Source organism: Flavobacterium sp. H4147 (assembly GCF_029360735.1).
In the GTDB taxonomy this organism is placed as follows: domain Bacteria; phylum Bacteroidota; class Bacteroidia; order Flavobacteriales; family Flavobacteriaceae; genus Flavobacterium; species Flavobacterium endoglycinae.
In genome coordinates, this window is record NZ_JARKNB010000004.1 from 576,715 (window position 1) to 634,385 (window position 57,671).

43 protein-coding genes and 1 other RNA gene (2 of these 44 only partly in view) are annotated in these 57,671 nt (G+C 35.0%); 29 read left to right on the forward strand and 15 right to left on the reverse strand.

The window, feature by feature from the left end; all coding sequences use genetic code 11:
• From P2W75_RS19925 to chiA, 8 genes are all read left to right on the forward strand, one after another.
• Positions 1–1,322, forward strand: the 3' end of a protein-coding gene (locus P2W75_RS19925; RefSeq protein ID WP_276381808.1) for a SusC/RagA family TonB-linked outer membrane protein. The gene continues 1,876 nt to the left of window position 1, outside the view; 1,322 of the gene's 3,198 nt are visible here — the last part of the coding sequence; the start codon falls outside the window, past its left edge; it ends in the stop codon at positions 1,320–1,322.
• A gap of 11 nt (positions 1,323–1,333) precedes the next feature.
• Positions 1,334–2,857, forward strand: a complete 1,524-nt coding sequence (locus P2W75_RS19930) for a SusD/RagB family nutrient-binding outer membrane lipoprotein (RefSeq protein WP_207295457.1) — start codon at positions 1,334–1,336, stop codon at positions 2,855–2,857.
• Positions 2,858–2,928: 71 nt separating this feature from the next.
• A complete protein-coding gene (locus P2W75_RS19935; RefSeq protein ID WP_276381809.1) occupies positions 2,929–3,951 on the forward strand; it encodes a glycosyl hydrolase family 18 protein in 1,023 nt (340 codons plus the stop codon).
• A gap of 328 nt (positions 3,952–4,279) precedes the next feature.
• A complete protein-coding gene (locus P2W75_RS19940; protein ID WP_207295459.1) occupies positions 4,280–7,312 on the forward strand; it encodes a SusC/RagA family TonB-linked outer membrane protein in 3,033 nt (1,010 codons plus the stop codon).
• A 10-nt stretch (positions 7,313–7,322) separates the two neighbouring features.
• Positions 7,323–8,903 carry a RagB/SusD family nutrient uptake outer membrane protein gene (locus P2W75_RS19945; protein WP_276381810.1) on the forward strand — a complete coding sequence of 527 codons (1,581 nt, stop codon included), beginning with the start codon at positions 7,323–7,325 and terminating at the stop codon, positions 8,901–8,903.
• A 108-nt stretch (positions 8,904–9,011) separates the two neighbouring features.
• Complete coding sequence (nagB, locus tag P2W75_RS19950) at positions 9,012–10,952, forward strand: glucosamine-6-phosphate deaminase (RefSeq protein WP_207295461.1); 1,941 nt, start codon at positions 9,012–9,014, stop codon at positions 10,950–10,952.
• A gap of 157 nt (positions 10,953–11,109) precedes the next feature.
• Positions 11,110–13,176, forward strand: coding sequence for a beta-N-acetylhexosaminidase (locus P2W75_RS19955; RefSeq protein ID WP_276381811.1), 2,067 nt, complete (start codon positions 11,110–11,112; stop codon positions 13,174–13,176).
• A 467-nt stretch (positions 13,177–13,643) separates the two neighbouring features.
• The gene (chiA, locus tag P2W75_RS19960; RefSeq protein WP_276381812.1) at positions 13,644–18,377 is read left to right on the forward strand and encodes a T9SS-translocated chitinase ChiA; all 4,734 of its coding nucleotides are present in this window, start codon (positions 13,644–13,646) and stop codon (positions 18,375–18,377) included.
• A gap of 385 nt (positions 18,378–18,762) precedes the next feature.
• Here the strand turns inward: chiA and P2W75_RS19965 are convergent, their stop codons facing one another.
• The gene (locus tag P2W75_RS19965) at positions 18,763–18,993 is read right to left on the reverse strand and encodes a hypothetical protein (protein WP_207295464.1); all 231 of its coding nucleotides are present in this window, start codon (positions 18,991–18,993) and stop codon (positions 18,763–18,765) included.
• Between the two features lie 201 nt (positions 18,994–19,194).
• On the opposite strand from P2W75_RS19965, the gene P2W75_RS19970 reads away from it, so the two are divergent.
• On the forward strand, positions 19,195–19,968 hold the full coding sequence (locus P2W75_RS19970; RefSeq protein ID WP_276381813.1) for a TlpA disulfide reductase family protein: 774 nt from the start codon (positions 19,195–19,197) through the stop codon (positions 19,966–19,968).
• A 270-nt stretch (positions 19,969–20,238) separates the two neighbouring features.
• A complete protein-coding gene (locus P2W75_RS19975) occupies positions 20,239–21,858 on the forward strand; it encodes an ABC-F family ATP-binding cassette domain-containing protein (protein ID WP_276381814.1) in 1,620 nt (539 codons plus the stop codon).
• 162 nt (positions 21,859–22,020) lie between these two features.
• On the opposite strand, the gene P2W75_RS19980 is transcribed toward P2W75_RS19975, so the two are convergent.
• From P2W75_RS19980 to P2W75_RS22610, 4 genes are all read right to left on the reverse strand, one after another.
• Complete coding sequence (locus tag P2W75_RS19980; RefSeq protein WP_207295467.1) at positions 22,021–22,191, reverse strand: hypothetical protein; 171 nt, start codon at positions 22,189–22,191, stop codon at positions 22,021–22,023.
• 740 nt (positions 22,192–22,931) lie between these two features.
• On the reverse strand, positions 22,932–23,327 hold the full coding sequence (locus P2W75_RS19985) for a VOC family protein (RefSeq protein ID WP_276381815.1): 396 nt from the start codon (positions 23,325–23,327) through the stop codon (positions 22,932–22,934).
• Between the two features lie 52 nt (positions 23,328–23,379).
• A complete protein-coding gene (locus P2W75_RS19990) occupies positions 23,380–23,766 on the reverse strand; it encodes an AraC family transcriptional regulator (RefSeq protein ID WP_276381816.1) in 387 nt (128 codons plus the stop codon).
• Between the two features lie 161 nt (positions 23,767–23,927).
• Positions 23,928–24,431: an HNH endonuclease gene (locus tag P2W75_RS22610; RefSeq protein WP_373921652.1), complete on the reverse strand. Its 504-nt coding sequence runs from the start codon at positions 24,429–24,431 to the stop codon at positions 23,928–23,930.
• 348 nt (positions 24,432–24,779) lie between these two features.
• Here P2W75_RS22610 and pyrR point away from each other — a divergent pair, with 348 nt between their 5' ends.
• The 6 genes from pyrR to P2W75_RS20020 all read left to right on the forward strand — a co-directional run bounded on the left by pyrR (position 24,780) and on the right by P2W75_RS20020 (position 29,439).
• Positions 24,780–25,319: a bifunctional pyr operon transcriptional regulator/uracil phosphoribosyltransferase PyrR gene (gene pyrR, locus P2W75_RS19995; RefSeq protein WP_144219125.1), complete on the forward strand. Its 540-nt coding sequence runs from the start codon at positions 24,780–24,782 to the stop codon at positions 25,317–25,319.
• Positions 25,320–25,473: 154 nt separating this feature from the next.
• On the forward strand, positions 25,474–26,400 hold the full coding sequence (locus P2W75_RS20000) for an aspartate carbamoyltransferase catalytic subunit (protein ID WP_057120673.1): 927 nt from the start codon (positions 25,474–25,476) through the stop codon (positions 26,398–26,400).
• Positions 26,401–26,634: 234 nt separating this feature from the next.
• Entirely contained in the window at positions 26,635–26,967 is a 333-nt protein-coding gene (locus P2W75_RS20005; protein WP_276381818.1) for a ribonuclease Z, read from the forward strand.
• Between the two features lie 95 nt (positions 26,968–27,062).
• A complete protein-coding gene (locus tag P2W75_RS20010; RefSeq protein WP_276381819.1) occupies positions 27,063–27,968 on the forward strand; it encodes a ribonuclease Z in 906 nt (301 codons plus the stop codon).
• 143 nt (positions 27,969–28,111) lie between these two features.
• The gene (pdxH, locus tag P2W75_RS20015) at positions 28,112–28,756 is read left to right on the forward strand and encodes a pyridoxamine 5'-phosphate oxidase (RefSeq protein ID WP_276381820.1); all 645 of its coding nucleotides are present in this window, start codon (positions 28,112–28,114) and stop codon (positions 28,754–28,756) included.
• Between the two features lie 176 nt (positions 28,757–28,932).
• Positions 28,933–29,439 (forward strand): CAP domain-containing protein, encoded by a 507-nt coding sequence (locus P2W75_RS20020; RefSeq protein WP_207295474.1) that lies wholly within the window; start codon positions 28,933–28,935, stop codon positions 29,437–29,439.
• A gap of 118 nt (positions 29,440–29,557) precedes the next feature.
• On the opposite strand, the gene P2W75_RS20025 is transcribed toward P2W75_RS20020, so the two are convergent.
• The 3 genes from P2W75_RS20025 to P2W75_RS20035 all read right to left on the reverse strand — a co-directional run bounded on the left by P2W75_RS20025 (position 29,558) and on the right by P2W75_RS20035 (position 40,480).
• Positions 29,558–31,483, reverse strand: coding sequence for an OmpA family protein (locus tag P2W75_RS20025; protein WP_276381821.1), 1,926 nt, complete (start codon positions 31,481–31,483; stop codon positions 29,558–29,560).
• A gap of 11 nt (positions 31,484–31,494) precedes the next feature.
• Entirely contained in the window at positions 31,495–32,412 is a 918-nt protein-coding gene (locus tag P2W75_RS20030) for a type IX secretion system membrane protein PorP/SprF (RefSeq protein WP_276381822.1), read from the reverse strand.
• Between the two features lie 73 nt (positions 32,413–32,485).
• Positions 32,486–40,480 carry a gliding motility-associated C-terminal domain-containing protein gene (locus P2W75_RS20035; protein WP_276381823.1) on the reverse strand — a complete coding sequence of 2,665 codons (7,995 nt, stop codon included), beginning with the start codon at positions 40,478–40,480 and terminating at the stop codon, positions 32,486–32,488.
• Positions 40,481–41,318: 838 nt separating this feature from the next.
• Between P2W75_RS20035 and P2W75_RS20040 the strand changes: the two genes are divergently transcribed.
• The 5 genes from P2W75_RS20040 (at position 41,319) to P2W75_RS20060 (ending at position 46,180) form a co-directional block, all read left to right on the forward strand.
• On the forward strand, positions 41,319–41,804 hold the full coding sequence (locus P2W75_RS20040) for a histidine phosphatase family protein (protein WP_207295478.1): 486 nt from the start codon (positions 41,319–41,321) through the stop codon (positions 41,802–41,804).
• A gap of 5 nt (positions 41,805–41,809) precedes the next feature.
• Positions 41,810–43,888, forward strand: a complete 2,079-nt coding sequence (gene ppk1, locus P2W75_RS20045) for a polyphosphate kinase 1 (protein WP_276381824.1) — start codon at positions 41,810–41,812, stop codon at positions 43,886–43,888.
• A 34-nt stretch (positions 43,889–43,922) separates the two neighbouring features.
• Positions 43,923–44,813, forward strand: a complete 891-nt coding sequence (locus P2W75_RS20050) for a Ppx/GppA phosphatase family protein (protein WP_276381825.1) — start codon at positions 43,923–43,925, stop codon at positions 44,811–44,813.
• 70 nt (positions 44,814–44,883) lie between these two features.
• Positions 44,884–45,444: a Crp/Fnr family transcriptional regulator gene (locus tag P2W75_RS20055; RefSeq protein ID WP_207295481.1), complete on the forward strand. Its 561-nt coding sequence runs from the start codon at positions 44,884–44,886 to the stop codon at positions 45,442–45,444.
• Positions 45,445–45,601: 157 nt separating this feature from the next.
• Positions 45,602–46,180 carry an NAD(P)H-dependent oxidoreductase gene (locus P2W75_RS20060; protein WP_207295482.1) on the forward strand — a complete coding sequence of 193 codons (579 nt, stop codon included), beginning with the start codon at positions 45,602–45,604 and terminating at the stop codon, positions 46,178–46,180.
• A gap of 101 nt (positions 46,181–46,281) precedes the next feature.
• Here the strand turns inward: P2W75_RS20060 and P2W75_RS20065 are convergent, their stop codons facing one another.
• Positions 46,282–46,698, reverse strand: a complete 417-nt coding sequence (locus P2W75_RS20065; protein ID WP_207295483.1) for a DNA polymerase III subunit gamma/tau — start codon at positions 46,696–46,698, stop codon at positions 46,282–46,284.
• Between the two features lie 257 nt (positions 46,699–46,955).
• Positions 46,956–48,041, reverse strand: a complete 1,086-nt coding sequence (gene dnaX / locus P2W75_RS20070; RefSeq protein WP_276381826.1) for a DNA polymerase III subunit gamma/tau — start codon at positions 48,039–48,041, stop codon at positions 46,956–46,958.
• Positions 48,042–48,313: 272 nt separating this feature from the next.
• Here dnaX and P2W75_RS20075 point away from each other — a divergent pair, with 272 nt between their 5' ends.
• The 5 genes from P2W75_RS20075 to P2W75_RS20095 all read left to right on the forward strand — a co-directional run bounded on the left by P2W75_RS20075 (position 48,314) and on the right by P2W75_RS20095 (position 50,327).
• Positions 48,314–48,733, forward strand: a complete 420-nt coding sequence (locus tag P2W75_RS20075; RefSeq protein WP_276381827.1) for a hypothetical protein — start codon at positions 48,314–48,316, stop codon at positions 48,731–48,733.
• Between the two features lie 57 nt (positions 48,734–48,790).
• The gene (locus P2W75_RS20080; RefSeq protein ID WP_207295487.1) at positions 48,791–49,042 is read left to right on the forward strand and encodes a type II toxin-antitoxin system ParD family antitoxin; all 252 of its coding nucleotides are present in this window, start codon (positions 48,791–48,793) and stop codon (positions 49,040–49,042) included.
• Complete coding sequence (locus P2W75_RS20085) at positions 49,035–49,331, forward strand: type II toxin-antitoxin system RelE/ParE family toxin (RefSeq protein ID WP_276381828.1); 297 nt, start codon at positions 49,035–49,037, stop codon at positions 49,329–49,331. Before P2W75_RS20080 ends, P2W75_RS20085 begins: the two co-directional genes overlap by 8 nt.
• Before the next feature lie 137 nt (positions 49,332–49,468).
• Positions 49,469–49,948: a BON domain-containing protein gene (locus tag P2W75_RS20090; RefSeq protein ID WP_207295489.1), complete on the forward strand. Its 480-nt coding sequence runs from the start codon at positions 49,469–49,471 to the stop codon at positions 49,946–49,948.
• Between the two features lie 7 nt (positions 49,949–49,955).
• Positions 49,956–50,327 (forward strand): LysM peptidoglycan-binding domain-containing protein, encoded by a 372-nt coding sequence (locus P2W75_RS20095; RefSeq protein ID WP_207295490.1) that lies wholly within the window; start codon positions 49,956–49,958, stop codon positions 50,325–50,327.
• A 102-nt stretch (positions 50,328–50,429) separates the two neighbouring features.
• Here the strand turns inward: P2W75_RS20095 and P2W75_RS20100 are convergent, their stop codons facing one another.
• Entirely contained in the window at positions 50,430–50,723 is a 294-nt protein-coding gene (locus P2W75_RS20100; protein ID WP_207295491.1) for a hypothetical protein, read from the reverse strand.
• Positions 50,724–50,848: 125 nt separating this feature from the next.
• On the opposite strand from P2W75_RS20100, the gene rnpB reads away from it, so the two are divergent.
• Positions 50,849–51,190, forward strand: an RNA gene (gene rnpB / locus P2W75_RS20105) — RNase P RNA component class A.
• Positions 51,191–51,220: 30 nt separating this feature from the next.
• Positions 51,221–52,468, forward strand: a complete 1,248-nt coding sequence (locus P2W75_RS20110; RefSeq protein ID WP_276381829.1) for a cation:dicarboxylate symporter family transporter — start codon at positions 51,221–51,223, stop codon at positions 52,466–52,468.
• Positions 52,469–52,549: 81 nt separating this feature from the next.
• On the opposite strand, the gene P2W75_RS20115 is transcribed toward P2W75_RS20110, so the two are convergent.
• From P2W75_RS20115 to P2W75_RS20125, 3 genes are all read right to left on the reverse strand, one after another.
• On the reverse strand, positions 52,550–52,744 hold the full coding sequence (locus tag P2W75_RS20115) for a hypothetical protein (RefSeq protein ID WP_207295492.1): 195 nt from the start codon (positions 52,742–52,744) through the stop codon (positions 52,550–52,552).
• A gap of 95 nt (positions 52,745–52,839) precedes the next feature.
• Entirely contained in the window at positions 52,840–53,526 is a 687-nt protein-coding gene (locus tag P2W75_RS20120) for a response regulator transcription factor (protein WP_276381830.1), read from the reverse strand.
• A gap of 11 nt (positions 53,527–53,537) precedes the next feature.
• A complete protein-coding gene (locus P2W75_RS20125) occupies positions 53,538–54,896 on the reverse strand; it encodes a sensor histidine kinase KdpD (protein ID WP_276381831.1) in 1,359 nt (452 codons plus the stop codon).
• Between the two features lie 138 nt (positions 54,897–55,034).
• Here P2W75_RS20125 and P2W75_RS20130 point away from each other — a divergent pair, with 138 nt between their 5' ends.
• Positions 55,035–57,149, forward strand: coding sequence for an outer membrane beta-barrel family protein (locus P2W75_RS20130; protein ID WP_276381832.1), 2,115 nt, complete (start codon positions 55,035–55,037; stop codon positions 57,147–57,149).
• Positions 57,150–57,271: 122 nt separating this feature from the next.
• Here P2W75_RS20130 and P2W75_RS20135 read toward each other — a convergent pair whose 3' ends face one another.
• Positions 57,272–57,671, reverse strand: the end of a protein-coding gene (locus P2W75_RS20135; RefSeq protein WP_276381833.1) for an Imm52 family immunity protein. Its footprint extends 401 nt past the window's final position; 400 of the gene's 801 nt are visible here — the last part of the coding sequence; its start codon lies off the right edge, out of view; the stop codon is at positions 57,272–57,274.

A 57,671-nucleotide genomic window follows, 5' to 3' on the forward strand; every position in this document is an offset into this window, starting at 1 on the left:
TAATTTACAGCGGAGATGAAAGTGCATTTTATCCTGCGGGTTCGTTAGGATTTGTATTCTCTGATGCATTTAACATTCAAAACGATACTTTTTCTTATGGTAAATTTAGAGCATCTTGGGCTCAGGTTTCAAACTCACCAGGGGCTTATAAAAATGCATTAAACTATACTACGTTTTCTTCATATGACGGTCAGAGTGTTGTAAATATTAAAAATACTGCGGCACCAAACCCTAATTTAACTTATCAGTCAAAAACAGGAGTTGAGTTTGGATTTGAAACAGCTTTCTTCAAAAACAGATTAAGAGCAGATGTTACTTTATATCGTGAAGACACATCAGATCAAACACTTGACTTACCTTCATCAGCAACATCAGGATATGAATTTGTTTCTGTAAATGCTGGAAAATTACGTAACGAAGGTATTGAGGTATTCTTATCTGGAACTCCAATAAAAACAAACAGTTTTGAATGGGGAATTGATTTGAACTTCTCAAAAAACAAAAACTCTATCATTTCATTGCATCCAGACATTAATACCTATACAATATCCGAGGCTCGTTGGGCTGGAGCAGCTGTTGTTGCGCAGGTTGGCGGCCAATACGGAACTATTATGGGTAGAGATTTCTTAAGAAATGAAAATGGAGAAAAAGTAGTTGCGGCAAATGGTTTACCATTGTTTACAGATGAAAAAGTAGCCTTAGGAAAAGGACTTCCTGATTGGGCTGCTGGTTTAACGAATAGATTTACTTACAAAGGAATCACGCTTCAATTCTTAATTGATATGAAATTTGGTATGGATGTATATTCTATGACGAATTCATTGGCGGCAACAAAAGGACTTTTGGATGTAACTACTGATGGTAGAGATGCTTACAATCATGCAAGAGCAGAAGCAATTGCAAATGATCCTAACTTTAGCCAGTCTACATGGGTTCCAACAGCTGGATATGTGGCAGAAGGTGTTGTAAATACAGGAACAGCAGCAAATCCGGTTTATGTAAAAAATACAAAACCTATTAATCCACAAGATTACTGGAATACAGTATTTAACAACTCACCAGCGCCATTTGTTTACGATGCATCTTATGTGAAATTAAGAGAGGTAAGTTTAGGATATACTATTCCTTCAAGTGTTTTCGAAGGAGCAAAAATAAGTTCAATTTATGTTTCGGCATTTGCAAGAAACTTGTTGACTTTCAATAAAGATCTTCCAAATATTGACCCAGAATCAATGTATACTTCTGGAAACGGACAAGGTTTTGAATATGGTTCATTGCCATTTAGACAATCTTACGGTTTTAATATTAAAGTTGCATTCTAAAAAAAGAAATTATGAAATTTAATCAAATAATTATAGCCGTACTCACATTGTTTATTGCAGTAGGCTGTACCGATAATTTTGAAGAACTGGAGAAAGATCCGGTTGCGTTGTCAGCAAATCCAGCTGGGCAGCTTACCTTCACCCAATTATGTATGTCGGGTGATGGATTTTACCAATGGAGAGCCAATTTAATTTATTCAGGAGGCTTTGTGCAGCATTATGCAGGTGCTTGGAACGTAACTGAATTTGGAAGCAAATTCAAAAAAGACGATGGATATGCAACCGCTCTTTGGAGAAATGGGTATCAAAACGAATTAAAAAACGTGGTTGATATTCTTGAAAAAACAAATGGCGATCCAGCAGCTGTCAACATGAATGCCGTTGCTAAAATTATGAGAGTAATGGTGGCGCACCGTATTACGGATTTGTATGGAGATATTCCTTACTCTGAAGCTGGTTTAGGTTTTTCAAAAGGAATTGTAACTCCTAAATATGATAAACAAGAAGATATTTATGCTTCATTTTTTCATGATTTAGAAGAAGCTTATAATCAATTAAATCCGAATGGTGGCTCTGTAAAAGGTGATTTATTCTACAAAGGAGATATTTCTAAATGGAAAAAATTAGCCAATACATTACGCTTACGTTTAGGTATGAGACTTTCTGAGGTAAAACCAGCAGAAGCAGAAAAACAAGTGAAAGCAGCTTTACAAGCAGGTGTTTTTGCAAGTAACGATGACAACTGTATAATGCACCATTTAGATGCTACTTTTAATGATGATCCAGCATCAATCGATTTTAGAGGAAATGGATTAGCTTATGCACTTGTAGGAAATGAAAATGGAGATCATTTTAGTACTTTGGTTATTGACTTTTTAAGAGATAACGGAGATCCTAGATTACCAATGTATGCAACTCCAAAAACAACCAGCAGTCTTGCTTGGGGAGCGCCATTACAGCCGGGAGAAACACCTTATGAAGGCGTAAAACCAGGACTTTTTCAGTGGGAAGTTCCAATGGGAGCAAGTTCGACTTCTGGAATCCAATCGTATTTCAAACAAAAAACAACACCATTTTTACATGTAAGTTATTCAGAAACACAATTACTGCTTGCAGAAGCGGCATTTAGAGGATGGGTTTCAGGTTCAGCAGCAGATTATTACAGAAAAGGAGTTGAAGCAGGTATTAAGCAATTAGAGATTTACGGAGCAACACCAGCAACTCAAGCTGCTATTGACACGTATTTAAATGCTAAACCTTTGGTTGCAGGACAAGAGAAAAAACAAATTGCAACACAATTATGGATTACTTATATCTTTAACAGTATTGAAGCGTATTCAAACTGGAGAAGAACAGGATTCCCTGTGTTGATTCCAATTACAAATCCAGATTCTGAAACAGGAGGAATTACACCAAAACGTTTGTATTATCCTAATGATGAAATGCAGAAAAATGAAGCAAATTATTTAGAAGCTTTATCAAGAATGGGAGGTAAAAATGATTGGTTGAATAAAGTTTGGTGGGATGCCAATTAAAAAATCCTAAAAAAATATAGAGTTATGCCTAATAAGGTGCTATTTTCATTCTAATTAAAATTTAAAAAATTATGATAAAAAATAAAGCCTTATTAGGCATCCTTTTTTATATCAGTTCTCTTTTTTCAGTTTACAGTTGTACAACTCAAAAAGATGATAATCCAGAAGAATCAAAAACAAAAACAGCAAGAGTTGTTGGTTATTTATCATCGGATAGTTTTGACAAAATGACCTCTATTGAATATTGTAAATTGACACACTTAAATATTGCTTTTGCAAATCCGGATAAAGACGGAAATTTGATTTTCAACGGAAATATTGATGCTGTGATTCAATACGCAAAATCAGTGAATCCTAATATTAAAATTTGTATTTCTCTGGCAGGCGGAGTTATATCGCAAGAGCAAGTTGCAAATTGGTCGGCACTAATTGATAAATCAGAAAACAGACCCGCTTTTATTCAGCATATTATTCAGTTTACCGAAATTCACAAATTAGACGGTGTTGATGTTGATCTCGAATGGGATGCTGTTACAACAGGCTACAGCGGTTTTGTAACCGAATTGCGAAAAGCTCTTCCAATAAATAAGCTGTTAACGGCTGCATTACCCAATAATACCCGATTTGTAAACATAAGCAACTCGGCTCTTAATGCTTTTGACTTTTTAAACATTATGGCTTATGACAGCACTGGACCTTGGAGTCCAAACAAAGTGGAGCAGCATAGTTCGTTTGATTTTGCAAAAAATGGTATCGAATTTTGGCACAAACTTCAAAGTGTACCTTCAGAAAAACTAACACTTGGTGTTCCCTTTTATGGATACAATTTTACATTTACGCCTGTTACAAGTTCAACATACGGAGACATAGTTGTCGCAGGAACACAATTAGCAGATCAGGACGAATTAGGTAAGTTGTATTATAATGGTAGACCTACAATTGCTCGGAAAGTTGAATATGCTTCTGAAAATACGGGAGGAATAATGATATGGGAACTTACCCAAGATTCATTTACTGAATATTCTCTCTTAGATGTTGTTCACAAAAAATATACAGCATTAAAAACAAAAACATCAGGATTGTGCGGTAATTAAAATTTCTTAAAATTATTTAAAAACAGAAGCATTTTCATCTTTTAATATTAACAAATTAAAAGACGAAAATGCTTTTTAATTTTATAAAACCCAGATTTATAGCTTTTTATTTTTATTTAAAAATTATCAATAAAAAACCTTAAACATTGATATAATTTGTTACAAATAGATAAAATGATGCTTTTTATAGAATGGAAAACGTTTTCGCGTAACGGATTATTGAATGTTTTATGTCGTTCGTTTAAAATATGATGCAGTTTGTATAATATATTTTTTTTAACAATCCCTTAAGAATAATTTTACCTCATAACTAACAAAATAAATAAACATGAAAAAAATTTTCTTAATCTTTATGATTGCTTTTACGGCGCAAGTTACGCTTGCACAAGTAAAAAGTATCAAAGGTGTGATTACAGATGCTGATGGGATGCCATTACCAGGGGCGTCTGTTGCTGTGCAGGGAGGTCAAAAGGGAGCTACGACAGATTTTGACGGATTGTACTCTATTGAAGCACAAAAAGGCCAGACATTAGTTTTTAGTTATGTAGGTCTTGAAACACAATCAATAGTTGTAGGAGATGCTGCTACAATTAATGTAAAAATGCAACAAGCAGCTTCAAATGCTCTTAACGAAGTAGTAGTTACTTCTCTGGGTATTAAGAAAACAAGAAAATCTTTGACTTATGCGGCTCAGGAGCTTAAAGGAGAAGAGTTAACCAGAGTTAGAGATGTAAACGTTATTAATACAATAGCAGGTAAAATTGCCGGTGTTGCTGTAACTAAAAGTTCAAGCGGTACAGGAGGATCTACAAAAGTTGTAATTAGAGGTAACTCTTCAGTTTCTAATAATCAGCCTTTGTATGTAATCGACGGTATTCCATTGTATAACGGTACTTCTGGACAACCAAACGATTCTTTTGGTAGTACTTCTACTGGTAACCGTGATGGTGGTGATGTTGTTTCATTAATAAACCCAGATGATTACGAAGGAATGACAGTTTTAAAAGGTGCTGCAGCATCTGTTCTTTACGGAAGCCAAGGAGCAAACGGAGTTATCTTATTATCTTCTAAAAAAGCAAAAGCAGGTCAGCCAACAATTACAGCATCATCTGTAACTACTTTCGAAACAGCTGCTTATTTACCAAAATTCCAATCTGATTATGTTGCTGCGACTGGGGCTGATGAAAGCTGGGGAGCTAAGCAAAAAACAAAAGATCACGTAAAAGACTTTTTCGAAACAGGTAATACTCAAATTACTTCAGTAGGTTATTCAACTGCAGCTGAAAATTCTTCTACAGCATTTACATACGCAAACACATCTGGTTCAGGAGTAATGCCTGGAAACAGTATTAAGAAAAATAACTTTGGTATTCGTCAGACAGCAAAATTCTTTGATGATAAATTAAATTTTGCTGCAAACGCAAACTATACTACACAAACTATCATAAACAAACCAGTTAACGGTTTCTACTTTAACCCTTTAACAGGTGTTTATTTAATGCCAAGAGGAAACGATTTCAACTACTATAAAAACAATTTTGAAGTTTTTAATGCTAACAGAAATTTAATGGCTCAAAACTGGATGACTAATAGAGATATTATGCAGAATCCATATTGGGGAATCAACAGAAATAAATCTGAAGATGATAATAATTTCTTCAACGGAGCATTATCATTAACTTATAAAGCGAACAATTGGTTAAGTATCGCTGCCAGATATAGTTATAATAGAATTGAAAGTGCTTTTGACAAAAAAATCTATGCTACTACACAAGGAACAATTTCTCACGAAAATGGTAGATATTATGTAGAAAATGCTTTAAGTACACAACGTTATGGAGATTTAATTGCTACAATTAACACAAAATTTGGTGACAACTTTAGTTTTAATGCCAATGTTGGTACCAGTATTAATAACACTTTAGGAAATCAAAAAACAATTCTTGATTCTGGAATTGGAGGAGGTTTAAAATATGCTAACTGGTTTACATTACAAAACTTCAACAACAATTCTGGAAACTACCAGACAATTGATTCAAGAAAAGAAGTACAGTCAGTATTTGCAGCTACAACATTTGGATACAAAGACATGTTATTCTTAGATCTTGCGGCAAGAAATGACTGGTCATCAACTTTAGCAAATACAGGTTCTGCAAGTTATTTTTATCCATCTGTTGGGGTAACAGCTATCATTAGTGAAATGACTAAGTTACCTGATTTTATTAACTATGGTAAAGTTCGTGCTACATATGCTGAAGTAGGTAATGATATTTATCCTTTCGTAACAGTTCCAACTTACTACTATACTCCAGGAGTAACGGATCCAAAACCAAAAGTGGCTCCAAAAGAAGGAACTACATTAAAGCCTGAATTAAAATCAGAGTATGAACTTGGTACAGAGTGGAGAATGTTCAATAACAGATTCACTTTTGAGTTATCATACTACAATTCAGAAACTAAAAACCAATATTTACAAGTTGTTGCTCCAAAAGGAAATGCATTAGGAGTAGATTTCTACGGAATCAATGCAGGAAGTATCGAAAACAAAGGTTTTGAAGCAGTTGTTACTGCGGGAATTTTTAGAGGAGATAAATTCTCTTGGGATTCAAGCGTAAACTTCTCACAAAACAAAAATAAAGTAAAAGAAATTCCAACAGAATTAGGAGGAAGAGTAAACTTAACAGAAGCAGGTGTAAACAGTTACAGATATGCATTAATTGAAGGTAGACCGTTTGGGGTTATTGAAGGTATCAACATCAAAAAAGATGCTCAAGGCAGAATGTTGTTAAACGATGACGGAACTATCCAGAAAACAGATTTCCAAGAAGTTGGAAACTCTAATCCAGATTTCATGTTAGGTTTTTCTAACTCATTTAAAATTGGTTCATTCTTCGCTAACGTATTAATCGATGGTCGTTTTGGAGGAGAAGTAATGAGTTTAACTGAAGCACAAAATGACTCTTTCGGGGTGTCTAGAGCTACTGGAGATGCAAGAAATGCAGGTGGTGTAAAAGTAAATGCGGTGAGAGCTAGTGACGGAACTGCAGTTTCTACAATGGATGCTCAATTATATTATACTCAAGTGGGTGGTAGAGCAGGTATTACTGGTGAGTATGTATATGATGCAACAAATGTAAGTGTGAGAGAAGTTTCTATCGGATATAATTTCAATGCTAAAAAATTACCATTTATTAAAACGGCAAGCGTTTCTTTAATAGCTAGAAACCTATTCTTTATCTATAAAGATGCTCCGTTTGACCCAAACATTGCATTAAGTACAGGCGAAGGATTACAAGGTGTTGATATTTATGGATTACCATCTACAAGAAGTATCGGGCTTAATTTAAATGTAACATTCTAATTTTAAAAACATGAAATTAAATACTATTAAAAGAACAGCTATCTGTATATCATTACTCGCAGCAGTTGGGTGTACAGGTGATTTTGAAGATATTAATACCAATCCTAATGGTATTACACCTGAACTATTTGAACAAGACTTCAATCATATTAAAGGAGGTTTTGCTCCAATGTTTAACAACATTTATGTATACACTCCAGAATGGGTTTACCAGTTACAGCAAAACTTAAACAGTGATATCTGGTCTGGTTACATGGCAACTCCAACAGGTTTTGCTGGAGGAATTAACAATACCACTTATTCATTAGTTGATGGATGGAATGGATTTATCTGGGATTATGCATACAGTAACGTAATGTTTAATGCTTACGATATTGCACAAAAATCAAAAGGGAAGTACGATCAGTTTTACGCTCTTTCATTGATTTTAAAAGTTGAAGGAATGCACAGATTGACAGATACTTTTGGACCAATCATTTATTCTAAATTTGGATCAACTGAATCAACAATTGAATACGATTCTCAAGAAGAAGTATACAACCAAATGTTTAGTGAGTTAGATTTTGCTGTTGCAGAATTAACAAAAAGAGTCGATGCCGGAGAAGCTTCAAGCTTTACATCAACGGATTTATCTAACTACAAAGGAGATTATAAAGCTTGGGTAAAATTTGCAAACACATTACGTTTAAGATTAGCAATGCGTATTGTAAAAAAGAATCCGGCACTAGCAAAAACGCAAGCTGAAAAAGCCGTGGCGCATAAATTTGGAGTTTTCACAACAAATGCTGATTTATTTAAAATCGTATCTCCAGTTTATACAAACCCACTTGCAACCATTAGTGGCGCATGGTTAGACATTAGAATGTCGGCTGATATGGAATCAATTTTAGGAGGATATCAAGATCCAAGAATCGAATCTTATTTTGATGTTTCAACTCAATTCCCTGGACAGTATAAAGGAGTTCGTACTGGTATCGATATCGCTGCTAAGTCAGATCACCAAGATTTTTCTGGACTTGGAGCACTTATTAGATCAAAAGAAGTTATTTTAATGACTACTGCAGAAGCTTATTTCTTAAGAGCTGAAGGAGCATTAAGAGGATGGAATATGGGAGACAATGCTGAATCTTTATACAAAAAAGGAATTACAGCTTCTTTCGAACAGCACGGAGCTGCAGGAGCCGCAGCATATATCGCAGATAATGTAAAATTACCAAAAGCCTATGTAGATCCAAACTTCCCAGTAAACAATTCACTTGCAGTAAACAATATTACTGTTGCTTGGGACGATCTTGCTACAAATGAGGTTAAATTACAAAAAATTATCACTCAAAAATGGATTGCAGGTTTCCCTGAAGGACAAGAAGCATGGTCTGAATACAGAAGAACTGGATATCCTAAATTATTCCCAGTGCTTAAAAATTATAGTGGAGGATCAATTACAACTCAGTATGGTGTAAGAAGAATTAACTATGTTCAATCTGAAAAAGCAGGTAACTCTGGTGGTGTTGCTTCTGGAGTATCAAAACTTGGCGGACCTGATAATGGTGGAACAAGAGTTTGGTGGGATGTAAATGCTCCTAACTTCTAAAAATAAAATAGATTACAGATTTTAAGTTTGGTTAGAAAATGGTGCAAGTATGAAAATTGCTTGCGCCATTTCAAAAACCAAAATTGTACATACCAAAAAAAGAAAAAAATGAAAAGTGCCTTAGAAATAAAACCTGATATCAGCTATAAGAGCGCCGGTAAATTTGAAGAAACAAGATTTGAAAAAATTCACAACGAAATCTTCAAGAGTTCTGCTGAAGCTTCGGTAATTGTTGCGCAGGAAATCGCTCAATTAATTAGATCTAAGCAGGAAAAAAATAAATCTTGCGTGCTTGGTTTAGCAACAGGATCTTCTCCTATAAAAGTATACGAGGAGTTAGTTAGAATGCACAGAGAAGAAGGACTAAGTTTTAGCAATGTAATCACTTTTAATCTGGATGAATATTATCCAATGAATAAAGAGAATAATCAAAGCTATCATTATTTCATGCATCAGCATCTCTTTAATCATATTGACATTAACCCTGAAAATATTAATATTCCTGATGGTACAGTTTCAATTGAAGAATTGAATCAGTATTGCATCGACTATGAAATGAATATTAAACAAGCCGGTGGACTTGATTTTCAGTTATTAGGAATTGGTCGTACGGGTCACGTTGGATTTAACGAACCGGGATCTCACATCAATTCTGGAACAAGAATTATTACTCTGGATCATATTACGAGAGTCGACGCTTCTTCTGATTTTAATGGTATTGATAACGTTCCAAAACGTGCCATTACCATGGGAGTTTCTACCATTATGAGATCTAAGAGAATTGTATTAATGGCTTGGGGGCAAAACAAAGCCGATATCATCAAAAGAACTATTCAAGGTGATATTAGCTCTGAAGTACCTGCTACCTTTTTACAAAATCATCCAAACGCAACTTTCGTTTTGGACCAGTCAGCCGCATCAGAGCTAACACGTTTTAAAACACCATGGCTTGTTGGAGAATGTATATGGACACAAGAATTAAAAAGTAAAGCAATTGTTTGGCTTTGCCAGAAAACCAAACAATCTATTTTAAAATTGACAGACCGTGATTACAACAACAACGGAATGTCTGATTTACTGGCACAGGAAGGTTCTGCCTACGATATGAACATCAATATGTTTAATATCCTGCAGCACACTATTACTGGATGGCCGGGCGGAAAACCAAATACAGATGATTCGCATCGACCTGAAAGAGCTAATCCTGCTAAAAAACGAGTGATTCTTTTCAGTCCGCATCCAGATGATGACGTGATTTCGATGGGAGGAACTTTTTCAAAATTGATAAAACAAGGCCACGATGTACATGTTGTATATCAAACCTCTGGAAATATTGCCGTTACTGATGACGAAGCTTTAAAATTTGCTGAAGTATGTAATGATTTTGTAGGCGCAGATCTGCCAAAGGACATCAACTTCAAATCAGTAATTGAGTTTTTGAATAACAAATCAGAAAATCAAATCGATTCTCTTGAAGTTCGAAAATTAAAAGGATTAATCAGAAGAAGAGAATCGTATGCTGCAACAAGATATATCGGATTAAAAGATGAAAATACACACTTTTTAGACCTTCCGTTTTATGAAACCGGACAAGTTAAAAAGAATCCGCTTGGGCCAGAAGATATTGCAATTGTAAAAGAAATTATTGCCAGAATCAAACCGCATCAAGTTTTCGCAGCTGGTGATTTGGCTGATCCGCACGGAACTCATGAAGTTTGCTTAAATGCCATTTTTGCAGCAATGAAGGAATTAAAACCAGAAAAATATATGGATGACTGCTGGTTATGGCTTTATAGAGGAGCTTGGCATGAGTGGGATATACATGAAATCGATATGGCAGTGCCGCTTTCTCCATCAGAAGTATTATTGAAACGCCACGCTATTTTATACCATCAGTCTCAAAAAGACAGGGTTATGTTTCAAGGAAATGATTCTCGAGAATTCTGGGTTAGGGCAGAAGACCGAAATAAAAATACAGCCATTTTATACGATGAATTAGGATTGGCTGAATATGAAGCTATTGAAGCTTTTAAACGTTTTGATTATTAAAGTTGTTTTAAAACCGATTCGGGTGAGAGCGAATCAAACTGCAAAATTCAGATCGACCTCAGAACAAGTAGTGAGGTAAACTGAAGTCTTTCTGAGTTTTGTTTTTTATCTAATTTACAAGGATACTCTTTGAAGTGTCCAGCCAAAAAAAAGAAGAATGAAATATTTATTTGTACTACTATTAGCGGGTGTAACTGCCAGTGCTCAAGTTCAAAAAGAGCAGCTAAATTTAATGCCATGGCCTCAAAATGTTGTTGTAAACGAAGGGAATTTTACTGTAACTAAAAACTTTAGAGTAAACATTTCTGGAAATCCAAACCCAAGAATTTTTGGTGGGGTAACTCGTTTTCTGCGCCGGTTGGATGGTAGGACAGGTATTTTTTTCGAACAAGGTTTTATTACAAAATTAAACGAATTCCCTAATGCAGAATTACAAATAAACTGCGATAAAAACGGAAAGATAGGTCTATATGAAGACGAAAGTTATCATTTAGATATCCAGAAAAATAAAATAACAATTAATGCCACCAGCGATTTAGGTGCTCTGCATGCATTAGAAACTTTGTTGCAGTTGCTGCAAAATGACAGTAAATCATTTTACTTTCCAGTTTCTAAAATTTCAGATTTTCCAAGATTTACTTGGAGAGGTTTAATGATTGATGCTTCAAGACACTTTCAGCCAGTTGATGTCATCAAAAGAAATTTAGATGGATTAGCAGCCATGAAAATGAACGTTTTTCATTGGCATTTAGTGGATGATCAAGGATGGAGAATAGAAACCAAAAAACATCCAAAGTTAATAGAACTCGCTTCGGATGGATTGTATTACACACAGGAAGAAATTAGAAATATCGTAAAATATGCCGATGAGCGCGGTATTTTAATAGTTCCAGAAATAGATGTTCCAGGTCATGGATCGGCAATACTTACGGCTTACCCAGAAATAGGAAGCAAAGTGATTACACTGACTGGAGGAACAGCCGAAAAAAATATTGAAGGTACCGCAATCAGTACCTATGGAATTGAAAGAAATGCTGGGATTTTTTCACCAACATTAGATCCTTCAAATCCTAAAACGTATAAAATTTTAAGTGAACTTTTTGATGAGGTATGCCCATTATTTCCTGGAGCTTATTTTCACATTGGGGGTGATGAAAATGAAGGGAAAGACTGGGATGCCAACCCAAAAATTCAAGAATTCAAAAAGAAACATAATTTAAAAACCAACCACGAATTACAAACTTATTTTACCATGCAGCTGGCACCAATGCTTAAAAAACATGGAAAACAGTTAATGGGATGGGAAGAAATTTTAACCAAAGACCTTTCAAGAGAAGCGATTGTACATTCATGGAGAGGACCAAACGAAGGAGTTGCCGCTGGCCAATCGTTAGTTGATGCTGTAAAAAAAGGTTATAAAACAGTTCTTTCAAATGGTTATTATATTGATTTAATGTATCCCGTAGCAAGTCATTATTTAAATGATCCAATGCCGAAAGGTGCCGATTTATCTGCTGAGGAAAAAGCTAGAATTTTAGGCGGTGAAGCCACAATGTGGACAGAACTAACTACGCCAGAAACTATTGATTCTAGAATTTGGCCAAGAACAGCGGCAATTGCAGAAAGACTTTGGTCAGCAGAAAACATTACCGATTTAGCAAGTATGCGTAAACGTTTGGATAATGTTTCGTTTAGACTAGAAGAATTAGGTCTTACACACCTTAAAAATAAAGATGTAATTCTTAGAAATATTGCTAATAACCAAAACATAAGTTCACTAAATGAATTTACAAATGTATGTGAACCATTAAAAGGATATACAAGAAATAAAGGAGGTACAGAATACCAAATGTATTCACCATTTACCCTTTTTGCAGATGCTTGTACGCCAGATGCCAAAGATTCACTTGCTTTTAATGAAGCAGTAAATCAGTATTTAGCAAACAAAACACCAGAAAACAAAGCAAAAGTGGCAGCATTTTTTAATAAATGGATTGCTCTTCATAAAGAATTGATTGATTTAGGAGCCAATGCTCCATTAGTGCAGCCAATTCTGCCTTTGTCAAAAAAATTAAGTGATGCATCGCACGAATTATTACTGGTTTTAGAAAACAAATCAACTTTGAAAACAGCTGATTTAAAAAACCTGATTGAACAATGCAATACAAAAGATCATGCTGACGTAGAATTATCAGTTTATGAAAGTTTAAAGAAACTAATTTAGAATTTTGGTTGAGTTAGTGTTTAGTAGTTATCCATTGATTTAGTCTTTAATTATCTCTACTGTATTCTGCAGTAGAGATAGTTATGGCTAGATTTCAAAAAAACGAAAAACACTCAACAAAAAATCAAAACGAAAAATATAAGCCCTTGAAATAATTTATTAACCCTTAAAAACCAAATAAAAAGAATTCCACAAAACATGACAAACGAGAGTATAGATTGATGAGTAGTCCCAAATTTATCATTTGTATTTACGATTAATTTTTAGAATTATAAATAAATATCAATCACTGCTATTTGCTAATGATTACGAATGAATCAGAAATAGTAATATTTATCTATAGAATGTAATTTGAGTTTATTTCCAACCAACAGCAGCCTTCCAACCTGCAGTTGAGTGAAACCTGGCTGATAAATAAACAGCTATGGCCCAAGTATTTATTTTCTATTAACCAATATTTATTAATTATGAAACATTATTACAGATTACTCTTTTTGTTATTGTTTCCCTTACTCGCGTTAGCCCAGCCGGCTCACGGAAAAAAAGTAGTGGGATATTATGCGCAATGGTCTATTTATGCCCGGGATTTCAACGTTCCGAAAATTGATGGAAGCAAATTGACGCATTTAAATTATTCTTTTTACGGGACCACTTTTGATCCCGCTCATCCTGAGAACACAAAATTAAAATGCCTTGACACGTATGCTGATTTTGAGCATATGGAAGGCGGAATTCCTTGGGATGCTCCGGTTAAAGGAAACTTTTATGATTTGAAAAAATTAAAAGAAAAGTATCCTCATCTTAAAATTTTAATATCTGTGGGAGGATGGACAAAAGGTCAGGATCTTTCTCCAATTGCAGCCAGCCCGGTTGCAAGAGCCGCTTTGGCAGCAGATATGGCAAACTTCATTGTGACTTATCCGTTTATTGATGGTTTCGATATTGATTGGGAATATCCTCTTTCTGGCGGAACTGATGGAACGGAGATAGTAAATGGATCACCTGTGCCTCCACAAAAATACAGCCCAGATGATAATAAAAATTTAGTTCTTCTGCTGAAAGCCATGCGTCAGGCAATGCCGAATAAACTAGTTACTATTGCTGCAGGAAACAATGTTAGAAACGTTTCAAAACAGTATTTAGGGCCAAACAATAGAGCACAATATGGTATGACCGAAGATATTTCGACTTACTGTGATTATATTACCTATTTCGGATATGATTTTGGTGGAAACTGGTATGATAAAACATGCTACAATGCTCCTTTATACGCAAGTGGAAATCCAAACGATCCATTGTATGGTGCAACACAATCAGAATCATTAGACGAATTAACTAATCAATATTTAAACGTAATTGGTTTTCCTGCTAATAAATTAATCATGGGACTGCCTTTTTACGGAAAAAAATTCGATCACGTTGCTGCTAACTCAACAAACGGATTATTCGTTTCTGCTCCAAGAGATATTGTGGGAGGATGTACTAACCCGCAGAATCCAACAGGAACATGGGATGGTTCTGGTGCTTGTGAGAAATCTGGAAGTATCGAAATTTGCGATTTAGTTGGAAATCCAGTTACGAATTCACATCCTTATTTAGATCCAAATACGATGTTAGTAACGCCATCTGCAGCTTCAGCCGGATGGGTAAGATATTTTGACAATACCACAAAAGTTCCTTATTTATATAATGCTACAACAAAAGAGTTTATCTCTTATGAAGATAAACAATCCATGGATTTAAAAGTGCAATACATTAAATCTAGAAATTTAGCTGGGGGTATGATTTGGGAATTATCTCAAGATACGAGAGGTTCAATCCCTAATTCATTATTAACTCAGGTAGATACTTCATTTGGAAGCGCTGTTCCAGGAACAGTAAGCATTTCGGGTTCGGTTAAAAACGGATCGGCTTTAATAACCGATGTTACGGTAGAATTACGTAATGCTTCTAATGTTGTGATTCAAACAATAGTTTCTGCAACAGGAAACTTTACATTCAACAGCTTAACTTCGGGACAAAACTATTCACTTACAGCATCAAAAAGCAGTTATACTTTTACTCCAGTAACGTTAACAAATGTTACGGTAAACCAGACTGCTGTTGTAATTAACGGAACACAGCCAACATATACAGTAAGCGGAACGGTTCTTAACGGAACAACTCCAGTTTCTGGTGTAACCGTTTCTGCGGTTTCTGGCAGTACAACATTAACAGCAACTTCAAATGCAAGCGGTGTTTACAGTGTTGCAGGTTTAACAGCTGGACTAAATTACAACGTTACAGCTGCAAAAACTGGATTTTCATATACTCCAGCATCAACAGTTTACAATGCAATTGATGCAAACAAAACATTGAATTTTACACAAGGCGCAGCAATAGTTTACTACACAGTAAGCGGTACAGTTCTTAACGGAACAACTGCAGTTTCTGGTGTAACAGTTACAGCATCTTCAACAGGAGGAAACTTCACAGCTGTTACAAATTCAAGTGGTGCCTATTCTTTAAGTTTACCTTCAGGAGGAAATTATACGGTAACAGCTGCTTTAACAGGACAAACTTTTACTCCGGCTTCAACAGTATATTCGAATCTGAATGCAAATAAAACATTGAACTTCGCACAAGATGTTATAGTAAGTTCAAGTAAAATTAGCGGAACGGTTAAAAATGGTGCAAATCCAGTTGCAGGCGCTAAGGTAGAAATCGTTTTACCTTGGACAGATAATACGCATAACTGGAAAAGTGTTCTGGCAACAACAGATGCACAAGGAAAATACAGTTTTGATAATTCAGTTACTGATGGTTATACGCAAATTACAAGTTTAAAACTAAACACATGGCAGAATGGAGAAGTAGCGTATTATCCAAACAATCTGGCCAACTTCGCAGTTCCTGCAAATCCAACGGTTTACAACTTTAATACAAGCTCAACAGCAAAATCTGCACAGGTTTTGGCAAACTTAATCAGCGGAAGTGTTAAAAACGGAACAACTCCGGTTGCAGGTGCAAAAGTAGAAATTGTTTTGCCTTGGACAGATAACACACACAACTGGAAAAGCGTTTTAGCCACAACAGATGCATCAGGAAATTATACTTTTGATAATTCAGTTGTAGCAGGTTATACGCAAATTTTAAGTTTGAAATTAAATTCATGGGAAAATGGTGAAGTAACGTATTACCCAAATAATTTGGCCAACTTTGCAGTTCCAACAAGTCCAACAACTTATAATTTTAATAGACAAGCTACGGTTGCAACTAAACCAGTCGTAACCATTACAGCACCAACAGCTTCGGCGATTGCTATAAATTTAGGATCATCAATTAATTTTGTGGCAACTGTTGGATTAAGCGCTGCAGACGCCACTACAATATCATCTGTTGTATTTAGTTTAGATGGACAAACCATAAGTGCTACAAATTCTTCAGGTACTTATACATCGACTTGGACACCAGCAGCAAATCAGTTTTCGGCTTCTCATACTTTAACTGTTACGGCTACAGCATCAAACGGAACAACAGATGCAAAAACATATAGTTTTACACTAAATTGTTCAGGTTCAAACTGTCCTAATTCACTGCCTGTAATTACATGGAATTCACCATCGAATACTACTGTTACCCAAAGCTCTTTTCAATTTGTGCCAATTTCAGTTACAGCTGTAGATAGCGATGGTACTGTTTCTGGTGTTACAATTACCATAAATGGAGGTACGTTTAACATGACAGCAGGTACAAATAATACCTATACGTATAATTTTACACCATCTGCTTATCAAGATTATCCAGTTGTAATCAAAGCAACCGATAATAAAGCTGCTGTTACTACTTTAAACAATACTATTAAAATTGCTCCGGTAAGCACTAATAGATTCATTCCGCTTCCTTCTAAAATTATTTTAGGGTATGCACATTCTTGGGAAAATGCATCTGCTCCATTTTTATATTTCTCTCAAATGGTGGGAAGTAAATTTAACGTAGTGGATTATTCTTTCGTAGAAACCGTTAATCGTGATGGTTATACACCAGTATTGACTACGAATGACACTAGATATTTGACTAATGGTGTTTTCAATAAGCAATTGCTGAAAAATGATATTAAATCCTTAAGAGACAGCGGTGTTCCGGTTATTGTTTCTATTGGAGGTCAAAATGGTCATGTTGTTTTAGAAAATGTAACTCAGAAAAATATTTTCGTTAATGGTCTAAAAGCAATTATCGATGAATATCAGTTTGATGGAGTTGATATTGATTTTGAAGGCGGATCGATGAATTTTAGCGCTGGAGGTTTAAGAGATATTTCTTATGCAGGTATTTCTGCTTATCCAAGATTGAAAAACGTAGTAGATGCTTTCAAAGAATTAAAAGCGTATTACGGTCCTGGATTCTTGTTAACTGCAGCTCCAGAAACACAATATGTTCAAGGAGGATATACTACTTATACAGATACTTTTGGCTCGTTCCTTCCAATTATTCAAAACTTACGTAATGAATTGGATTTGTTAGCAGTACAATTGTACAATACAGGAGGAGAAAACGGATTAGACGGCCAATATTATGGCACAGCTAAGAAGTCAAACATGGTAACAGCTCTAACTGATATGATTATAAAAGGATATAACATTGCTTCAACAGGAATGCATTTTGATGGTCTTCCAGCCTCAAAAGTCCTTATTGCACTACCAGCTTGTCCAAGTGCGGCAGGAAGCGGTTATCTAACACCAACAGAAGGAATTAATGCAATGCATTATTTAAGAACCGGAACTACTTTCTCTGGCAGAACATACACTATGCAGCCAGGCGGACCATATCCTTCTTTAAGAGGTTTAATGACTTGGTCTGTAAACTGGGATGCATCTTCTTGCGGAAATTCATCTGAATTATCTAAAGCATATGCAAATTATTTCGCTTCGCAGTCAGCAGCAAAAACATTAGCGCTTGAGGATATTTCTTCAAAAAACAATGCAACGATAGCGTATTTCAAAAACAATGCATTATCAGTTTCAAATGAAAATGAAGAAATCGCTCAGGTTGAGGTATTTAATGTTTTAGGGCAAAATTTAGTAAGCCACAGAAATATTCAAAATAATAAAGAAGTACTGCTTCAAAGTCATAGTTTCTCATCTAAACAATTGTTTTTAGTAGTAGTAACAGACAAAGCAGGAAACAAAAAATCATTCAAAGTAATGAACTTTTTAAACTAAAAGAATTGATTGAAAAATTAGAAATAAAAAGATGGGACGGTTAAAATTGAGTTTGGTTATTTATTTTTTAGCTGATTTTTATTTCGAACAAATGCGGCTTTAGGTAATTTGTTATTTGGTTTTTGCCTAAAGATGCGCATTATGAACCTGGTAGTTTTACTGCCAGGTTTTTTTATTTAAAGAATTCGATTTACCAGTTCGGCGAAATTATTTTCAACACATACAAGCATAGTTTAGAGGACTTAAAAAGACGTTTCACTAATTTAAATGCAGATAGTTTAGCTATGTTTGGAAACTTGTTTCTTCCGCTCTCTTTTTTCAAAACAAAAGCTATGATCCTATGTGTTAAAATCTATTTTTTTCATCCAATGGAAGTTTATAAATATTAAGTTTCCAAATAAGGATCTAAAACTTCTGCAAGTTTGTTAAGCCAATAAAAATTATCATCAATATTCTTGATTTCAGATTCTATAGTTTCACATCCTCTCATAACACATAATGAAAGCGCATTATTTACTTCTCGGATTATTTTTGCCATCTCTTTACTATCGATTTTATCAGTAAAAAAATCATTTAATCTGGCGTCAATTTTGTTTGAAAGGTTTTGTGTAGTCATTGTGTTGTTTTTTTACAAATTTAAAAAGTAATTATTTAAAGTGTGACACAGATTTGTGTCAAAGCTTTATAAATGTTTGTTTTATGGAGATTTTTGAGTATGTTTTAGATTAAAAATTTTTGCGAACTCTGCGTAAACCCTTGCGTCTTTGCGGTTAAAAAAAATCGTACTTTTGAAACCATAATTTTCGCATAAATCTTCATGAAAAATTCAATCATTATAATAATTACATTTCTAATTTCTACTTCTTCTTTTGCTCAAAATAAATTCGGAAATCCAGAAGTTGATCCCATTCAAATTCAAAAAACTTTTACAGATTGGTCCGTTTATCAAAGTAAAAAAATAATGCTTTCCAGAGATTTTACCGCTTTGGATTCATCATCAAAAGAAATCTCAAAAGAAACTTTCTTAGATCAATTGGCAAACGGAAACTTCATTCCAGTTCGATTAAAATCAGAAGCAGAAATTTACGTTTATAAACTTTTTAAAATCCAGCCAAAAACAGATACAAGCATAAAAGCAACCATTAACCAAATAGGTTTTGATGCGTACAAAAACTTCAAAATGGAAGGAACTGCTTTTCCGCAGTTTTCTTTTAAAGACTTAAACGGAAATTTGGTGACCAATGAATCCATGAAAGGAAAAATCATCGTAATAAAATGCTGGTACATTCACTGCACGCCTTGTATTAGAGAATTTCCGCAAGTCAATAAATTAGTTGAAGATTACAAAGACAGAAAAGACATTGTTTTCATGAGTTTAGCCGAAGATTCTCCAGAACAATTAAAAACATTTCTGGAAAGAAAACCATTATCTTATTCTGTAATTCCAGATATGAAAGAATATATGAATACTGCTTTACAGCTGAATTCGTTTCCAACACATTTTATCATCAACAAAGAAGGAATGATTTCAAAAGTGCTTCCAAATTTCGAAAGTTTAGAAGTAGCTTTAGAGAATGAAAGTAAGCTATAGTTAAATCTCGCCAAGTCGCTAAGTTTTTAAGCAAAGTAGCCCCATTTTTGTCATCCTGAGCGAAGTCGGAGGATTGCATGCTAGATTCGTACTTATTAGCTTAAAGTGTGTGTCCTTCGACTTCGCTCAGGATGACATACGTTATGGAACAAAACTTAGCGCCTTTGCGAGAAAATACTCATTCAAAGAAAAAAACCTTAGCACCTTAGCATCTTTGCAACTTAGAACCTTTTTCACTACTTTTGCACCAAATTAATTAAAAAGACATTCATGTTAACAGTCAATAATTTATCAGTTCAATTTGGTAAAAGAGTTTTATTTGATGAAGTAAATACAACTTTCACTCATGGAAATATTTACGGAGTTATTGGAGCCAATGGTGCTGGAAAATCAACTTTCTTAAAAGTTATTTCGGGCGATATCGACCCAACTTCTGGACACATCCATTTGGAGCCGGGCAAACGTATGTCGGTTTTAAACCAGAACCACAACATGTTCGACGAGCATACTGTTTTGGAAACCGTTTTAATGGGAAATAAAGTGCTGTACGCTGTTAAAAAAGAAATGGATGAACTTTATTTAGATTATAATGATGCCAATGCAGACCGAATTGGAGAGCTTCAAGTTCAATTTGAAGAAATGAACGGATGGAATGCTGATTCTGATGCTGCAGCGATGTTATCTAACTTAGGGATCACAGAAGCAGATCATTATACTTTAATGGCTGATATGGAAGGAAAAATGAAAGTACGTGTGCTTTTGGCGCAGGCACTTTTCGGAAATCCAGACTTGCTGATCATGGATGAGCCTACCAACGATTTGGATTTCGAGACAATCGCTTGGTTAGAAAACTTCTTGGCAAATTACGAAAATACTGTAATCGTTGTATCTCACGACCGTCACTTTTTAGATGCAGTTTGTACACATATTTCGGATATTGATTTCGGAAAAATCAATCATTATTCAGGAAACTATACCTTCTGGTACGAGTCTAGCCAATTAGCGGCAAAACAACGTGCGCAGCAAAACAAAAAAGCAGAAGAGAAGAAGCAAGAGCTGGAAGAATTTATTCGTCGTTTTAGTGCAAACGTTGCTAAATCTAAACAAGCAACTTCTCGTAAAAAAATGATTTCGAAATTAAATATTTCAGAAATTAAACCTTCAAGCCGTCGTTACCCTGCGATTATCTTCGATCAGGATCGTGAAGCCGGAGATCAAATCTTAAACGTAGAAAACTTATCTGCTTCTGTAGACGGAGAAGTTTTATTTAAGGATATTAACTTAAATATGGCAAAAGGCGATAAAATCGTTCTTTTCTCTAAAGATTCACGTGCTACAACAGCTTTTTATGAAATCTTAAACAACGAACAAAAAGCAGATTCTGGAAACTTCGATTGGGGAATTACAACCAACCAAGCATATTTACCAGCTGAAAACCACAAATACTTCGAAAATGATTTAACTTTAGTAGACTGGTTACGTCAGTACGCTAAAACAGAAGAAGAACGTGATGAGGTATTTATTAGAGGTTTCTTAGGAAAAATGATTTTCTCTGGAGAAGAAGCTTTAAAAACATCAAGAGTTTTATCAGGAGGAGAAAAAGTACGTTGTATGCTTTCTAGAATGATGATGGAGCGTGCCAACGTTTTAATGCTGGATGAACCAACAAACCACTTAGATTTGGAATCTATTACCGCTTTCAATAACTCATTGAAAAACTTTAAAGGTTCTGTAATTTTCACAACTCATGACCACGAATTTGCACAAACTGTTGGTAATAGAATTGTGGAATTGACACCAAACGGAGTTATCGATCGTTACATGACATTTGACGAATATCTTGATGATGAAAAGATTCAGGAACAAAGAAAGAAGATGTACAATCTATAAAATTACAATTTTGGAAATTGCTTCGCCTGTTCGCTAACGCTCGAGTCCAAATTCCAAATTCCAAACTGAACTTACAACTTTGTCAAAGTTTTAAACTTTGATAAAGTTCTACAAATAAAAAATCCCAAATTTCAATATAGAATTTGGGATTTTTTTTGTTTTTTATTTTCTGAAAACCTTGGCAAAGATCCAAATGATAATCGCAATAATAAAAATTACGATAAAAATCCCGAATCCCATTCCGGCTTTAAAAATGTCTCCAATAACTTCACAGCTTGTAAATGAAAACAGTATAACGAATACCATTAACAATCTTAGTATTTTATTTTGCATGATTTTGAGTTTTTAAGTTCATTATTAAAATTACTTCAAGAATCAAGAAAATGTGTTATAGAATTTTTTGGAAATGTTTTAGGATTTTGATTTGGCTTTCAATAGAAAGAAATGGAAAAAAGAGCCATCGGCTCGAAAAATATTGTAGGGCCGGATTTTAATCCGGTTAGATTAAATCGCAAGATAAAAAGAGCCGTAGGTTCGATATATTTTTACATATTTATAAAAATGAATCGTTCCGACGGAACTCTATTCTAATCGTTAAATTTTACAACGGATTAAAATCCATTGCTACAAAATTGTTCATTCCTATGGAATTTTAAAAAGTATCACGGTTGTTTTATTGTTTTTATTTCTAAAAACACCAAACCTATAATGACCACAATTTCTGCTAAAAAATAAACAATACCAAAAACTGAAATACTTTGGCAATAATAAAGTATAATTCCCAATGTCAAAAGAGAATAAAGAATATTAGCTGTACATATTATTTTTAAAAATGATTTCCAGCTTTTCTTAACCAGCAAATAACAGCTTATCGAATAAATGAAAAAAGTAAATGAAATAATTGTAAGGTATTCAAAAACATCTTTTGATAAACCGAAAAAATCATTGAAATTTCTGAGGACAAAATAGAGTAGAATAGTAGTAAGCAAAGCTCCAAAGCTGTCTAATAGAAAAATATTTTTGGGTTTAGATATAAATTGTTTACTACTTTTTCTCATACGATTTGTTGGGTTTTACAACATTTCAATTAGCTGAATATTATTGCCGCAAGTATCATTTAAAATAGCAATTTTAACCGTTCCCATTTCAGTGGGTTTCATGCTAAATTCGACGCCGAGATTTATAAGTCGGTTATATTCTTCTTCGATATTGTCAACGTTGAATTGTGTGTATGGAATTCCAGCTTCAAAAAGGGCTTTCTGATACGTTTTAGCTGGTTCAAAATGATTTGGCGATGGTTCTAATAAAATCTCAGTTCCAAATTGCTCTTCCTTAGAAACGACTGTTAACCATCTATTGTTTTCACTCAAAGGCACATCATGTTTTTTTATAAAACCTAGTTTTACTGTATAAAATTGTAATGCAATCTCTTGATCTTGAACTGGGATTCCAATAACTTTTACTCTCATCTTTTTATGTTTTTAAATTGATTGATGCAAAGTTTGTAAAATCAATTCCGATTCACTTTGCGAAAATTGCTCTTTTTTGAAATTCCATTGGAGCGATTCCAATTTTGGTTTTGAATAAAGTACTAAACGAACTCGGACTTTCGAATCCAACAGCAAAACAAGTTTGAGTTACAGGCATCCCATTTCGTAAGTATTCTTTAGATTTTTCTATTCTTCTATCAATCAAATATTGCATCGGCGTCATGCCGTAGTATTTTTTAAATAAACGTAATAAATGGAATTTAGATGTGAATTGAGAATCAGAAAGAACATCCAAATTCAGTTCTTGTTCAAAGTTGTTTTCAATGAATTTCTTCGTACGAATTACAGTTTTAATTTGTCCTTCGTTTTTATAGCAGATTTTGCTGATGCGATTTATTTCTTGTTGGTAAAAATTCATTTTATTTTTCTCTGTTTTTTGAGTTCTTGAATTCGATTTAAAAGTACTTAAAAACTAGAGAAATGTGTTGCAGAATTTAGGTAAGTGTTTTAGGATTTGGAGATGGAATTATAAATTTTTATAAAATATTGTTCTATTTGAGTTGTTTTTTGAACAAGTTTTCAATCAATTACTACTTTGTATTCATTATTGTAAAAATTAATATATTCCTCATTAACTTTTTGAATGTTGTTCGAAATAATAGAAAGAGATAGTTGTATCAATTTATAATCACATTTAATGTGGCAATTTGGACAAACAATTAGTATATTATCTCGAGTGTCAGGTCCATTATATGGACTTCCAAGAGGTTTGATGTGATGGGCCTCGATATAATAGCTATTATTAGGTAGTTTTATAGTAATATCGCATAATTGACAACAATAATTGACTAATCTTTTTATGTCATTAGATAATGCTGTGTCTCGAATTATACGATTTATAGTTGTTAACTTTCTTCCTGGATTCTTATTGCCGTTAATTACATTATTATCGATAATAATATGATTTCTAAGACCCCATATTCCATTCCCTAATCCATTTACAGAAAAGAATAAGTCTTCATTATTTGGATAATTATTATAAGTTAATGTGTCGCTTGAATGTGCTTGAATTTGTTGCCGTATATATTATTGGGTATATTTATGTTCAAGTCTTTCATATATTTGAGATAAGCTCGCGGTTCCATTTAATTCACGTAAGATTTTGGTAATTCGTCTTGATATTTCATTCATATGTTTCTTATTGAATAATAGAATAATTTTTAGTATTTGATAACAGTTAATATTACTTGCTAAATATATTTTAAACTAAAATTGCTAAATATAAATTAAGAATTTAGTATTATAAAGATTAAAAATATATTTGTTATTTCAAGTGATTGACTCTATTTTTTAAAAAAAAATCCAACGCCAACACCCCAACAAATAAAATCAGATTCCGTATATTTGCCCGACCAATCATTACAATTAATTATGAGCCAGAAAGTATTACTTAATTCAAAAGAAGTTACTATCATACTTCACCGTTTGGCTTGTCAGTTAATCGAAAAACATCTTGATTTTTCAAATACTATTTTAGTGGGAATTCAGCCAAGAGGCGTTTTTTTAGCTGAACGTTTAAAACAAATTTTAGAAAACGAATACCAAGTTCCTGAAATTTCTTTGGGTTATTTGGATATCACTTTTTTTAGAGATGATTTTCGTCGCACAGAAAAGCCACTTGAAGCCAACAAAACTCAAATCAATTTTATAGTTGAAGACAAAAAAGTCATTTTTATTGATGACGTTTTGTTTACAGGTAGAAGCATTCGTTCTGCGTTAACTGCTATTCAATCTTTCGGAAGACCTTCAGAAATTGAATTACTAGTTTTAATTGACAGACGTTTCAGTCGTCATTTACCAATTCAGCCCGATTATCGCGGTCGTCAGGTAGATGCCATTAATGGCGAAAAAGTGATTGTAAGCTGGAAAGAAAATGATGGTGAAGATGTTGTTCACTTAGTGACAAATTAAATTTGGTTAATCGTTTAATCGGTTAATTGTTTAATCGATTCATTTCGATTACTCAATTAAAAATTATAAAAATAGTTAATCGTTAAATCGGTTAACTGTTTAATCGCAAAGTAACGATTAAACGATTCAACAAATAAACAGTTAAACATTAAACATGAAAGAATTAAGCGTAGATCATTTATTAGGAATAAAATATATCAATGAGAATGATATTAACCTGATTTTTGAAACGGCAGATCATTTTAAAGAAGTCATTAACAGGCCAATTAAAAAAGTTCCTTCATTACGAGATATTACCATTGCTAATATTTTCTTCGAAAACAGTACCAGAACCAAACTCTCTTTCGAATTGGCGCAGAAACGTTTATCTGCTGATGTAATCAGTTTTTCTGCAGCTCAGTCATCAGTTAAAAAAGGAGAGACTTTGATTGATACTGTAAATAATATCCTTTCGATGAAAGTGGATATGGTTGTAATGCGCCACTCCAATCCCGGAGCGGCTTATTTTTTATCTAAAAATGTCAAAGCGAGTATTGTAAACGCAGGCGACGGTGCACACGAACATCCAACTCAAGCTTTATTAGACAGTTATTCGATCAGAGAAAAACTAGGTGATGTAGCTGGGAAAAAAGTGGTGATTGTGGGCGATATTCTGCATTCGAGAGTAGCTTTATCCAACATATATGCTTTGCAGATGCAAGGTGCAGAAGTAAAAGTTTGCGGACCAAAGACGCTGATTCCGAGATATATCGAATCGCTTGGCGTTACGGTTGAACCTAATTTACGTAAAGCTTTAGAATGGTGTGATGTGGCCAATATGCTTCGTGTACAAAACGAACGTATGGATGTGAATTTCTTCCCATCAACACGTGAATATGCACAACAGTACGGAGTAGACAAACCTCTTTTAGATTCTCTAGGAAAAGAAATCGTAATCATGCACCCAGGACCAATCAACAGAGGAGTAGAAATTACTTCTGAAGTTGCTGATTCTGATCATTCTGTAATCTTGAATCAGGTTGAGAATGGTGTAGCGATTAGAATGGCGGTTATTTATCTTTTGGCTTCGAAAATTCAATAGGTTTAGTGTTCAGTCGCATTGACAGTTTTCAGTTATACGTTGTCGCACTGAGCGAAGTCGAAGGGCTTTTGCGATAAGTGCGTCTTTGTAAATGAGGGCTTCGACTTCGCTCAGCCTGACAATCTGTAAACGGACATTGAATACTGAAAACCGAGAATGCGACTGAAAACTATAAAAAACTTCGTACCTTAGCCTTCAAAAATCAATTTTTATATTAGCCCCATAAATTAAAAAATGAAAGTAGATCAAAAAGGACATACGGTTACAATTAAAGACACACAGGGTAATTTAAATGACTTTGTAGAAAAAGTAACGCAGCAATTTAAAACCTTTGAAAAGCACAACGTTATAATCGATTTGTCATCAGACACGGAAATTTCGGAAAATGATTTAAAAGCTTTTTTACCGCTTGTTAAACTTCAGAAAAAAGGAAAAAAATCGTTTGTAATTGTTGCTACTGATCTTGATTTTAATGCTATTTCAGATAAACTAGTTGTTGTTCCTTCTCTTTTGGAAGCTCACGATATTATTGAAATGGAAGAAATTGAAAGAGACCTAGGGTTTTAATTTTAGATTTGTGATTTTAGATTTTAGATTTTTGAATGCTAAATCTAAAATGTTTATAAATCTAAAATCTGCAATCTAAAATCTAAAATCACTAAATGAAATTAACAATACTTGGCTGTTATGCCGCAACTCCCAGAACCCTTACCAACCCAACTTCGCAGGTTTTAGAAATTAAAAACCGTTTGTTTTTAATTGACTGCGGTGAAGGAACTCAGGTACAGCTTCGAAAAAATAAGATTAAATTCTCAAAAATCAATCATATTTTCATCTCCCATCTTCATGGGGATCATTTGTATGGATTAATCGGGACTATTTCGACTTTTTCTCTTTTGGGAAGAACTACTGATTTACATATTTACGGCCCGAAAGGAATTAAAGAGCTGATTCTGTTGCAGCTAAAATTGACAGAATCTTGGACAACTTATTCTTTGTTTTTCCACGAATTAGAATCGAAAGAAAGTGAAGTGATTTTTGAAGATAATCGCGTTACTGTAACAACCATTCCGTTAAAACATCGTGTGTATACAAATGGTTATCTTTTTCAGGAAAAACCAGATGAAAGAAAATTAAATGTAGAGGCCGTACAGCAATATGATATTCACGTGGCTTATTATCAGAAAATAAAAAACGGAGGCGATATCAAACTTGATGACGGAACGGTAATAGAAAACGCAAAATTAACTTTTGATCCTGCACCTCCAAAGAGTTATGCTTTTTGCTCTGATACAGTTTATCATGAAGACGTAATTCCAATTATTCAAAATACAGATATTTTATATCACGAATCTACGTTTTTGGAATCTGAAGCTGGACTGGCTCAAAAAACACTACATTCAACAGCAAAAGAAGCAGCAAGAATAGCTTTAAAAGCGAATGTAAAACAATTGATTTTAGGGCATTATTCTACACGATATGATGGTATAGAGCCATTTAAGAAAGAAGCAGAAGAAGTATTTCCAAATGTTCTGCTGGCGGATGACGGTGTAAGTTTTGAGTTTTGAGTTATGAGTTTTGAGTTATGAGTTTTGAGTTATGAGTTTTGAGTTATGAGTTTTGAGTTATGAGTTATGGGTTATGAGTTATGGGTTATGAGTTGAATTTTCTAAATCTAATATCTAAAATCAACAATCTAAAATAATAAATCATGAATGATTTAAGCAATTACAGAAGATCATACGAGAAAAGTGAATTACTGGAAACTAACATTCCAGAAGATCCAATTAATCTTTTTAACCGATGGTTTCATGAAGTGGAAGATTTTGGCGGAAGCGGAGAAGTGAATGCAATGACTGTTTCTACAATTGGATTGGATGGTTTTCCGAAATCTCGTGTGGTTTTATTGAAGAAATTTTCTGAAGAAGGATTTATATTTTATACCAATTATGAGTCTGAAAAAGGAAAAGCAATTGACGCAAATCCAAATGTTTGTTTGTCATTTTTCTGGCAGGAAATGGAACGTCAGGTGATTATAAAAGGAATAGCGCAAAAAACGTCTGAAATTATTTCTGATAATTATTTCAACTCACGTCCGGATGGCAGTAAATTAGGTGCTATTGTTTCTCACCAAAGTGAAGTTATTCCTTCGAGAACTTTTTTGGAAGAGAATTTAAAAAAGATTGAAGCCGAATTTGAAGGAAAACCTATTCCAAGACCTGAAAATTGGGGAGGATATCTTGTAACGCCTTTACAAGTTGAATTTTGGCAGGGAAGACCCAACAGATTACACGACAGAATTCGTTATACAAGCCAATCCGATTTTTTATGGAAAATAGAACGACTTTCATCTTGAAATTTGTAAGAATTTTATCTTTATTTAAAAATATTTAGTGTATTTCATCGATTATTTTTGTAGTTTAACGGTAAATTAAATACGTTTGACCCAGAAATTTAAAGAGCAATTAGTCACATAATACTATTTAAAGCATTTGCCCCAACATTTACTTTAGAACTTAACTACTTTTGATTATGAAGAAAATTATGTGCGCCATGATGTTCATTGTGATGTCTGTCACAATGAGCTCATGCTCTGCTGATAATGCCGATGCAGTTGAAAATGAAAATAATGCATCAACGGAAAAAATAGTAACAAACTACGAATACAATTCTTCTGAATTGGAAACCATGCAGTTAATAAATGAATACCGAGTTAGTATTGGTTTAAAAGCATTGGAAAAAATTAATCATATTTCATTTAAGTGCGAAGAGCACAACCAATATATGATTGCAAACAATGTTGTGAATCATAATGATTTTACAGCACGTTCTAATAATATCATGAGTGTTCTAGGTGCGAAAAAAGTAGGTGAAAATGTTGCTTATAATTACAAAACTTCTGAAGCTGCTGTAAAAGCATGGCTTGAAAGTCAAGGGCATAAGGAAAATATCGAAGGAGATTATACACATTTTGGAATTTCAGTTACGACTGATTCTGCAGGTAGAAAATATTACACGAATATATTCGCAAAAATTTAAACGATAGTACATTGAACTGGTTGGTTAGTTGTCGTTGCAATACCTGAGTTGCAGCGGCGTTTTGAAATAAAAGCTGTCTATTTACGTAGACAGCTTTTATTTTTTTAACTCTATGAGATTATAATCCCGTAACAATAAACTCACTTCGTCTGTTCATTTGATGTTCTTCTTCTGTACATTTTACATTATCAGAACAACGATTAACCAATTGTGTTTCACCGTAACCCCTTCCGGTTAAGCGGTTTTTAGCTACGCCGTTTTGAACAAGCCACTCGATAGTCGATTTGGCTCTTCTGTCAGATAAAGCTTCGTTGTATTTAAAGCTCGCTCTGCTGTCGGTGTGTGAACGAATATCCAGTTTCATAGTTGGAAATTGGTTCAATACATCAAGTATTTTTTCTAGATCTAAAGCTGCTTCGGTTCTAATATTCGATTTATCCAAGTCAAAATAAATCATTTTAATTCCGAAACATTTTCCTAAATCATCACCAATCGCCACTTTACAAATTGATCTTTCCAGCGCAATTGGCAGGTTTGTTTTTCCAGTTGTTTTTGGAATGGTAATGCTAACTTCTTTGGTTGAATATTCTGGTTTTTCGGCTCTTACGTAATAGGTTTTTCCGCATTCGACTGAAAAACTGTATTTTCCCTGAATGTCAGCGGCCACGGAATTTTTAATTTCCATATTTTCATATAAAGTAACTTTCGAATCTGGAAGTATTTCACCGGTTTGGGCATCAGTAATCACACCTTCTAATTCCTGAAGACATTTTAGTCTTCGGGTTTCTAAAAAACTGTAAATATCATCAGAACCTAATCCGCCGTCTTTATTTGAACTAAAATAGCCTTTTCTTGTAACTGGATCAATGATGTACGCAAAATCATCCTGGGGAGAATTAATATCGTTTCCCAGATTTTGAATATCACTTATGGTTCCATTGTTTTCAATCTGCCCCACGAAAACGTCCAAACCTCCAAGCCCAGGATGACCATCTGAAGAAAAGTAAATCTCATTTTCGTTAGTTACATACGGAAAGGTTTCTTTCCCTTCTGTATTTATTACTTTTCCTAAATTTTGCGGTGTGTCAAAATTACCTTCATTAATATTTACTTTATAAATATCAGATTGTCCAACGGAGCCAGGCATATCTGAAGCAAAGTAAAGCGTTTTCTCATCGGGACTTAACGATGGATGTGCTGTGCTGTAATTATCGCTGGTAAAAGGAAGCGGTGTGATGTTTTTCCATTTTCCATCTTGAAGAGTCGCTTTGTAAATTTTTACCAATGTAATTTTATTAGCATCTTTTCCCTTTTTTCCATCTACATAATTGTTCCTGGTAAAATAGACGGTCTTTCCATCTTTGGTAAAAACAGGAGTAGCTTCGTGAAACCGACCATTGAGTTCGGATTTTATTTTATTTACTTTGGATGGCATTCCAGTCTCAGCATCTAAGTTAGCGTTGTAAATATTGGTAAAGTATTCACCTGTCCATTTGTGTTTTCGCTGACTAAAATTCCCGGTATCTCTCGCTGATGCAAAATAGATTTTATTGTCATATATAAAACTCCCATAATCGGAATATTTAGAATTTATCCCAGCACCTTCAATTTTATATCTCCCAGAATTGGCTTTAATCTGATCCAGATAATTCCGATCATTTCTGTAAAGAATTCCTCGAGAATCGTTTTTGTACTTTGCGTTAAACTCATCCAGAATTTTATTGGCTTTATCAGTTTCGCCAATTGATTTTAAGCATTGTGCATATCGGTAATAATATTCGGCAGCAGGAGAAGGGTTCATGGCAAACATTTCACCATACCATTTTGCTGCATTTTCAAATTCAGAATTGAAATAATAGGCGTCTCCAAGTTTTTTAAACAATTCTTCCGATTTATACCCTTTTTTGGCTACTCTTTCGTAAGTTTTAATGGCATCTATATAGGCATAACCATCAAATTTTTTATCTCCTGAATTCATCTTTTTCTCCTGTGCATAACAGAAGAAAAGATTAAAAGTGATTAAAAGAAGTGTAAAATTTTTCATGATACATAATTTTAGAAGAAACGTGGCGTTGTCATTTTACCATTGTTGGTAAAGAATTCATAACGCAGGAATATTTCATGAGATCCTGAATTGTAATTTTTCAGATTTGTAGTTTCGCGATCGTATCCATATCCAATGTAAAGTCCATCAGTAACCTGAAAACCAGCCATTGCACTAACTGAAGCACTCCATCTATAAGCTGCACCCAATGTTATTTTGTCCAGCAGCATAAAGTTGGCTGATATATCTACCTGAAGCGGTGCTCCTTCAACCATTTTAGCAAGAATAGCAGGTTTAAATTTGTAATATTCGTACTTGTCAAGATTGAATACATAACCTCCCATTAAGTAATAGTTCATTTTGCTTTTGTAAATAGCAATATCATTGTCATTGTACTTACTGCTTTCTATAAAATTAGGAACAGACAAACCCACATAAGCTTTATCTGAATGCCAGTAAACACCAGCGCCTACATTGGGAGAGAACTTGTTGTCAAAATCCTGAAACTGTGGATCGTTCTGATTAGCCGGATTCAGTTTGTTAATGTCTAAATTGAATAAATTGGCGGTTCCTTTAATTCCAAAAGAAAGCTTTGTATCGGCAGAAGTCTGAATAGTGTATGATAAATCAGCTGAGATATTGGTTTCGTTTGTAGGACCAATTTTATCGTTTACAAGAGAAAGTCCAACTCCAATATTGCTGTTGTTAATAGGAGAGTTTACCGATAAAGTAGAGGTCTGAGGTGCTCCATCCAGACCTACCCATTGCGTTCTATATAGAGCAAAAACACTTAATGCTCCACGTGATCCTGCATAAGCTGGATTTATATTGATAGTATTGTACATATACTGAGTATACTGTGCATCTTGTTGTCCATAACCGAAGATGGTTGCAAACATAATGACGAAAAAAAATAATTTTGTTCTCATAATAGATGTTATTATTGATTAGTATGTAATGCATTATAAAAGGGCATTTTTATAATGCATTACTTTTGTTACTCTATCTGGACAGATATAAATACCCATCTTTTTTATTGTTATGAACTACATTATTTCCATCTATTGATTGGTAATTTAAAATGTAGAAATAAGTACCTGTAGGTAATCCGTCAGATTGTTTAATTGTTGTTCTTCCTCTAGAAGTACCGTCAAATGCGTTGGTTGCATTGTTATAGTTAGTGGTTTCAAAAACTAATATTCCCCAACGGTTGTAGATTTCAACGGTATTTCCGGGATAACAGGCCAAATCATTAATGTTATCAATTTCAAAGACATCATTTATTCCGTCACCATTTGGTGAGAAGGCATTATGAATTATAATATTGCCGCATGCTAAGACTTTACAATCGTCATTTATTTCCATTGTTAAGACAATTGTTCTGGTGCAATTTTCATTGGCAATTCGGTATTCGAATGTGTAGTTTCCTAGTGCAAGACCAAAAGGATTTAAGATACTTCCCTGCAATGCATTGGTACCAGTTTGATCAGTCCATACTCCCGTTGTAAGTGTACCGTTTGGAAGTAAATTAGAAAGATTAATCAAAGTCGAATCGTCACTACAAGCTTCACTGGTAATATTGGTTACACTTTCAACAGTGAAGGTTTGAACTAATTCTGTTTTATTTCCTGCACAATCAGACAAAGTATATGTTCTTGTCAGGATATAAGTGTTTCCATCGCAGCCGGTTCCTTCATTGGTGGAATCAACAATCGTGATGGTTACATTTTCACTGCAATTATCAGCAGCATCTGTAATGGCATCTGGGTTAGGTGCAGGAATTTCATTTATATTATGCAGAACAGTTACATTGGCTGGGGCAGTACCAGTTGGTGGAGTAGTGTCTCTTACAGTAACGATTTGGGTATATGTTGCCATATTTCCACTGCAATCACTGGTTTTCCAAGTACGTGTTAATGTGTAATTGGTTGGACATCCGTTTACAATACCACTTTTTACTTCGGTAAAGATAACGGGTAAGTTTTCATTGCATGTATCAGAAGCCGTAATTTCAGCTGGTTGAGGAACAGCATCACATGAAACAGTAATATCAGCAGGAAGATTACCTAAAAGTACAGGAGCAGTTGTGTCCTGAATGGTGATCACTTGAGTGAAAATTTCTGATGCATTGCCACATTCATCTTTAGCAGTCCATGTATTGGTATAAGTTCCAGCATTGTTACATGATTCAGAAGCAGTAAAAATACCGCTTGATTTAGTATATACAATATTGCTGTTACAGCTGTCTGTTGCAGTCGGTGTAACCATTTGAGCGGTTGCTAAACCAGAAGCATCACTGCATTCCAAAGTTACATTTAGAGAACCCGCCTGGGTAATCCATATCGGCGCAGCTGTGTCCTGAATGGTGATTATCTGTGTGAAAGTGTCAGAAGTATTTCCGCAGTCGTCTTTCACGGTCCATGTATTGGTGTAAGTTCCCGCATTGCCGCATCCTTCCGAAGCTGTAAACTGACCGCTGGTTTTGGTGATATTGGTTACATCGGCATCGCACAAATCAGAAGCGGCAGGAAACATTGCCTGGGCGTTTATTAAGCCAGAAGCATCACTGCATTCTAAAATTACATTTAGAGAACCCGCCTGAGTTATCCATATCGGCGCTGCTTTGTCCTGAATGGTGATTACCTGTGTAAAAGTTTCGGAAGTATTTCCGCAGTCGTCTTTCACGGTCCATGTGTTGGTGTAAGTTCCTGCATTGCCGCATCCTTCGGAAGCTGTAAACTGTCCGCTGGTTTTTGTAATATTGGTTACATCGGCATCGCATAAATCAGAAGCAGCAGGAAACATCGCCTGGGCAGCCGCAAGTCCGGCTGTATCACTGCATTCTAAAGTCACATTTAGAGAACCCGCCTGAGTTATCCATATCGGCGCTGCTGTATCCTGAATGGTGATTATCTGGGTAAAAGTATCAGAAGTATTCCCGCAGTCATCTTTCACTGTCCATGTATTGGTGTAGGTTCCTGTATTGCCGCATCCTTCCGAAGCTGTAAACTGACCGCTGGTTTTGGTGATATTGGTTACATCGGCATCGCACAAATCAGAAGCGGCAGGAAACATTGCCTGGGCGTTTATTACACCCGAAGCATCACTGCATTCCAAAGTTACATTTAGAGAACCTGTCTGGGTAATCCATACCGGTGATGCTGTGTCCTGAATAGTGATTACCTGTGTAAAAGTGTCGGAAGTATTTCCGCAGTCGTCTTTCACGGTCCATGTGTTAGTGTAGGTTCCTGCATTGCCGCATCCTTCGGAAGCTGTAAACTGTCCGCTGGTTTTGGTGATATTGGTTACATCAGAGTCGCATAAGTCAGAAGCGGAAGGGAACATTGCCTGGGCATTTATTAAACCTGAAGCATCGCTGCATTCCAAAGTTACATTTAGAGAACCCGCCTGAGTTACCCATACCGGCGCTGCTGTATCCTGAAGAGTGATTACCTGGGTGAAAGTATCGGAAGTATTTCCGCAGTCGTCTTTCACGGTCCATGTGTTGGTGTAAGTTCCTGCATTGCCGCATCCTTCAGAAGCTGTAAACTGTCCGCTGGTTTTGGTGATGTTAGTTATATCGGCATCGCACAAATCAGAAGCAGCAGGGAACATTGCCTGGGCAGCCGCAAGTCCGGCTGTATCACTGCATTCCAAAGTTACATTTAGAGAACCTGCCTGGGTAATCCATACCGGCGCAGCTGTATCCTGAATAGTGATTACCTGTGTAAAAGTATCGGAAGTATTCCCGCAGTCATCTTTCACCGTCCATGTATTGGTGTAGGTTCCCGCATTGCCGCATCCTTCAAAAGCTGTAAATTGTCCGCTGGTTTTGGTGATATTGGTTACATCGGCGTCGCACAAATCAGAAGCTGCAGGGAACATTGCCTGAGCATTTATTAAACCCGAAGCATCACTGCATTCCAAAGTTACATTTAGAGAACCCGCCTGAGTTACCCATACCGGCGCTGCTGTGTCCTGAATGGTGATTATCTGTGTAAAAGTATCGGAAGTATTTCCGCAGTCGTCTTTCACCGTCCATGTGTTGGTGTAGGTTCCTGCATTGCCGCATCCTTCGGAAGCTGTAAATTGTCCGCTGGTTTTGGTGATGTTGGTTACATCGGTATCACATAAATCAGAAGCAGCAGGAAACATCGCCTGGGCAGCCGCAAGTCCGGCTGTGTCACTGCATTCTAAAGTTACATTTAAAGCTGCTGGAGCAGTTATCCATACCGGCGCTGCTGTATCCTGAATGATAATTACCTGTGTGAAAGTATCGGAAGTATTTCCGCAGTCGTCTTTCACCGTCCATGTATTGGTGTAGGTTCCTGCATTGCCGCATCCTTCAGAAGCTGTAAACTGTCCGCTGGTTTTTGTAATATTGGTTACATCGGCATCGCATAAATCAGAAGCAGCAGGAAACATTGACTGGGCATTTATTAAACCAGAAGCATCACTGCATTCTAAAGTTACATTTAAAGCTGCCGGGGCAGTTGTCCATACCGGCGCTGCTGTATCCTGAATGATAATTACCTGTGTGAAAGTATCGGAAGTATTTCCGCAGTCGTCTTTCACCGTCCATGTATTGGTGTAGGTTCCTGCATTGCCGCATCCTTCAGAAGCTGTAAACTGTCCGCTGGTTTTGGTGATATTCGTTACATCCGCATCGCATAAGTCAGAAGCGGCGGGAAACATCGCCTGGGCGTTTATTAAACCAGAAGCATCACTGCATTCCAAAGTGACATTTAGAGAACCTGCCTGGGTAATCCATACCGGCGCTGCTGTGTCCTGAATAGTGATTACCTGTGTAAAAGTGTCAGAAGTATTTCCGCAGTCGTCTTTCACCGTCCATGTGTTGGTGTAGGTTCCTGCATTGCCGCATCCTTCGGAAGCTGTAAACTGCCCGCTGGTTTTTGTAATATTGGTTACATCCGCATCGCATAAATCAGAAGCAGCAGGGAACATCGCCTGGGCAGCAGCAAGTCCGGCTGTATCACTGCATTCTAAAGTTACGTTAAGAGAACCTGTCTGGGTAATCCATATCGGCGCTGTTGTATCCTGAATGGTGATTATCTGTGTAAAAGTATCAGAAGTATTGCCGCAGTCATCTTTTACAGTCCATGTATTGGTGTAGGTTCCTGCATTGCCGCATCCTTCGGAAGCTGTAAACTGTCCGCTGGTTTTTGTAATATTGGTTACATCGGCATCGCATAAATCAGAAGCAGCAGGAAACATTGCCTGAGCGTTTATTAAACCAGAAGCGTCACTGCATTCTAAAGTTATATTTAAAGCTGTTGGAGCAGTTGTCCAAGTTGGAGCAGCTGTATCCTGAATCGTGATTATCTGGGTAAAAGTATCGGAAGTATTCCCGCAGTCATCTTTTACAGTCCATGTGTTGGTGTAGGTTCCTGCATTGCCGCATCCTTCGGAAGCTGTAAACTGTCCGCTGGTTTTGGTGATGTTAGTTACATCGCCGTCGCATAAATCAGAAGCTGCTGGAAACATCGCCTGGGCAGCCGCAAGTCCGGCTGTATCACTGCATTCTAAAGTTACATTTAGAGAACCTGTCTGGGTAATCCATACCGGTGATGCTGTGTCCTGAATGGTGATTATCTGTGTGAAAGTGTCAGAAGTATTTCCGCAGTCGTCTTTCACGGTCCATGTATTGGTGTAAGTTCCTGTATTGCCGCATCCTTCGGAAGCTGTAAACTGTCCGCTGGTTTTGGTGATATTGGTTACATCCGCATCGCATAAATCAGAAGCGGCAGGAAACATTGCCTGGGCAGCTGTAAGTCCGGCTGTATCACTGCATTCCAAAGTTACATTTAGAGAACCCGCCTGGGTAATCCATACCGGCGCTGCTGTGTCCTGAATGGTGATTATCTGTGTGAAAGTATCGGAAGTATTCCCGCAGTCGTCTTTCACCGTCCATGTGTTGGTGTAGGTTCCTGCATTGCCGCATCCTTCGGAAGCTGTAAACTGTCCGCTGGTTTTGGTGATATTGGTTACATCAGAGTCGCACAAATCAGAAGCGGCAGGGAATTGAGCCTGAGCAGCCGCAAGTCCGGCTGTATCACTGCATTCCAAAGTTACATTTAGAGAACCTGTCTGGGTAATCCATATCGGCGCTGCTGTGTCCTGAATGGTGATTATCTGGGTGAAAGTATCTGAAGTATTCCCGCAGTCGTCTTTCACGGTCCATGTGTTGGTATAAGTGCCCGCATTTGCGCATCCTTCAGAAGCTGTAAACTGACCGCTGGTTTTTGTAATATTCGTTACATCGGCATCGCATAAATCAGAAGCAGCAGGGAACATTGCCTGAGCATTTATTAAACCTGAAGCATCGCTGCATTCCAAAGTTACATTTAGAGAACCCGCCTGAGTTACCCATACCGGCGCTGCTGTGTCCTGAATGGTGATTATCTGGGTGAAAGTATCGGAAGTATTCCCGCAGTCATCTTTCACCGTCCATGTATTGGTGTAGGTTCCCGCATTGCCGCATCCTTCGGAAGCTGTAAACTGGCCGCTGGTTTTGATGATGTTCGTTACATCGGCATCGCATAAATCAGAAGCAGCAGGGAACATTGCCTGGGCAGCTGTAAGTCCGGCTGTATCACTGCATTCCAAAGTTACATTTAGAGAACCCGCCTGGGTAATCCATACCGGCGCTGCTGTGTCCTGAATGGTGATTATCTGTGTGAAAGTATCGGAAGTATTCCCGCAGTCGTCTTTCACAGTCCATGTATTGGTGTAGGTTCCTGCATTTGCGCATCCTTCAAAAGCTGTAAACTGTCCGCTTACTTTTGTAATATTGGTTACGTCGGCATCACATAAATCAGAAGCTGCTGGAAACATCGCCTGGGCAGCCGCAAGTCCGGCTGTATCACTGCATTCCAAAGTTACATTTAGAGAACCTGCCTGGGTAATCCATACCGGCGCTGCTGTATCCTGGATGGTGATTATCTGTGTGAAAGTATCAGAAGTATTTCCGCAGTCGTCTTTCACGGTCCATGTATTGGTATAGGTTCCTGCATTACCGCATCCTTCGGAAGCTGTAAACTGTCCGCTTACTTTTGTAATATTCGTTACATCGGCATCGCATAAATCAGAAGCGGCAGGAAACATCGCCTGAGCGTTTATTAAACCAGAAGCATCACTGCATTCCAAAGTTACATTTAGAGAACCCGCCTGAGTTATCCATATCGGCGCTGTTGTATCCTGAATAGTGATTATCTGGGTGAAAGTATCGGAAGTATTTCCGCAGTCGTCTTTCACCGTCCATGTGTTGGTGTAGGTTCCTGCATTGCCGCATCCTTCGGAAGCTGTAAACTGTCCGCTGGTTTTGGTGATATTGGTTACATCCGCATCGCACAAATCAGAAGCAGCAGGGAATTGAGCCTGAGCAGCCGTAAGTCCGGCTGTATCACTGCATTCCAAAGTTACATTTAGAGAACCTGTCTGGGTAATCCATACCGGCGCTGCTGTGTCCTCAATAGTGATAACCTGTGTGAAAGTGTCTGAAGTATTCCCGCATTCGTCTTTCGCAGTCCAGGTATTGGTGTAGGTTCCTGCATTTACACAGGATTGAGATACTGTAAAAGCTCCGCTTGATTTTGTGTAAATGATGTTTGCACTACAAACATCTGTTGCTATTGGAGCTTGTGCCTGCGCAGCAATTAATCCTGCTGCGTCACTGCATTCTAAAGTTACATTTAGAAAACCTACTTGAGTTGTCCATGTTGGTGCAGTAACGTCTACTACATTTATGGTTTGACTTACTGGAAGTGAAGTATTGCCGCAAGCGTCTTTTGCAGTCCATGTTCTGGTTATTGAATAAGTACCAGCGCAGGAACCTGGGGTATTCTGATCACTATACGTCAATGATGTTACTGTGCCGCTATTATCAGTAGCGGTTGCCTGAGCAAATACTGGAATGTCAGGACAATTGATTGTGCTGGGGGCTGGAAGTGGATCAATAACTGGTTTAACAGAATCGCCGCCAGATATGTTTACAGTCAATTGTTTCGAACAATTATTACTATCTTTAACTGTAACGGTATAAGTTCCCGGAGCGACATTGGTTAAATCCTTTGTAACCGCTCCATTACTCCATAAATACGTGTAGCTAGGGGTTCCACCGCTTACGTTTAAGGTAATATTCGTAGTTCCGCCACTGCAATTTACCGCAGTATGCGTTTCGCTTAACATCAATTCTGCTGGCTCCACTATAGGAAGAATATAAGTATTTGATAAATTTTGAGCATCAGTGACCGTTAATTTAGCAGTATTGTTTGACGTAGTATACGTAAAAGTTGGATTGGGCGAAGTGGAATCTGGTGCCCCGCCGTCATTTCTAAAATCCCAAGCATACGTGTAAGGCGTTTTTCCTCCATTAGTTGTCGATGTGAAAGTAACGGTGGTATTGGTGCCAACTTTACATGCTTTGTAAGTAAACTGAACAGCCAGAGGTTTTGAAATAGTAAAAGTATTGGTAAAATCACACTGTGAGTTGCTATAAGATGAACAGGTATAATTAGGTCCGGGGTCATTATTACTGCTTGTTTTCCAAGCAATAATAGTATTGCTAAGACTTAATTCATCACCACAAGTCCAATTAAATGGACCATATATTAACTTTTTGTTGCTTCCTGGTGCAATATCTCCTAACAATACATTTAAAAAGGTACTTACTCCGTTTATGATTAAATCAGAATTTAACCTTGTAAAATGAATAGTCGAATTTGAATTGGAAGAATAATTAAGATAAATATACACTTGTTGTACTTGTCCAATCGTACAGGTAGTATTCGTTATTGGAGTTCCGTTTACATTAGACAAACTAAGGTAAACGTCTGTCAAAGTGTAATTGTTTGAGGTACAGCTATAACCACAGGTTCTTAAATCTACTTGTGAAAAAGATAATTGAATATTAAATAGAAGTAACGATATGAAAACGCGCTTAATAGTAATATTCATCAAAAAAGTAATGTTTTTCATAATCTCTAATTTTTAAACTTTAATAATTTATTTGAGATTCTTAGCAATAATCAGTTTAACTGACTATTAAATAGCTGGTTGAAAAATAGTAGAAGAGAGGGCGGGCAGAACTAATTTTAAAAAGAACAGTTGGTGTTGGGTTCCACTTTATTCTTTTGTTTTTTTGGAGTTGGTTTTAAAGTTAACGTTGAATAAATTCTGTGAGAGATGTAAAAAATGGTACTGTTTCACTTTCTGATGGATAAACAATGCATTATCACATCTTACGTTCTTAGCAGAAAAATAACTTACAATTTTTGATACTTTTATTTCTTCAGAAATGGTAGGTTTTAAATTCGTATAATTTATTTCTCTGTTTATGATATCTTTAATATTTTAACATAATTAAAGGTATATACTTAATTTTTTGATTTAATTTTTTTATCTGTAACTAACCTAAAAAGTCGTTAAATGACATTTTTTGATGTAAATATTACCTCAAAAAAAATTTTTTTAACTCTTTTGAATCTATTTTGACTTTTGATGTAAACTTTTTTTTCTAGAAATTTTCACAGAGGATTTTTGTGTTTAAGTAATTGATTATCAGTAATTTAATTTTTTTATGTGTATTTTTACACAAATCGATTAAGTGTTGGGTTTACTAGACGAAATACCTTATCTTAAAAAAAAGGAAGAATTTCGTTTCAAAATGTTAATGTTTTACGAATTATTTATTCTTGTTAAAATTTCTATTAATTGTTAACAGAAATAAAAAATCAATCGGTATTAAAATAACTTTTGTAAATTAGAACTTAATAAAAATCGTAGCCTCGATGTTGAGGTTTCAAACCTTTAGCCTATGAAAAATTTAATTTTAATACGTCATGCAAAATCAAGTTGGGAAGCTCCTTTGAAAGATTTCGACAGGCCGCTTATGAAGAGAGGAATTAAAGATGCCCATGAAGTTTCAGTAAATATTTCAGACTACCTTCCTAAAACCTATATAATTTGGAGCAGTACAGCAGCACGTGCCACAGAAACGGCGCTGATTTTTGCCCAAAATATTTCATACCCTATTGAAAGCATCGTTTTTAAAGATGAATTGTATACTTTCGATGTTAAACAATTGGAAAAGGTTATTAAATCATGTGATAATAGTTTAGAAAGCGTTATTCTTTTTGGACATAACGAGGCTATTACAAATTTTGTTAATAAATTTGGAGATGTTTTTATTGATAATGTCCCAACCTCTGGATTTGTATCGCTGCAATTTGACTCGGAAAGCTGGGATGGCATTGATAAAGGCAAAACACATAAAACAATTTTCCCCAAAGATTTAAAATAATTAAAGTGTACGAACAGAAATATATCGATAGAGAAAAAAGCTGGTTAGCGTTTAATGCAAGAGTGCTTCAGGAAGCGGCAGACAATACCGTTCCTCTTTTAGACAGACTGCGTTTTGTTGGAATTTTTTCAAACAATTTAGACGAGTTTTTTAGAGTTCGGTACGCTGCAATTAGAAGATTAAGTCTTTCAGGAATTTCTGGAGAAAAATATTTAGGGGGTATTTCTGCTCATCAGTTAATTAAAGATATTACCGAAATCGTAATTCAGCAGCAATCTGAAAGTTTGCGTATTTTAGGAAATATTGAATCAGAGCTTGAATCTGAAAATATTTTCATCATTAACGAAACACAAATTACGCCAAAACAAGAATGTTTCCTAAAGGATTTCTATATGCAGAAGCTGAGTCCTGAACTGGTAACAATCATTTTGAATGATCTTGCTGTCTTTCCGGTCTTAAAAGATACTTTAGGATATCTGGCTGTTCGTTTAGAATTGGCAAATGACGAAATTCGTTATGCTTTAATTGAAATTCCTAAAAATATCAATCGTTTTGTCGTTCTTCCTTCAGAAGATGAAAAACAATATGTCATTCTTATTGATGATGTAATTCGTTACAAATTGAAAAGCATCTTTAATATATTTGATTTTAAAAGTGTTTCGGCACACATGATCAAAATTACTCGTGATGCCCAATTGGATATCGATAGTGATTTGAGTAAAAGTATGCTTGAAAAAATTGCGACATCTGTAAAAGACCGTCGAATTGGAGAACCAGTTCGTTTTATTTATGACAGCCAAATTGAAGAAGATACGCTGCATTTCTTTTTAGATAAAATGAAAATTGTTGAAACCGACAGTATTATTCCCGGAGGTAGATATCACAACCGCCGTGATTATATGAGTTTTCCAAATCTTGGACGTTACGATTTGCTGTACAAACCAAATGAGCCTATGCCTGTTCCCGGCTTAAGTCTTGATGGAAGTATTTTAGAAAAAATCTCTAAAAAAGATTATTTGGTTCACGCTCCATATCAGTCATTTTCATATTTAACCAAGTTTTTGCGTGAAGCCGCTTTAGATCCAAAAGTAACCAGTATAAAAATTACCTTATACCGTTTGGCAAAAAACTCGCAGATTATCAGTTCGTTAATAAATGCGGCTAAAAATGGTAAAAAAGTTGTGGTTCAGATTGAACTTCAAGCACGTTTCGACGAAGCTTCAAATATTTCGTATGCAGAACAAATGCAGACAGAAGGTATTGAGCTAATATTTGGAATTAAAGGCCTTAAGGTGCACAGCAAAATATGTGTGATCGAAAGATTAGAAGATGGAAAAAACCGTCGTTACGGATTTATTTCAACCGGAAACTTTAACGAGTCTACAGCTAAAATTTATACCGATGTTACGCTTTTAACCTGCCATCAAGGAATTTTAAAAGATACTTCAAAAATATTTGAATTTTTCGATATCAATTACCGAGTTCACAGATACAAACATTTGATTGTGTCACCTCATTATACAAGAACGAAATTCATCAAATTAATAGATCGTGAAATTCTTCACGCTTTGGCAGGAAGAAAAACACATATCAAATTAAAAATGAATAGTTTGTCTGATTTTAAAATGATAGATAAACTATACGAAGCAAGTAATGCCGGTGTCAAAATCCAGCTTCAGGTAAGAGGAATCTGTTCTTTGATTCCGGGAATACCAGGAATGAGTGAAAATATCGAAGCGATAAGTATTGTCGATAATTATTTAGAACATTCAAGAGTGTACATTTTTGGAAATGCCGGTTTAACCGAAGTTTATATTTCGTCAGCCGATTTCATGACCAGAAATCTCGACGGAAGAGTAGAAGTTACCTGTCCAATTTACGATCTTGAAATCAAAAAAGAATTAATTGATAACTTCAATCTTGCCTGGAAAGGAAATGTAAAAGTAAGATATCATTCGTATAAATTAGATAATAAGTATAAGCCAAAAAACAATCATGCCCCATTTAGAGCACAATTTGAGACCTATAAATATTATCAGAATAAGGCAGCGGTTCTCGAAGAAGTTCCTCAAAAAGTAAATTAATAACTAAAACCAATTTCAAAATCATAAAGTGAGCATGATTAATATTAGGAAGTTTGCAGCAATAGATATCGGATCAAATGCCATGAGGCTTCTGATTTCCAATGTTGTAGAACAAGAAGGTAAAGAACCGCAGTTTAATAAAAGTTCGTTAGTTCGTGTACCAATCCGTTTGGGACAGGATGCCTTTACTGTTGGAGAAATTTCTCCTGAAAATATAGACCGAATGGTAGATGCTATGAAAGCATTTAACCTTTTAATGAAAGTACACAAAGTTGAACGTTATATGGCATTTGCAACTTCTGCAATGCGTGAGGCATATAATGCCAAAGAAGTTGTGGCTTTGATCAAGAAAAAAGCCGACATTAAAATAGAGATTATCGACGGTAAAAAAGAAGCTGCAATTATTGCTTCTACAGACTTGCATCACTTAATCAAATCAGATGAAACGTATCTTTTTGTAGATGTGGGAGGTGGAAGTACTGAGTTTACACTTTTTTCTTCTGGTAAAATGATCAATTCAAGATCTTTCAAGGCCGGAACAGTTCGTTTGCTGAATAATATGGTGCACGATGTAGTTTGGGATGAAATCGAAAAATGGATTAAAACCAATACTGCAGATTATGAAGAAGTTACTCTTATTGGATCTGGAGGAAACATCAATAAGTTGTTTAAAATGTCTGGAAAGCAACAGGAAAAACCGCTTTCGTACATATATATCAATTCGCAATATGCTTTCTTAAATTCATTGACTTACGAGCAGAGAATTTCCGAATTAGGTTTAAATTCCGACCGCGCCGACGTAATTATCCACGCAACAAGAATTTATCTTAATGCGATGAAATGGAGTGGGGCACGCCAGATTTATGTTCCTAAAATAGGGCTTTCTGATGGTATCGTAAAAGCAATGTATTACGGTAAGATTTAATTTTTTTAGCCACGAATTCACGAATTATTTTTAAATTTTCACTTGTGAATTTGTGGCGAATATTTTTATAATGAAATCAATTTTCCAGTCCATTCAGGATTTTTCTGCCGATGAATTAAATCTCTTAGATGATTTAATTACGTTTCGAACTTTGAAAAAAGGAGAGCTTTTATTGACTGAAAATCAGATTTGCAATGAAATTGTATTTATAAAAAAGGGAATTCTTCGTTCCTTTTTCATCAATCATAAAGGCGACGAAATTACCAATTGTTTCGCTTTCGAAAATGAATTCATGGCATCTTTTGCCAGTTTTATAACCCAAGAAAAAGCCCAAGAAAATATTCAGGCGCTTGCCGAAACCGAATTGCAGATTTTAGATCGTAAAGGTTTAGAAAAACTGTATCAATCTGGATTTAACTGGCAGGAAACAGGCCGGAAATTGACTGAAATAGAATTCGTAAATCTCCATAAAAGAATGGTTTCTTTTCAAAAACTATCAGGTGCAGAACGTTACGAAGAATTGTATCAGAATCATCAAAAATACCTACAGTTAATTCCACTGCAATATTTAGCTTCCTATCTAGGAATTACACCAAGACATTTAAGCCGAATTCGTAAAGCTATTTTATAATTTTTTCTCTTAAACTTCTTCGTTGTTTGCATTAAAAATCTATGCAAATGTTAACAATTTTGAATCTGCTTTATGTGCTAAATCTGCGAAAAAAACGAATAGGACATTTGTCTAGTAAAATAAATCGTACAAATCATATTTTTGTAAAAACATTGATATGAAAAAAATACTGATTATAAACGGACATCCTAACGCCGAAAGTTTCAATTTCGGAATAGCCGAATCTTATAAAAATGGCGCTTTAGCTTCTGGTGCTCAAGTCGAAACTATTACAATTGCAGATTTACACTTCAATCCCAATTTAAAATTTGGATATCAAAAACGAACCGAATTAGAACCTGATTTGTTAGAATCTTGGGAAAAAATAAAAAAAGCAGATCATTTAGTTTGGATTCATCCCGTTTGGTGGGGTGGACTACCAGCTATTACAAAAGGTTTTATAGATAGATTGTTTCTTCCAGGAATGGCTTTTCAGTATCGTGAAAATTCCGTTTGGTGGGATAAGTTGCTTAAAGGAAAAACAGCTCATATCATTACCACTTTAGATCAGCCAGGATGGTATTATAGATTTGCTTTTGGAAGACCAAGCGTAAACCAATTAAAGAAATCAACACTAGAATTCTGTGGTATAAAACCTGTAAAGGTCAATTATATCGGAATCATTAAAAATTCTACAGAAGAACAAAGAAAAAAATGGCTTGAAAAAGTCTACAATTTTGGACTTCAAAATAAATAAATAAATGTAATGCCGTAAATTTTCCGAATTTCCGCTAATTCTTTATTGGTTAGGAAATTATCATTTTGTATAAATCGTGAAATTTATTGCTAATGCAGAGATTAATCTTTTAAATCTAATCCAAATGTAGTTCGTAAAAGTTCAATGTTTGGATTGATTTCTAAGAAACGATTGTAACGATCTTGATTGTTATAGCTTCTTTTCATTTCGATAGTTTCGTTTACAACTACCTCGATTGTAATGTCGTGATTGTGCAAATGACCTTTTAGATGCCCTAATAATCCATTCATCTGGCTTTCAAATTCAAGTTTAGAACCTTCATTTGGAAGCTCATAAGTAATTTTAGTTCCATCCAAAACCGGATCATTGATAAGCAGGATAGATTCCATGATCTTTAACCCTTTTTGACCTAAACGTTCGGCATATTTGTTCCAATGAAGAAGCATATCAGTTTCATTGAACGGTTCAGTTGGTAAAACAGAAGAAGGTCTGATATAGGATTTACTGTTTTGTTCCATTTCTTTTTTCTTGCGAATACTAGCAAGAGAAAAAGCAGAAACTTTTGGTGTTCCATCTAACTCTGTCTTTAGAGTTGCTGGAGTCTCAACTTTTGGAGTTTCAACAACTTGTTCTTGTGGTGGGATTACGGTTTTATTTTCAGTTACAGCAGATTCAGTAATTTGATTTTCAGCTGTAACAGAACTTTCAACTTTCGGTTTCTGGTTTTGAACTTCAACAATAGAATAGCCGCCGTTTTTAAAATAAACGGGCGGAATTATGAATTGCTCAACTTTTTTTTTTCTCCATCAAAGTTGATAGAGGCCAATTGCATCAAGCATAACTCAACTAATAGACGTTGATTTTGGCTCAATTTGTATTTTAAATCACAGTCGTTTGCTAAGTCAATTCCCTTTAGTAAAAATTCCTGTGAACATTTCTGAGATTGTACCGCATACATTTGCTGTGCCTGTTCTCCAACTTCAAGTAAAGCTATAGTCGAAGGCGTTTTGCTTACTAACAAATCTCTAAAATGAGAAGCCAGTCCGGCAATAAAATGATGTCCGTCAAACCCTTTGGCAAGAATGTCGTTGTATGCAATCAAAAGATCTGGGATTTTAGCATTCAGAATCAAATCAGTAACCGAGATATAGGTTTCGTAATCTAAAACGTTTAGGTTTTCAGTTACGGCCTGACGTGTTAAGTTAGTTCCGCAATAAGAAACTACACGGTCAAAAATAGACAAAGCATCACGCATAGCTCCGTCCGCTTTTTGAGCGATAATATGCAGAGCATCATCTTCAAAACTGATTCCTTGACTTTCTGCAACATCAGCCAAATGTTCTTTGGCATCTTTTACAGTAATTCTTTTGAAATCAAAAATCTGACAGCGAGATAAAATCGTTGGAAGGATTTTGTGTTTTTCTGTTGTTGCTAAAATAAAAATAGCATGTTTTGGCGGTTCTTCTAATGTTTTCAGAAAAGCATTAAAAGCGGCCGAAGACAACATATGAACCTCGTCAATGATATATACTTTGTATTGTCCGGTTTGTGGTGGGATTCGAACCTGATCGATAAGATTACGAATATCATCAACCGAGTTGTTTGAAGCAGCATCTAACTCAAAAACGTTAAAAGCGAAATCTTCAGTGGGATCGTCATATCCTGGCTGATTTATTTTTCTTGCCAGAATACGAGCGCAGGTAGTTTTACCAACTCCACGCGGTCCAGTAAACAAAAGAGCAGAAGCTAAGTGGTTGGTATCAATAGCGTTCAACAAAGTGTTTGTAATGGCTTTTTGTCCCACGACATCCTTAAACGTCTGCGGGCGGTATTTACGTGCCGATACTACAAATTGTTCCATATTCTCTTTTTATTCGATAGCAAATATAGGCTGAAAATTACCAAATCACAAATCTGAAAATCATAAATATTGGACTGTTTTTTCGAGTGGTTTGAATGTGAGGAAGTAACACTTTTTTATTTTAATTCACAGAAAGCTGTATTTTTACTTTAAGAAATAAACGTAAAACAAATTATTAGATTTAATAATGTCATAAAGAGTAAATGAAAGCTTTAAAACCAATTCTTTTCGTTTTAGTTTTATGTGTTTTTTCAAAATCCATATTACAAACTATGAAATCAAGCCAGACTAATTTTCTAAAAATAACCAATCAATTTTCGATAGATGATTTCGAAAAAGTCCGAGGTTTTATTTTAGAAAAAGGACAGCGAAAAACCTATCGAAATTACGATAATCATAATCCGTATTATGATTTTAAGAAGTTCGAAGCCTATTTGGGAGCTGATATCGGACAGCAGAATATCAATAATGATCCTCAGTTATCAAATTTCAACGAGCTTACCTTAAAAGATGATAATCAGTATTATAAAATTCTGATTGTTAGAAAAGGAGATATTCAGGCTTCTAAAAAAGGAATTTTAAACGGAATGCAGGAAAACGAAACTTATTATGTTGATGCTTATCAGAAAACCATAAAAGAGATTCCTGATGTATTATTAGGTTATTTTGATTTGCTTCAAAATATAAAGTAAGATTTCAGGAAATATTACCAAAAATGGGTAACTTTACATTTGCTAAATAAATGTATTATGGGAAAGAATACCTCAATATCGCTTGGGAATCACTTTGAAAGTTTCATTGAAAATAGTCTTAAAGATGGAAGATTCAAAAATGCGAGTGAAGTTGTTAGGGCTGGACTTCGTCTTTTAGAAGAAGAGGAAAATAAGCTGATGGTTTTAAAGAAGTCTGTTAAAGACGGTATTGAGAGTGGAAGAAATGAAAACTTTGATCCTAAAAAACATCTGGCAAGTTTAAAGGCAAAGAGAAATACTAATGGCTAAATATTATTTAACCAACAAAGCAGTTGAAGACTTAGAAGATATTTGGAGTTATACGTATGATGAGTGGTCAGAAAAAAAACAAGCTGATAAATATTATCTTTTGCTTTTAAGTTCCTGTCAGGAAATTGCCGATAATCCAGAATTAGGTAGAAAATACGATATAGTAACTCCCAATTTGTTAGGCTATAAATCAAATCAACATATCCTTTTCTATCACATTATTTCTGAGAACGAAATTGAAATTATCAGAATCCTCCATGGAAGAATGGATTTAAAAAATACGCTTTAAGCTTTTACTTGTATTAGTAATTTGAGTTAAAATACCTCATTTTACTGGAAAAAATATAAAAGCTAAAATACCATCCTGTAATTTTATCTCTCCTAATCTGTTTAATTTTAGATGATTAATTATTAAAATAAATCATTATGAAAATTAAATCAATCGTATTAGGAATGGGACTTGTTATTTCGTTAGTATCATGTGCTCCTAAAGATGCCGATATCGAAAGAACAATTAGTGAAAAATTAAGCGATACACCCGAAATTAAAGTTACTGTACATGAAGGTGTAGCGACTATCGTTGGAGCTTGTGACGACGAGGCTTTCAAAAAAAATATCGAACGTACTGTAAAAGCTACTAAAGGCGTTAAAACAGTAGTAAACAACTGCCAGATTCCCGATCCAAATGTAGAACCAGCAGCAGCTGCCGTTATTATTAATTCTGATGCCGATCTGGATAAATCAGTTGGAAAAGTTGTAAAATCGTATGACGGAGTCAGTGCTACTGTCGTGGGGGGTGTGGTAACACTTTCGGGCGAAATTGAAAAAGAAAAGCTGCAATCTTTAATTCAAAGTATACAAGAATTAAAACCAAAGAAAGTAGATAATAAACTAATCATAAAATAATCAAGTTATGAGTTTGCAAGATAAATACAGAGAAGTAACAGATTTAGCTTCTGAATTAGGAATAACAAATTTACAAGTAAGGGAACAAGACAATGTGTTGTATATCGATGGAACAGCAGAATCTGCAGCGGATAAAGAAAAACTGTGGAATGCGTATAATAAAATAGATCCTGAATTCAGATCAGCAGATGTGGTTATGAATATCGATGTTACACAGCATGTTTCAAGAGAATACACGGTTGAAATAGGAGATTCGCTTTCTAAAATTGGAAAAGCTTACGGAGTTTCATGGCAGGATATTTTCGAAGCGAATAAAGATATTATTTCCAATCCTGATTTAATTCAGCCGGGATGGAAATTAAAAATACCAACAGTCTAATATATTGGCAAATACCAATAAAAAAAATCCAAATTCCAATTATGCAGCTGCAAATTGGAATTTGGATTTTTATTTTCAAGCTTCGGATTGGATTTTTAAAAACTATCTTCCCCTAATGCTTAAATCAAATAAAAACTTAGCTGTTTCCAGATCAGAATCTGCTGAAAAGCCGGCAACATAGACCCCTTTTTTGCCTGAAGTGGATTTAATTCCGTATACAACTGCCTCATCCGCCGGGTCTGATTCCCCTTCGTATCGATACACATGAACAATTTCAAATTTCTCAGGATTCTTTTTAATCTGCTCGCAGTTTCGATTAAAGTCAAACGTAAATCCTTTTTCATTCAATTGATCTAAAGCTTTTGAAACAGTTGCGTAATGATACATTCTTTTCATGATAACTGAATTTAATAATTATAGATTTTTAAAGATAACTATTTTAAAATTAAAAAGTTATGATAAATTTCATAAAATCGGAAATTTAAATTCAATATAGTTAAATGATAAAATTGTACTTTTGCCGCGCAGACCGCCTTATCGTCGTCCCGATTCATCGGGAGGGAGGAAAGTCCGGACACCATAGAGAAGCATAGCGGGTAACGCCCGTCGGTTCTCTCGTTTTTAGGAACGAGAGGATTAGGACAAGTGCAGCAGAAAGTATGTACAGGTAATGCTGTAGTGAAACCAGGTAAACTCTATGCGGTGAAATACCAAGTATATCGGCATTTAAGGGCTTCTCGTTCGTTGCCGAAGGGTAGGTAGATTGAGTTCAGCAGTAATGCTGAATCTAGATAAATGATAAGGTATTGTCTTGTTGCAGAACGAGGCAAGAACAGAATCCGGCTTATAGGTCTGCTTTTTTTATTTATATTTGTGAACTGACTAACCATTTCATGAATATAACCATTCCCAATTCTTCTCCTAAAAAGAAGAAAAGCCTTTTTAAAACCATCATCACAAATCTTACATTCTGGGTTTTAATAGCTATTATTGCCGGTATTTTACTCGGGCATTTTTCTCCTGAAAATGCTGTAAAAATGGAATTATTGGGTAAAAGGTTTATCGATTTAATCAAACTTTTTATAGGTCCAATTATTTTCTTAACCATTGTTTTGGGAATTTCCGGAATGGGAAATTTAAAGAAAGTGGGTAGAATTGGAGTAAAGGCACTTGGATATTTTGAAGTTGTTTCGACGGTTGCACTCGCAATTGGTGTTGCCATTGCCTATTTATTTCAGCCTGGAAAAATTGACAAATCAGGATTGTCGATTGGAGATGCAAGTCAGTATACAAATGGAGCTTCAAAAGATTTCTCGTGGATTGAATTCTTCCTATCCAATTTTACTTTGCAAGTTTTACTAGCTGCAATCGTCTGCGGAATTGCCTTAAATTTTTATCAAAAAAGAGAACAAACCATTTTGGTTTTAGAGCGATTTTCAAATGTTGTTTTTACAGGTTTAAAATACGTCATGTATCTCGCTCCAATAGGTGCTTTTGGAGGAATGGCGTATACAATTGGTAAATTTGGTTTGGCAACCTTAATTCCGCTTGGTAAATTAATGCTATGCGTATACGTAACAATGGCACTGTTTGTTTTTCTAGTTTTAGGAAGTATTTTGAAATATTATAAAATAAGTATCTGGTCTATTTTAAAATATATTAAAGAAGAACTGTTACTCGTTTTAGGAACATCTTCTTCAGAAGCTGCACTGCCCAGTATTATGGTCAAACTTGAAAAAATGGGCTGTAGTAAATCAGTTGTGGGATTGGTGATTCCAACTGGTTATTCATTTGACCTTGATGGAACTTCAATTTACCTTTCAATGTCGGTTATATTTTTAGCACAGTTATACGATGTGCATTTAAGTTTTTTTGAAATCCTAACCGTTATCGGGATTTTAATGATTACTTCAAAAGGTGCGGCAGGAGTAACTGGAAGCGGTTTCATTGTGTTAGCTTCAACCTTAACAGCATTGCATAAAATTCCGGTTGAAGGATTGGCTTTTTTATTGGGCGTTGACAAATTTATGAGCGAAGCCAGAGCTATTACCAATTTAATTGGAAACACAGTCGCAACCATTATAATTTCAAAAACAGAACGAGATTTTACTGAATTGAATCTTGAACTTATTTCGGAGTAAATTTTTTAATGGCAAAGGTTCAAAGCTGCCAAGTAAAATTCTTTGAGTTCTTTTCACCTTCGAACCTTTGCCTCTTAACTATTAAGCTTCATCTTTTGTAGTTCTCACCAAGCTAATGCCTGACATGAAAAAGACGATTCCAAGTATTCCATAAATAACTAGTGATTTAATATCTCTTGTTGCTCCCGATGTGCCGGCAAAAATCACGGCAGTATAAATAAGTCCTACAATTCCGAGGATTGTCAATAATCCACCGAAAAATCTTTTTAGGTTCATGATTTTAAAATTTAAAGTTCTCTAACAAATTTATATTTAGAAACTTTAATACTTGTTATACAATTGTTTATGAAAATTATATGATTTGCAGAATGTTATTTCTGAATCTTAAATTCCAAACCAATATTTCGAACACTTTCGATCTTGATTTTAGGATCTGAATTGAAATATTTTCGAAGTCTGCTGATAAAAACATCCATGCTTCGTCCTGAAAAATAATCGTCTTTTTTCCAAACCGACATTAAAATTTGATCTCTTTTCAGAAGCTGGTTATGGTTTAGATATAAATATTCAATAAGAGCCGCTTCTTTTTCGGTAAGCTGCTGCACATGATTTTTATTGTTGAGTGTTAACCTTTCGTTATCAAAAACATACGAACCAATTTCAATTATATGAGTTCCGCTTAAACTTCTCTTTTGTTCAATTCTCTTAAGTATATTCTGCAGGCGCAAAACCAGTTCATCAACTTCAAACGGTTTTGCGATATAATCGTCGGCACCAAGTTTTAATCCAATAAGTTTATCTTCTTTTAACTTTCTAGCTGTTAGAAAAATAAAAGGAATTTCGGGATTGATGGTGATTATTTTTTCAGCCAAAGAAAACCCGTCCAATTTGGGCATCATGACATCAAAAATACAAATATCAAAAGTCTTCTTTTTAAAATAGTCTAACGCTATTTCTCCATTTTCTGCCCAGATTACTTCGAATTCATGCAGTTCTAAATATTGCTTTAAAATGGCCGCAAAATCAAAATCGTCTTCGGCTAAAAGTAATTTTTTCAAAATAAAGAGAATTAAACTTTTAATAAAATAGTAAACTGAGCTCCTTTTCCTAAATCGCTGATAACGTTTACAGAACCCTGATGCGCTTTTACAATTTGATCTACATAATACAATCCTAATCCTAAACCTTTGGTATTGTGAAGATTTCCTTGTTCAACACGGTAAAACTTCTCAAAAAGCAGTGCCTGTTTATTTTTAGCGATACCAATTCCGTTATCTTCAAAACTAATTGAGAATTGTTTTTCGATAATTTTTGTGGTTATAGTTATGGTATTCGAACCATATTTCACAGCATTTTCCAAAACATTTAAAAAAGCAGTTGTGACATGAAATTTATCTAGAACTAAAATTGTATTCGAAGTTTTAAAATTGGTTTTAATGTCAATTTTCGGAAATGCAAGTTTAAAATCATTTACAATAGAAAGCAGAAAATCTTCGGCTTCAATTTTTTCTTTCTTCAGTTCGATTTCATTTTCCGCTAGAGAATTGGCCATAACCTGATCGATCAAATTCTGAAGACGATTATTCTGGCGCGAAATTGTGTTGACAATAGCATTGAAATTTTCATCATTTTCGCGAATGTTTTTCTGCTCCAGAATTTTGGTTGAAATTCCCAAAGTGGCCAGCGGCGTTTTCAATTCGTGTGTAATATTATTGATGAAATCTGTTTTTACATCGCTGACTTTCTTCTGTTTAATCAACGCCTTAATGGCAATTACAAAAAGACTTATAAGAGTTGCGATAGACAATAAAGACAAAATAAGAATAAAAGTCATTCGTCTTAAAATGATCATTTCCCAATCAATTACCGAAACGTACATCGAATCTTCGGTCAATAATTTATACTCTTGATTTTCAAAAGTTCCGTTTGTCGTTCCCACATAACTTCGAACCAAAAAAGCATGATTTAACGAAGCCAGATTTCCGTATAATTTATTCTGGATAAAAGGTTTTTCAGAAAAAATAGTATCTGCTTTTTGTGTGTTTTTGTACAAAATGAATTTGTTTAAAACAATCGCAAAATCAATTTTAAAACTAGGTAAATCCCTTTCGAATTTTCGCCGAAGCTGTTCTGTTATGCTACTTTGATATTCGTTTTTTAGAACACCGTTTTTAAGATCCAGTTTGGTCTTTTTTCCTTGAAAATAATTCTCAGAAAGTGTTTTGTATAAAATCTCTTTTTTAGAAACCAACGCCGAATCGATATCACTATAATTATTCGTGATCCGTGCAATTTCGTTTTTAATCTGCGTATGAAACTGCGCCACTTTGTAATCGTAAGCGGTTTTTACCAAATAACATTGCACAGTAGTCAGAACAATAAGTGCAGCTGCCGAAAATGCTATTAATAAATTTATTCTTCGTTTCATATTCATTTGAAATTTGGTTTCAAAAATACGGCTTTTACGAAACAAAAGGCAGATTAACGCTGCATTAACCTTCGATTAACTTTCGGAAATGGTTTTTCAAAGCACTTTTGCAGCAACTCTAATCCAATTTCTTTAAAAATGAATATTTATCTGCCCATGAAAATTATTTTGGCATTCCTGCTTTTTTGTTTGTCATTTTTGGCAAAGGCGCAAAACGAAACGCCAAAAGATTCTATTTCAAATGAATTAAACGAAGTCGTAATCCATCAGAATAAAAAAACATTTACCAATTCAAACGGAACTATAAAAGTTGATGTCGCTAATTCGGTTTACAATTCAGTTCCTAATCCGGTTGAATTACTTTCAAAACTGACTTTGGTGCAAGTAAGTTCAGATCGGGAAACCATTTCGATTGTGGGAAAAGGAAATCCGCTTATTTATATCGACAATCAAAGAGCTGGAATGAACGATTTAAATGCTTTGGCTGTCGCCGATATCAAAACGATTGAAATCATTCAGAATCCTTCTTCTAAATACGAAGCTGAAGGTCGAGCCGTAATTCTGATTACTAGAAAACTTAGTAAAAAAGACAGTTTTAAAACCGATATTTTTGAAACTGCTTCTTTTAAAAAGAACTATAATAATTATTTAGGTTTTAATTCCAGTTTTAAAAAGAATAAACTCGAATGGAAAGCCAATTTCAATTACAATAAATTAGAACCGTGGGAAAATCACAGTATTGCCTATCAGATTCCGCAAGCTTCAATTGTTTCTGATTATGATGTTACGGCGCTTACAAAACGAAATCAATATATTTTTGGCGGCGGTTTGTTTTATAAAATCAACGATGAAGATTATTTTTCGATTAATGTAAACGGCAAAAGCCAAAATGATACTTTCGATATCAATACTTTCACCTTCAATAAAAATCAAAATCAGGAAAATCACGTTTTTACTTTTAGTGATAATACAAGCGAAAAGAATTTCATAAATTCATTTTTGAATTATTCCAAAAAGATAAAATCCATTGATACAAAGCTTTTTATTGGAATTCAAGGATCAAACTTTAATCAACATTTATGGAGTTTAGTTGAAAATAATTTCAATGAAACAAAATTAGAATTGTCGCAAAACCGTGATCAGAAATTTAATGTTGATGTTTTTTCGGGAAGAATTGATTTAGAAAGAAAATTTAAAAACGAAATGCTTTGGGAATACGGTGGATTATATTCGGCTGCAAAATCGAAATCAGATTATGATGTTTTTGATTATGATAAAAATGAAACGACAAGTTTCGATTACAATTTTAGAGAATCAAATTTAGCAGCTTATTCTCAGCTTTCTGGTAAAATTAAAAAAGTAGATTTCTCTGTTGGATTACGAGTTGAAAATACCAATGTAAACGGAAAATATAGCACAGAAAGTACAGCTTTGGTCGATAAAAATTATACCAATCTTTTCCCAAAAGCGCAGTTTTCATTTTCGATAGACAGCACAAAAAGTGTGAGTGTAGATTATTCTAAAAGTATTTCGAGACCCAATTATTCTTCGTTAAGCATGATTGGAGTGTATATAAATCCATACTTTATTTATGGCAGCAATATCAATTTGGGACCGACATTGATGGATGTTGTTTCTACCGTTTTTCAATATCATGACACTTCTTTAAAATTGACATTGTACAAAAACAAGAATTCAATTTATCAGGATTTCTCATTTGACAGTCAGAATAATGTGCTGACTTTTACTGAGAAAAATTTTCAAAAAGAATCGGGTTACAATATCGAATTAACACTTCCGTTTACGCATAAAATCTGGAGTGCTACAAATTCTTTGGTTTTTTCGAAGAATAAAATTGAAGACGATTCGGCATTGTTTACTTCGTCAAAACCGTATTTGTATTATTACTCCAATAATACTTTTAAACTTCCACAAAATTTTACTTTCGTTTTGTCATTTTGGGGATCAACCAAGCAGAAAGAAGGTGTTTTTGAACGAAATGCCAAATTGATTTTTGATTTGTCGCTTGCGAAATCTTTCGGTAAAAACTGGAATTGTACACTGAATTATAATGATGTTTTCAAAAATACCATTTATACAGAACGATTTACGGTAAACAATGTGAGTTCAAGAGCTCGATATTTGGTAGATGCCAATGAACTTTCTATTACACTTCGTTATTCTTTCGGAAAAATAAAAGATTCAGCATACAAAGAAAAAAAGGTTAACGAAGACCAGAATCGAATTAGATAAATCCAATTAAAAAAAGTCCAATTAAAAAAAATCCAATTAAAAAAAATCCAAATTAAAAATTCCAAATTCCAACTCTAATGCTTGGAATTTGGAATTTAAAAGTTGAAAACTTTAGAAGGAAGTTATCCTTCGTCTTCTTCGTCTTCGCTTATTCGTAACTTTAGACTTCTATTGAAAATTTGTGCGAAAAGGTCAGCGTAACATGGTAATAAGCCAAGATCAGCGAGTCGAGTCTCGATCACATTAGCAACTTTGACATGCTCGGAATTTTCAGCATAAAAAGGACCATCAATTTCACTGATAATGATAGTTCCCTCGGTGCCGTTTAGATCTTTGACATGCTTAATCATTCGTGCTTCTGGAACCTGTTCGATTTCGATTCGATTTGGTAGATAGAGCATCCAGCCTACACCTGAGTGACTAGGGAATAATTTCAAATCAGCGGAATAGGCGAATGGAGCAGCTTCTGCAATCTTGAGAGGCCATATCTGTAAAGCATCTTCAATAATTTTTACTACACAA

Coding starts and splice junctions, on each gene's coding strand:
- P2W75_RS19930 (WP_207295457.1), top strand. CDS start 1,334: ATGAAATTTAATCAAATAATTATAGCCGTACTCACATTGTTTATTGCA.
- P2W75_RS19935 (WP_276381809.1), top strand. CDS start 2,929: ATGATAAAAAATAAAGCCTTATTAGGCATCCTTTTTTATATCAGTTCT.
- P2W75_RS19940 (WP_207295459.1), top strand. CDS start 4,280: ATGAAAAAAATTTTCTTAATCTTTATGATTGCTTTTACGGCGCAAGTT.
- P2W75_RS19945 (WP_276381810.1), top strand. CDS start 7,323: ATGAAATTAAATACTATTAAAAGAACAGCTATCTGTATATCATTACTC.
- nagB (WP_207295461.1), top strand. CDS start 9,012: ATGAAAAGTGCCTTAGAAATAAAACCTGATATCAGCTATAAGAGCGCC.
- P2W75_RS19955 (WP_276381811.1), top strand. CDS start 11,110: ATGAAATATTTATTTGTACTACTATTAGCGGGTGTAACTGCCAGTGCT.
- chiA (WP_276381812.1), top strand. CDS start 13,644: ATGAAACATTATTACAGATTACTCTTTTTGTTATTGTTTCCCTTACTC.
- P2W75_RS19965 (WP_207295464.1), bottom strand. CDS start 18,993: ATGACTACACAAAACCTTTCAAACAAAATTGACGCCAGATTAAATGAT.
- P2W75_RS19970 (WP_276381813.1), top strand. CDS start 19,195: ATGAAAAATTCAATCATTATAATAATTACATTTCTAATTTCTACTTCT.
- P2W75_RS19975 (WP_276381814.1), top strand. CDS start 20,239: ATGTTAACAGTCAATAATTTATCAGTTCAATTTGGTAAAAGAGTTTTA.
- P2W75_RS19980 (WP_207295467.1), bottom strand. CDS start 22,191: ATGCAAAATAAAATACTAAGATTGTTAATGGTATTCGTTATACTGTTT.
- P2W75_RS19985 (WP_276381815.1), bottom strand. CDS start 23,327: ATGAGAGTAAAAGTTATTGGAATCCCAGTTCAAGATCAAGAGATTGCA.
- P2W75_RS19990 (WP_276381816.1), bottom strand. CDS start 23,766: ATGAATTTTTACCAACAAGAAATAAATCGCATCAGCAAAATCTGCTAT.
- pyrR (WP_144219125.1), top strand. CDS start 24,780: ATGAGCCAGAAAGTATTACTTAATTCAAAAGAAGTTACTATCATACTT.
- P2W75_RS20000 (WP_057120673.1), top strand. CDS start 25,474: ATGAAAGAATTAAGCGTAGATCATTTATTAGGAATAAAATATATCAAT.
- P2W75_RS20005 (WP_276381818.1), top strand. CDS start 26,635: ATGAAAGTAGATCAAAAAGGACATACGGTTACAATTAAAGACACACAG.
- P2W75_RS20010 (WP_276381819.1), top strand. CDS start 27,063: ATGAAATTAACAATACTTGGCTGTTATGCCGCAACTCCCAGAACCCTT.
- pdxH (WP_276381820.1), top strand. CDS start 28,112: ATGAATGATTTAAGCAATTACAGAAGATCATACGAGAAAAGTGAATTA.
- P2W75_RS20020 (WP_207295474.1), top strand. CDS start 28,933: ATGAAGAAAATTATGTGCGCCATGATGTTCATTGTGATGTCTGTCACA.
- P2W75_RS20025 (WP_276381821.1), bottom strand. CDS start 31,483: ATGAAAAATTTTACACTTCTTTTAATCACTTTTAATCTTTTCTTCTGT.
- P2W75_RS20030 (WP_276381822.1), bottom strand. CDS start 32,412: ATGAGAACAAAATTATTTTTTTTCGTCATTATGTTTGCAACCATCTTC.
- P2W75_RS20035 (WP_276381823.1), bottom strand. CDS start 40,480: ATGAAAAACATTACTTTTTTGATGAATATTACTATTAAGCGCGTTTTC.
- P2W75_RS20040 (WP_207295478.1), top strand. CDS start 41,319: ATGAAAAATTTAATTTTAATACGTCATGCAAAATCAAGTTGGGAAGCT.
- P2W75_RS20050 (WP_276381825.1), top strand. CDS start 43,923: ATGATTAATATTAGGAAGTTTGCAGCAATAGATATCGGATCAAATGCC.
- P2W75_RS20055 (WP_207295481.1), top strand. CDS start 44,884: ATGAAATCAATTTTCCAGTCCATTCAGGATTTTTCTGCCGATGAATTA.
- P2W75_RS20060 (WP_207295482.1), top strand. CDS start 45,602: ATGAAAAAAATACTGATTATAAACGGACATCCTAACGCCGAAAGTTTC.
- P2W75_RS20065 (WP_207295483.1), bottom strand. CDS start 46,698: ATGGAACAAAACAGTAAATCCTATATCAGACCTTCTTCTGTTTTACCA.
- dnaX (WP_276381826.1), bottom strand. CDS start 48,041: ATGGAACAATTTGTAGTATCGGCACGTAAATACCGCCCGCAGACGTTT.
- P2W75_RS20075 (WP_276381827.1), top strand. CDS start 48,314: ATGAAATCAAGCCAGACTAATTTTCTAAAAATAACCAATCAATTTTCG.
- P2W75_RS20080 (WP_207295487.1), top strand. CDS start 48,791: ATGGGAAAGAATACCTCAATATCGCTTGGGAATCACTTTGAAAGTTTC.
- P2W75_RS20085 (WP_276381828.1), top strand. CDS start 49,035: ATGGCTAAATATTATTTAACCAACAAAGCAGTTGAAGACTTAGAAGAT.
- P2W75_RS20090 (WP_207295489.1), top strand. CDS start 49,469: ATGAAAATTAAATCAATCGTATTAGGAATGGGACTTGTTATTTCGTTA.
- P2W75_RS20095 (WP_207295490.1), top strand. CDS start 49,956: ATGAGTTTGCAAGATAAATACAGAGAAGTAACAGATTTAGCTTCTGAA.
- P2W75_RS20100 (WP_207295491.1), bottom strand. CDS start 50,723: ATGAAAAGAATGTATCATTACGCAACTGTTTCAAAAGCTTTAGATCAA.
- P2W75_RS20110 (WP_276381829.1), top strand. CDS start 51,221: ATGAATATAACCATTCCCAATTCTTCTCCTAAAAAGAAGAAAAGCCTT.
- P2W75_RS20115 (WP_207295492.1), bottom strand. CDS start 52,744: ATGAACCTAAAAAGATTTTTCGGTGGATTATTGACAATCCTCGGAATT.
- P2W75_RS20125 (WP_276381831.1), bottom strand. CDS start 54,896: ATGAAACGAAGAATAAATTTATTAATAGCATTTTCGGCAGCTGCACTT.
- P2W75_RS20130 (WP_276381832.1), top strand. CDS start 55,035: ATGAATATTTATCTGCCCATGAAAATTATTTTGGCATTCCTGCTTTTT.